This window comes from Leuconostoc mesenteroides subsp. mesenteroides ATCC 8293 (genome assembly GCF_000014445.1).
GTDB classification, from domain to species: Bacteria; Bacillota; Bacilli; order Lactobacillales; family Lactobacillaceae; genus Leuconostoc; species Leuconostoc mesenteroides.
In genome coordinates, this window is the sequence record NC_008531.1 from 1,737,672 (window position 1) to 1,795,342 (window position 57,671).

The 57,671-nt window shown below is 38.0% G+C and carries 59 protein-coding genes and 2 other annotated features (2 of these 61 cut by a window edge); of the genes, 7 read left to right on the plus strand and 52 right to left on the minus strand.

Translation table 11 applies throughout. The features are described 5' to 3' along the window. From LEUM_RS08605 to LEUM_RS08630, 6 genes are all read right to left on the minus strand, one after another. Positions 1-323, minus strand: the 5' portion of a protein-coding gene (locus LEUM_RS08605; protein ID WP_010294620.1) for a DUF956 family protein. The gene continues 37 nt to the left of window position 1, outside the view; 323 of the gene's 360 nt are visible here — the first part of the coding sequence; it begins with the start codon at positions 321-323; the stop codon falls past the left edge of the window. 78 nt (positions 324-401) lie between these two features. Then, positions 402-1,316, minus strand: a complete 915-nt coding sequence (locus tag LEUM_RS08610) for a PTS system mannose/fructose/sorbose family transporter subunit IID (protein WP_011680364.1) — start codon at positions 1,314-1,316, stop codon at positions 402-404. Between the two features lie 14 nt (positions 1,317-1,330). Beyond that, a complete protein-coding gene (locus LEUM_RS08615; protein WP_011680365.1) occupies positions 1,331-2,137 on the minus strand; it encodes a PTS mannose/fructose/sorbose transporter subunit IIC in 807 nt (268 codons plus the stop codon). Positions 2,138-2,176: 39 nt separating this feature from the next. Continuing rightward, positions 2,177-3,121 carry a mannose/fructose/sorbose PTS transporter subunit IIA gene (locus LEUM_RS08620; RefSeq protein ID WP_011680366.1) on the minus strand — a complete coding sequence of 315 codons (945 nt, stop codon included), beginning with the start codon at positions 3,119-3,121 and terminating at the stop codon, positions 2,177-2,179. 252 nt (positions 3,122-3,373) lie between these two features. After that, positions 3,374-4,333, minus strand: a complete 960-nt coding sequence (locus LEUM_RS08625; RefSeq protein ID WP_011680367.1) for a type I phosphomannose isomerase catalytic subunit — start codon at positions 4,331-4,333, stop codon at positions 3,374-3,376. 34 nt (positions 4,334-4,367) lie between these two features. Then, on the minus strand, positions 4,368-5,111 hold the full coding sequence (locus LEUM_RS08630; protein WP_011680368.1) for a nitroreductase family protein: 744 nt from the start codon (positions 5,109-5,111) through the stop codon (positions 4,368-4,370). 92 nt (positions 5,112-5,203) lie between these two features. On the opposite strand from LEUM_RS08630, the gene LEUM_RS08635 reads away from it, so the two are divergent. Next, on the plus strand, positions 5,204-5,686 hold the full coding sequence (locus tag LEUM_RS08635) for an FUSC family protein (RefSeq protein ID WP_011680369.1): 483 nt from the start codon (positions 5,204-5,206) through the stop codon (positions 5,684-5,686). A 9-nt stretch (positions 5,687-5,695) separates the two neighbouring features. Here LEUM_RS08635 and LEUM_RS08640 read toward each other — a convergent pair whose 3' ends face one another. The 16 genes from LEUM_RS08640 to LEUM_RS08715 form a co-directional block, all read right to left on the minus strand. After that, on the minus strand, positions 5,696-6,514 hold the full coding sequence (locus LEUM_RS08640; RefSeq protein WP_011680370.1) for an HAD-IIB family hydrolase: 819 nt from the start codon (positions 6,512-6,514) through the stop codon (positions 5,696-5,698). A 66-nt stretch (positions 6,515-6,580) separates the two neighbouring features. Continuing rightward, complete coding sequence (locus LEUM_RS08645; RefSeq protein WP_011680371.1) at positions 6,581-7,618, minus strand: lipid II:glycine glycyltransferase FemX; 1,038 nt, start codon at positions 7,616-7,618, stop codon at positions 6,581-6,583. A gap of 6 nt (positions 7,619-7,624) precedes the next feature. Further along, complete coding sequence (locus LEUM_RS08650; protein ID WP_011680372.1) at positions 7,625-8,275, minus strand: redox-sensing transcriptional repressor Rex; 651 nt, start codon at positions 8,273-8,275, stop codon at positions 7,625-7,627. Positions 8,276-8,372: 97 nt separating this feature from the next. Next, the gene (gene tsaD, locus LEUM_RS08655; protein WP_011680373.1) at positions 8,373-9,389 is read right to left on the minus strand and encodes a tRNA (adenosine(37)-N6)-threonylcarbamoyltransferase complex transferase subunit TsaD; all 1,017 of its coding nucleotides are present in this window, start codon (positions 9,387-9,389) and stop codon (positions 8,373-8,375) included. Beyond that, the gene (gene rimI, locus LEUM_RS08660) at positions 9,382-9,792 is read right to left on the minus strand and encodes a ribosomal protein S18-alanine N-acetyltransferase (protein ID WP_011680374.1); all 411 of its coding nucleotides are present in this window, start codon (positions 9,790-9,792) and stop codon (positions 9,382-9,384) included. Before rimI (LEUM_RS08660) ends, tsaD begins: the two co-directional genes overlap by 8 nt. Next, on the minus strand, positions 9,770-10,327 hold the full coding sequence (gene rimI / locus LEUM_RS08665) for a ribosomal protein S18-alanine N-acetyltransferase (RefSeq protein WP_011680375.1): 558 nt from the start codon (positions 10,325-10,327) through the stop codon (positions 9,770-9,772). The genes rimI (LEUM_RS08660) and rimI (LEUM_RS08665) overlap by 23 nt, the downstream gene beginning before the upstream one ends. After that, complete coding sequence (tsaB, locus tag LEUM_RS08670; RefSeq protein ID WP_011680376.1) at positions 10,311-11,021, minus strand: tRNA (adenosine(37)-N6)-threonylcarbamoyltransferase complex dimerization subunit type 1 TsaB; 711 nt, start codon at positions 11,019-11,021, stop codon at positions 10,311-10,313. The genes rimI (LEUM_RS08665) and tsaB overlap by 17 nt, the downstream gene beginning before the upstream one ends. A 115-nt stretch (positions 11,022-11,136) precedes the next feature. Further along, positions 11,137-12,852, minus strand: coding sequence for a phosphoenolpyruvate--protein phosphotransferase (gene ptsP, locus LEUM_RS08675; RefSeq protein WP_011680377.1), 1,716 nt, complete (start codon positions 12,850-12,852; stop codon positions 11,137-11,139). Position 12,853: 1 nt separating this feature from the next. Continuing rightward, complete coding sequence (locus LEUM_RS08680; RefSeq protein WP_002815800.1) at positions 12,854-13,123, minus strand: phosphocarrier protein HPr; 270 nt, start codon at positions 13,121-13,123, stop codon at positions 12,854-12,856. Between the two features lie 259 nt (positions 13,124-13,382). Then, positions 13,383-14,873: a carboxypeptidase M32 gene (locus LEUM_RS08685; protein WP_011680378.1), complete on the minus strand. Its 1,491-nt coding sequence runs from the start codon at positions 14,871-14,873 to the stop codon at positions 13,383-13,385. 150 nt (positions 14,874-15,023) lie between these two features. After that, complete coding sequence (locus LEUM_RS08690) at positions 15,024-16,037, minus strand: L-threonylcarbamoyladenylate synthase (RefSeq protein WP_011680379.1); 1,014 nt, start codon at positions 16,035-16,037, stop codon at positions 15,024-15,026. Continuing rightward, on the minus strand, positions 16,034-17,026 hold the full coding sequence (gene prmC, locus LEUM_RS08695; protein ID WP_011680380.1) for a peptide chain release factor N(5)-glutamine methyltransferase: 993 nt from the start codon (positions 17,024-17,026) through the stop codon (positions 16,034-16,036). Before prmC ends, LEUM_RS08690 begins: the two co-directional genes overlap by 4 nt. Further along, positions 17,023-18,093 carry a peptide chain release factor 1 gene (gene prfA, locus LEUM_RS08700; RefSeq protein WP_011680381.1) on the minus strand — a complete coding sequence of 357 codons (1,071 nt, stop codon included), beginning with the start codon at positions 18,091-18,093 and terminating at the stop codon, positions 17,023-17,025. The genes prmC and prfA overlap by 4 nt, the downstream gene beginning before the upstream one ends. 89 nt (positions 18,094-18,182) lie before the next feature. Next, complete coding sequence (locus LEUM_RS08705; RefSeq protein ID WP_025268476.1) at positions 18,183-18,785, minus strand: thymidine kinase; 603 nt, start codon at positions 18,783-18,785, stop codon at positions 18,183-18,185. Positions 18,786-18,999: 214 nt separating this feature from the next. After that, positions 19,000-19,911, minus strand: a complete 912-nt coding sequence (locus LEUM_RS08710; protein WP_011680383.1) for an NlpC/P60 family protein — start codon at positions 19,909-19,911, stop codon at positions 19,000-19,002. Between the two features lie 106 nt (positions 19,912-20,017). Then, on the minus strand, positions 20,018-20,635 hold the full coding sequence (locus LEUM_RS08715) for a non-canonical purine NTP pyrophosphatase (protein WP_011680384.1): 618 nt from the start codon (positions 20,633-20,635) through the stop codon (positions 20,018-20,020). A gap of 247 nt (positions 20,636-20,882) precedes the next feature. Here LEUM_RS08715 and LEUM_RS08720 point away from each other — a divergent pair, with 247 nt between their 5' ends. Beyond that, the gene (locus tag LEUM_RS08720; RefSeq protein WP_002815811.1) at positions 20,883-22,241 is read left to right on the plus strand and encodes a Mur ligase family protein; all 1,359 of its coding nucleotides are present in this window, start codon (positions 20,883-20,885) and stop codon (positions 22,239-22,241) included. Next, complete coding sequence (locus LEUM_RS08725; RefSeq protein ID WP_011680385.1) at positions 22,241-22,972, plus strand: type 1 glutamine amidotransferase; 732 nt, start codon at positions 22,241-22,243, stop codon at positions 22,970-22,972. Before LEUM_RS08720 ends, LEUM_RS08725 begins: the two co-directional genes overlap by 1 nt. A 42-nt stretch (positions 22,973-23,014) precedes the next feature. On the opposite strand, the gene LEUM_RS10755 is transcribed toward LEUM_RS08725, so the two are convergent. The 3 genes from LEUM_RS10755 to LEUM_RS08735 form a co-directional block, all read right to left on the minus strand. Continuing rightward, positions 23,015-23,188 (minus strand): hypothetical protein, encoded by a 174-nt coding sequence (locus LEUM_RS10755; RefSeq protein ID WP_002815813.1) that lies wholly within the window; start codon positions 23,186-23,188, stop codon positions 23,015-23,017. 86 nt (positions 23,189-23,274) lie between these two features. After that, a complete protein-coding gene (locus tag LEUM_RS08730) occupies positions 23,275-25,119 on the minus strand; it encodes an APC family permease (RefSeq protein WP_011680386.1) in 1,845 nt (614 codons plus the stop codon). A 129-nt stretch (positions 25,120-25,248) separates the two neighbouring features. Continuing rightward, complete coding sequence (locus tag LEUM_RS08735; RefSeq protein WP_011680387.1) at positions 25,249-26,379, minus strand: PTS sugar transporter subunit IIC; 1,131 nt, start codon at positions 26,377-26,379, stop codon at positions 25,249-25,251. A gap of 431 nt (positions 26,380-26,810) precedes the next feature. Between LEUM_RS08735 and LEUM_RS08740 the strand changes: the two genes are divergently transcribed. Next, on the plus strand, positions 26,811-27,806 hold the full coding sequence (locus LEUM_RS08740; RefSeq protein WP_011680388.1) for an AI-2E family transporter: 996 nt from the start codon (positions 26,811-26,813) through the stop codon (positions 27,804-27,806). A gap of 34 nt (positions 27,807-27,840) precedes the next feature. On the opposite strand, the gene metE is transcribed toward LEUM_RS08740, so the two are convergent. The 12 genes from metE to LEUM_RS08795 all read right to left on the minus strand — a co-directional run bounded on the left by metE (position 27,841) and on the right by LEUM_RS08795 (position 42,190). Further along, positions 27,841-30,141 (minus strand): 5-methyltetrahydropteroyltriglutamate--homocysteine S-methyltransferase, encoded by a 2,301-nt coding sequence (gene metE, locus LEUM_RS08745; protein WP_011680389.1) that lies wholly within the window; start codon positions 30,139-30,141, stop codon positions 27,841-27,843. Positions 30,142-30,308: 167 nt separating this feature from the next. Next, positions 30,309-31,202 (minus strand): methylenetetrahydrofolate reductase, encoded by an 894-nt coding sequence (locus LEUM_RS08750; protein ID WP_002815819.1) that lies wholly within the window; start codon positions 31,200-31,202, stop codon positions 30,309-30,311. Positions 31,203-31,222: 20 nt separating this feature from the next. Then, entirely contained in the window at positions 31,223-31,345 is a 123-nt protein-coding gene (locus LEUM_RS10925; protein WP_002815820.1) for a hypothetical protein, read from the minus strand. 87 nt (positions 31,346-31,432) lie between these two features. Continuing rightward, positions 31,433-31,701, minus strand: a binding site (T-box leader). Continuing rightward, positions 31,702-32,418, minus strand: a complete 717-nt coding sequence (locus tag LEUM_RS08755; RefSeq protein ID WP_011680390.1) for a gamma-glutamyl-gamma-aminobutyrate hydrolase family protein — start codon at positions 32,416-32,418, stop codon at positions 31,702-31,704. Between the two features lie 8 nt (positions 32,419-32,426). Then, the gene (locus tag LEUM_RS08760; protein WP_011680391.1) at positions 32,427-34,022 is read right to left on the minus strand and encodes a peptide ABC transporter substrate-binding protein; all 1,596 of its coding nucleotides are present in this window, start codon (positions 34,020-34,022) and stop codon (positions 32,427-32,429) included. 113 nt (positions 34,023-34,135) lie between these two features. After that, entirely contained in the window at positions 34,136-35,428 is a 1,293-nt protein-coding gene (locus tag LEUM_RS08765) for an O-acetylhomoserine aminocarboxypropyltransferase/cysteine synthase family protein (RefSeq protein WP_011680392.1), read from the minus strand. A 193-nt stretch (positions 35,429-35,621) separates the two neighbouring features. Beyond that, positions 35,622-36,749 (minus strand): 5-methyltetrahydropteroyltriglutamate--homocysteine S-methyltransferase, encoded by a 1,128-nt coding sequence (locus tag LEUM_RS08770; protein WP_011680394.1) that lies wholly within the window; start codon positions 36,747-36,749, stop codon positions 35,622-35,624. A 424-nt stretch (positions 36,750-37,173) separates the two neighbouring features. After that, positions 37,174-37,650 carry an S-ribosylhomocysteine lyase gene (locus tag LEUM_RS08775; RefSeq protein WP_002815828.1) on the minus strand — a complete coding sequence of 159 codons (477 nt, stop codon included), beginning with the start codon at positions 37,648-37,650 and terminating at the stop codon, positions 37,174-37,176. 201 nt (positions 37,651-37,851) lie between these two features. Beyond that, the gene (locus LEUM_RS08780) at positions 37,852-38,979 is read right to left on the minus strand and encodes a vitamin B12 independent methionine synthase (protein WP_011680395.1); all 1,128 of its coding nucleotides are present in this window, start codon (positions 38,977-38,979) and stop codon (positions 37,852-37,854) included. Positions 38,980-39,030: 51 nt separating this feature from the next. Then, the gene (locus tag LEUM_RS08785; RefSeq protein ID WP_011680396.1) at positions 39,031-40,170 is read right to left on the minus strand and encodes a trans-sulfuration enzyme family protein; all 1,140 of its coding nucleotides are present in this window, start codon (positions 40,168-40,170) and stop codon (positions 39,031-39,033) included. Next, positions 40,167-41,276, minus strand: a complete 1,110-nt coding sequence (locus LEUM_RS08790; protein ID WP_011680397.1) for a trans-sulfuration enzyme family protein — start codon at positions 41,274-41,276, stop codon at positions 40,167-40,169. The genes LEUM_RS08785 and LEUM_RS08790 overlap by 4 nt, the downstream gene beginning before the upstream one ends. Beyond that, complete coding sequence (locus LEUM_RS08795) at positions 41,273-42,190, minus strand: homoserine O-succinyltransferase (protein WP_010284094.1); 918 nt, start codon at positions 42,188-42,190, stop codon at positions 41,273-41,275. Before LEUM_RS08795 ends, LEUM_RS08790 begins: the two co-directional genes overlap by 4 nt. Positions 42,191-42,244: 54 nt before the next feature. Further along, positions 42,245-42,543: a binding site (T-box leader), on the minus strand. 155 nt (positions 42,544-42,698) lie between these two features. Here LEUM_RS08795 and LEUM_RS08800 point away from each other — a divergent pair. After that, positions 42,699-43,025 carry a thioredoxin family protein gene (locus tag LEUM_RS08800; protein ID WP_002815833.1) on the plus strand — a complete coding sequence of 109 codons (327 nt, stop codon included), beginning with the start codon at positions 42,699-42,701 and terminating at the stop codon, positions 43,023-43,025. A 93-nt stretch (positions 43,026-43,118) separates the two neighbouring features. Here the strand turns inward: LEUM_RS08800 and LEUM_RS08805 are convergent, their stop codons facing one another. The 11 genes from LEUM_RS08805 to LEUM_RS08855 form a co-directional block, all read right to left on the minus strand. After that, a complete protein-coding gene (locus tag LEUM_RS08805; RefSeq protein ID WP_010280582.1) occupies positions 43,119-43,976 on the minus strand; it encodes a S1C family serine protease in 858 nt (285 codons plus the stop codon). A gap of 91 nt (positions 43,977-44,067) precedes the next feature. After that, complete coding sequence (locus LEUM_RS08810; protein WP_010280580.1) at positions 44,068-45,366, minus strand: sensor histidine kinase; 1,299 nt, start codon at positions 45,364-45,366, stop codon at positions 44,068-44,070. Continuing rightward, positions 45,347-46,048 (minus strand): response regulator transcription factor, encoded by a 702-nt coding sequence (locus LEUM_RS08815; protein ID WP_011680398.1) that lies wholly within the window; start codon positions 46,046-46,048, stop codon positions 45,347-45,349. The genes LEUM_RS08810 and LEUM_RS08815 overlap by 20 nt, the downstream gene beginning before the upstream one ends. Before the next feature lie 80 nt (positions 46,049-46,128). Beyond that, positions 46,129-46,494 (minus strand): type II toxin-antitoxin system PemK/MazF family toxin, encoded by a 366-nt coding sequence (locus LEUM_RS08820; RefSeq protein WP_002815839.1) that lies wholly within the window; start codon positions 46,492-46,494, stop codon positions 46,129-46,131. A 38-nt stretch (positions 46,495-46,532) separates the two neighbouring features. Beyond that, the gene (gene alr, locus LEUM_RS08825; protein WP_011680399.1) at positions 46,533-47,654 is read right to left on the minus strand and encodes an alanine racemase; all 1,122 of its coding nucleotides are present in this window, start codon (positions 47,652-47,654) and stop codon (positions 46,533-46,535) included. Beyond that, positions 47,651-48,061, minus strand: a complete 411-nt coding sequence (acpS, locus tag LEUM_RS08830) for a holo-ACP synthase (RefSeq protein WP_002815841.1) — start codon at positions 48,059-48,061, stop codon at positions 47,651-47,653. Before acpS ends, alr begins: the two co-directional genes overlap by 4 nt. Before the next feature lie 70 nt (positions 48,062-48,131). After that, entirely contained in the window at positions 48,132-49,418 is a 1,287-nt protein-coding gene (gene dltD, locus LEUM_RS08835; protein WP_011680400.1) for a D-alanyl-lipoteichoic acid biosynthesis protein DltD, read from the minus strand. Positions 49,419-49,422: 4 nt separating this feature from the next. After that, a complete protein-coding gene (gene dltC / locus LEUM_RS08840) occupies positions 49,423-49,659 on the minus strand; it encodes a D-alanine--poly(phosphoribitol) ligase subunit DltC (RefSeq protein WP_010292689.1) in 237 nt (78 codons plus the stop codon). Positions 49,660-49,729: 70 nt separating this feature from the next. Further along, a complete protein-coding gene (gene dltB, locus LEUM_RS08845) occupies positions 49,730-50,938 on the minus strand; it encodes a D-alanyl-lipoteichoic acid biosynthesis protein DltB (RefSeq protein ID WP_011680401.1) in 1,209 nt (402 codons plus the stop codon). Then, the gene (gene dltA, locus LEUM_RS08850; protein WP_011680402.1) at positions 50,931-52,460 is read right to left on the minus strand and encodes a D-alanine--poly(phosphoribitol) ligase subunit DltA; all 1,530 of its coding nucleotides are present in this window, start codon (positions 52,458-52,460) and stop codon (positions 50,931-50,933) included. Before dltA ends, dltB begins: the two co-directional genes overlap by 8 nt. A gap of 14 nt (positions 52,461-52,474) precedes the next feature. After that, entirely contained in the window at positions 52,475-52,615 is a 141-nt protein-coding gene (locus LEUM_RS08855) for a teichoic acid D-Ala incorporation-associated protein DltX (RefSeq protein WP_002815850.1), read from the minus strand. Positions 52,616-52,760: 145 nt separating this feature from the next. Between LEUM_RS08855 and LEUM_RS08860 the strand changes: the two genes are divergently transcribed. Together LEUM_RS08860 and LEUM_RS08865 are read left to right on the plus strand one after the other, a co-directional pair. Next, positions 52,761-53,957: a PTS transporter subunit EIIC gene (locus tag LEUM_RS08860; RefSeq protein ID WP_011680403.1), complete on the plus strand. Its 1,197-nt coding sequence runs from the start codon at positions 52,761-52,763 to the stop codon at positions 53,955-53,957. Further along, entirely contained in the window at positions 53,947-54,783 is an 837-nt protein-coding gene (locus tag LEUM_RS08865; protein ID WP_011680404.1) for an alpha/beta hydrolase, read from the plus strand. Before LEUM_RS08860 ends, LEUM_RS08865 begins: the two co-directional genes overlap by 11 nt. A 22-nt stretch (positions 54,784-54,805) precedes the next feature. On the opposite strand, the gene LEUM_RS08870 is transcribed toward LEUM_RS08865, so the two are convergent. From LEUM_RS08870 to rpoC, 4 genes are all read right to left on the minus strand, one after another. Continuing rightward, positions 54,806-55,357, minus strand: a complete 552-nt coding sequence (locus LEUM_RS08870) for a sigma-70 RNA polymerase sigma factor region 4 domain-containing protein (RefSeq protein ID WP_011680405.1) — start codon at positions 55,355-55,357, stop codon at positions 54,806-54,808. Between the two features lie 38 nt (positions 55,358-55,395). Further along, positions 55,396-56,145 carry a 23S rRNA (guanosine(2251)-2'-O)-methyltransferase RlmB gene (gene rlmB, locus LEUM_RS08875; protein ID WP_010287895.1) on the minus strand — a complete coding sequence of 250 codons (750 nt, stop codon included), beginning with the start codon at positions 56,143-56,145 and terminating at the stop codon, positions 55,396-55,398. Further along, positions 56,142-56,549, minus strand: a complete 408-nt coding sequence (locus LEUM_RS08880; protein ID WP_010287891.1) for a Mini-ribonuclease 3 — start codon at positions 56,547-56,549, stop codon at positions 56,142-56,144. Before LEUM_RS08880 ends, rlmB begins: the two co-directional genes overlap by 4 nt. A 216-nt stretch (positions 56,550-56,765) precedes the next feature. Continuing rightward, positions 56,766-57,671 carry the 3' portion of a DNA-directed RNA polymerase subunit beta' gene (gene rpoC, locus LEUM_RS08885; protein WP_011680407.1) on the minus strand. It continues 2,757 nt past the right edge of the window, so only the last 906 of its 3,663 coding nucleotides appear in the window; the start codon falls outside the window, past its right edge — the gene reads right to left on this strand; the stop codon is at positions 56,766-56,768.

A 57,671-nucleotide genomic window follows, 5' to 3' on the forward strand; every position in this document is an offset into this window, starting at 1 on the left:
AAGGATGCAGTTCGTAATATTTTGTCGTTTCCTAGATGCTCACGCATCACTTTAAGTAAACTGCCCGACGACTTAGCAGAAAAATCTAAATCAATTTTATCTGTTTTAATTTTAAATCGGCGACTAACTCGATTCCCTGTGACGTGTACGTAGACAGCGCTTATGTTTTTCCAAGGAATTTGAATATAATCTTCAACATTATTATCATTAAAGAACTCGAACGCCTGATCTCCTACTAAAATCTTACCATACTTCGCCCCAATACCTAGATAAGAAATGCCTTGCGTTGTATATTCTGCTTTTGCGTTTAAAGACTGTACCATGAATATGTTCCCCTATTATTTTCTATGTACCATTAAAAGTGCTTGCCAGATTGACAAGCACTTTTAACATGAATGCTATTACATTATGTTTAAGGCATGCATTACGATACCAAAGATAAAGATACCAATAATCATAACGATTGGTGATACTTTTTTCTTCAACAACCACATTGCCAAGAATGTCAGTAAGAGTCCCATCAACCCAGGAATCAAACTGTCTAAGTTACTCTGTAACGTATTAGGGGCTAACTTTGTCAATGATAATCCGGAAGCTTGCTCACCTAAGATCTTCTGCAACTGTGCGCCGGTAACATTCCCATTTGGGAAATTAATGTAGGCACCCTTTGCCAACTTCTTTGCTGGCAGTTCAAGAATAAATTTGATCGATACCCAGCGCTCAACCAAGACAGCCAAGATGAACATACCAAGTATTGAAGCACCCTTTGTAATGTCCTTCAATAACCCACCAGACAAATCTTGCGTAATGGCACTTCCAGCTTTATAACCAAATTCTTGTGTATACCACAAGAATGCCATACGAATAATGTTCCAAAGAACAAAGAATAAAATTGGTCCCAGAATATTACCACTAATTGCCAATGATGCACCCAGTGCACCCAGAATTGGTCGGATTGTGAACCAAAAGACCGGATCACCAATACCTGCCAAAGGACCCATCATACCAATCTTAACACCCTGAATAGCAGTATCATCAATTGGCGCACCATTGGCACGTTCTTCTTCCAAAGCTAATGTCACACCAAGAATAGGTGAAGCAACATAAGGATGCGTATTGAAGAATTCCAAATGGCGCTGCAAGGCTAGCGCACGATCTTCTTTTGACTTATACAATTTTTTGATCGCAGGAATCATGGAATAAGCCCATCCAACGTTTTGCATACGTTCATAGTTCCAAGAACCTTGGAGGAATTGTGAACGCCATGCAACTGACATACGATCTCTTTTAGTTAATTCAATTTTTCTTTCAGCCATCATCTTGCCCCTTTCTAGTACTTGTTCAAAATGTCGCCGACTGGATCACTACCACCGCCGCCATTTGAACCGTTACTGTTACCACCCATTTTTGACAAGTTGATGTAGATCAAAGCAAGTGCAACACCAATTGCTCCTAACGCGATCAACGTTAGTTCACTAACAGCTGCTAACGCAAAACCAATAGCGAAGAATGGCCATACTTCACGAGTTGCCATCATGTTAATAACTAATGCATAACCAACGGCGACAACCATTCCACCACCTATAGCCATGCCACCAGTTAACCATTCTGGCATAGATGTCAAAGCTGCTCTCACTGCCGCAGCAGGTACAGCAATTAAAATAGCAGCAGGTACAGCTATACGTAGACCTTGTAGTACAAGTGCAAATAGATGCAAGCGTTCAATAGTACCAATTTTTCCTTCTTTAGCAGCAGCATCAGCTCCGTGAGTCAATCCAACCGCAACAGTACGAACAAGCATTGTCAGGAACAAACCAGCAACAGCCAAAGGAATAGCTGAAGCTACGGCCACTGAGATTCCTGTACTAGAGAAATCGCCACCTTTAACCATAATGATTGAGGAAGCTACTGAGGCCAAGGCCACATCAGGGGCAACAGCCGCACCAATATTAGCCCAACCTAAGGCGATCATTTGCAATGTACCACCTAAAATTATACCCGCTGTCAGATGACCAGTTACTAAACCAATTAGCGTGGCTGAAACTAGCGGTTGATGAATTTGAAATTCATCCAGAATACCTTCCATACCTGCAAAGAAGGCAATGATTACGACTAAAACTATCGCAATAACAGACATATTAGACACCTTTCTTAATTAAACATTTTACATGTCAAATTATTTAACATTTGCTTTCTTGATTAAATCAAACAAGTTAGCCTTACTATCATTAGGCACTTTTCGAACATCAAATTCAACGCCTAAGTCGCGTAACTTTTCAAAAGTGGCAACATCATTTTTATCCATAGACAAAACTTTGTTGACCATTGTTTTTCCTTCTGAATGTGCCATTGAACCAACATTCAATGACTTAATCGGTACGCCACCTTCTACAGCAGTTAACACATCTTCAACCGTTTCAAACAGCAGGAATGCGTCAACACCACCAAAGCGATCGTCCTTAGCCACCTCAATCATTTTACTGATTGGTACAATATTTGCGCGCACATTGTTAGGCGCAGCTTGTTGGATCAAGCTCTTACGCAGCTCATCCTTGGCCACCGCATCTGAAACAACAATAATACGATTTGCTTTTGAATCAGGTGTCCAAGCCGTGGCCACTTGCCCATGAAGTAAACGTGTGTCCAAACGGGCTAGCTTAATATTGATGTGTCCTTCTTTTAAGCCAACAATTTTTTCGGAGGTTTTAGCTTCCGTTTCTTCTTTGGCTTCTGGAACTGACTTCACACCATCCTTAGCAACTGGAACCAAATACGTAGCCAATCCAGCGGCTGTATCTTGGCTCAAACGGCCAGCATAGGCTTCAATTAACATTGGTAAATTCAACCCTGCAATGATAGCCATTTTTTCTGGATTTTGCTTCTGAATTAAACTAGCGCGGTTAAATGGTGATCCTCCCCACAAATCAACTAAAAATAGGATTTGATCATCATTATTAAACTTCGCCAATGCCTCCTGGTAATGCTTATCTAAATCGTCTGGCCCTTCGTTAGGCAAAAATGTAACAACTTCAACATTTTCTTGTTCACCGAAAATCATTGAACCTGACATCAGTATGCCTTTAGCAAAGTCTCCATGACTGGCAATAATTAGATTAACCATCCGGTTATCTCCTTCTCATTAAAATACTTACTATATGATTATAACGGAACAAAACAGTTTTGTAAACGCTTTCAAGTAAGTTTTTTGTTACCGTTTACATATTTAATTATAATCCTAGTTTACCAAAAAGTACAAGCTTTCACTTTTTCTTACATACCTTGTATTTTCTTTTCATAAAATAGTTTTTCAAAAGGTAAATTGTGATGAAAACTAATGAAATAATAACTTACAATCTAGCGACATTTTCTAAATTCATCTCACAAATACGTCTTTATTTGTTGTTGTAGGTGTGACAAAACTGCGTATGAGCGTCATATCACCATTTAATCGGTAGTTTTTTGCATCACTCAAAACTATAAAACTATCACCTTTTTTGATTTGATCGGCATCAATAAAACCGGACCCTTCGATCACCGTAAACAGTTCATAATGGTGAGTTAGTTCAAACAATGATGGACCGCGAACCAACAACTTATCTATGGTAAATTTTGTTGCTACTACCAAACGTTCAATGACAGTTTGGTCAACAATCGTGGTATCTTGAATTAAGGTAGGATCTACATGAGGTACAGTAGTGACTGCTAAGGCCTCTTCAATTTGAAGCGGACGCTTTTCTTTTGTGGCGGCATCAATTCGATCAAAGTCGTAGAATCGATAAGTTGTGTCAGAACTCTGTTGTATCTCAAGAGCAATAATACCGGCCCCTAAAGCGTGAAATGTACCAGAAGCGACATAAAAGAAATCTCCCTTCTGCACTGGAATTGTGCGTAATAACTTGTCCCATTCTTTTTGATCAACCATCTTTTTAAGTTCATCTCGTGTTTTCGCATGATGACCATAATATATTTTAGAACCTGGCTTTGCATCTAAAATATACCAACTTTCTGTTTTGCCAAATTTTTCGTGAGACTGTTTATCATTCGGATGAACCTGAATTGATAGATTTTCATGGGCATCCAAAATTTTCACTAATAGTGGAAATGCTTCATCACGTCCATGACCACCAAACAATTCTGGATGATCTTGCCAAACTCGACTCAATCCTTGACCTGCTAATTTCCCGTTAATTACAGTAGATTGTCCATTGCTATGGGCAGCAATTGTCCAAGCCTCCCCAGTGTGATCACTCGGGATTTTATAATTAAAGTCTTCCAAGGCGTTTCCACCCCACATCTTTTCATGTAACTCTGCTTGTAAATGTAATATTGTCATAATGTAATCGCTTTCATTTTTATTCAAAAAAATTTTATTTTAGGTTAAATCCTTTATCTTTAGCATACTGCGTCAATAATGGTGTTGTTTTTCGTTCACGAGTTAACATTCGGGCATTGTTTTCTGTCCAAGAACGTTCAATACCTCGATTCGCATAATATTCAACCATCACTTTATTATACGCGGAAACTGACTCTTCTAGCTGTACTTGATTATAGCGATCTTTCATCAAAAATCCGCTTTCACCAAGTTTTGGCTTAATACCAGGATTATCCGCCGGATGACCAATTGAAAAGCCCATCACTGCTTTCACATAGCGTGGCAAGTTGAGATGCTCTTCGTAAATTTCAAAGGCCCCTAATGCACCAGCCATGGTCACACTACCTAATCCCAGCGATTCAGCAGCGACTTGAGCCCGTCCAAGAGCAATGCCGGCACTCACAATACCACCTTCAAGTAATGCATAGCTCTGTATGTTCTCTTCTGCCTGGCGGCGCTGCTCATTGTTTAAGCCTATTAAATCTTTATTGTAGTCAACTGTTACAACAAAGTATCTTGCCGCAGTTTCAATATATTTCATGCCTACCTTAGTGGTAATATCAGCTTTTATATCTTGTGATGTAATTTCTATAAAAGTTACTGGTTGGTAATTATTCATATTAGGCCCAGCAGTTGCCGCACGAATAATTTCTGAAACCTGTTGATCAGAGACCATTTCATCTGTAAAGGAACGTATGGACATATGTTGATTAAGCACATCTAAGGTTGGGTTAGACATAGTAAAATCCTTTCATGAAACCAAATAATATTCATAACTAGATAGTACCATAAAATTATGATAAAATAATAAAATATTAATTGGAGAAATTTATGCAATTCGGGAAGTTTCGATTAGGATTACGTACATTAAAGACTGCTCTAGCCGTTATGCTAATCATCACGTCATTTTATTTTTTTAATCGTCCGCCTTTTGTTGCGTGTTTAGCGGCAGTTTTTGCACTGCGAGAAAGTTGGGATAAAACGCTCAACTTTGCCAAAGTACGGTTGATTTCTAACACAGTCGGTGGTGCTTTTGCGCTATTTTATTTCATTGTTCACCAACAAACACATCAAGCTGCCTGGGTTTCCATGATTCTTTTACCTCTACTTGTTATTGTTGTAATTGTTTTATTAGATGGCTTCAACTACAATAGTGGTGTTATTGGGGCCATGGCTGCCTTATTAATGATTTCATTAAACATTCCAGCTGGTGCAACCATAGTTTATGTCATTGATCGTATCATTGATACTTTCATCGGTGTGGTCATAGCAATCGCGATTAACCGATTCTGGTCACCAAAAAAAGCGACGTGAGCCGCTTTTTTAAATACCTAAATATTGCTCAATTGTCTTCAAAACGCCATCGTTTGTGTTCACATCGACGGCTTTTTTAGTTACTCTTTGTTGCATAAACGGCTCCGCATTAGGCATCACGAACCCATTTTCGTATTTAGTCAGCATCTCTAAATCATTGCCATTATCGCCAAACACCATTACTTCACTATCTAAAACATTGTAGTAATCTTGCAAAACTTGTAGTCCGGCTGCCTTATCCACACCTTTTCCTAAAACATCAACAGAGCCAAATCCTGACCCAGTTGCATGCAATTCGTTGCCAAAAATATTTCTCAGCGCAGACACATGTTGATGCACTTCATTATTTGGCCACACAAAAGTAATACCCAAAATGTGATCATCAACTTGCATTAATTTTTCAACTTGCTTGACGTTGGGATAAAATTGAAAAACCATTTCCGCGACTTGACCTGTCGCATGGTTAGACACATATGTTCCTTTATCACCTGTCATGATAATAATGTTTTCCGCTGACTCCGGATTTTTAGCATTCCAGTCAATGACCTTTTCTAATTGATTAGCTGACAAATGTACTGAATACAATTGTTGTTCAAATGTTGATACAACTGCACCATTGGAACCAACAAAATCCATTTCAAAGCCATTATTAATTGTTGGGGCAAACAATTGTTGTAGATTTTTAACTTGACGCCCTGAAGCCGCAACAAAACGCATATCGCGTGTCTCCATAATTGATAAAACGCGTTCAAATCTAGCTTGACTATATTCATCATTTGCCGTTAAAAACGTGCCATCCATGTCCGACGCAATTAATTTAATTGACATTACTTGTCTCCTACTCGTAAATACTATCTTTCAATTGTACCAAAAAAGCGCCGTTAAGCGCTAATTTCATTCAAATTGTTTAAGATATTCTTGATAACCAGATTCATCAATTACCCAATCTAGTTCACCAATGTACTCAGCATGGGGATCATGGTAAGCAAATTCATGCTTAAATTTGTACAATCCATCTGAATTATCAAATTCACCAATGCCACCAAAATCGTACTCAACTTTGCCTAATTCAAGTCCCCATTTGAGCATTTCGTATTGGATAGCAGCAGGCGCATTATGCTTTCCAAATTCACGGTATGAACCAGCGTACATGTACCAAATCTCATCGCCATAAGAGAATCCAAGGCCACTGGCAATAACTTGATCTTCATAATGCGCTAGATAAACACGGAATAATCCCGTACCAGCCCATAATTTTTGCATTCGTAAGAAATAGTCAATTGGTCGATGGGTAATGCCATGGCTCTTCGCCATCGACACATATGTATCAAACAATGCGCGAATGTCTTCTTCACCATCACCACTTGTAACAGTAACCCCGTCACGAAAAGCACGACGAATATCATTTCTGACTTTCGGCTTAAAATGAAGCATTAACTCATCTTCATTTGTAATGGGCTTAGCCCCTTCACCGCGACCATCATAGTACAAAACAACATTCTTACGTGGTTGAATGTTCCCATGCATATGCTTAACTTGTTTATTTCTTGTTTTAAATCCAGCATCAAGATACTTTTGATTTAATGCATCAGAATATGACACCTCAGGATCCATACGTACCAAAAATACATTATCTGGCAAAGCCGTCAATGCTTCATTAATCATTGACTTAATCAAGTCAATGTCCTCAACATCAGCTACTGGCCCTCGGCCAACATAAGCTAATAGTTTTCCTGGTACTGCTTCGACGGTTAAAACGGACATAGCGGCATCAATTTTTCCGTCAGTTTCGTGGTAAACATAAATGTGTCCCCAGTTAGATTTCAACTCTCCCCACAATGGATCTTGTGTTACTTGTCCACGGGGATTTTCACGAACGAATTGCTGATAATCAGTTACTTTTTTGGAATCATCTAAATTTAAAATAGTCATGTGAAATTATAGTCCTGTCGTAATTGAGCCGTAGTTTTCGATGAAATAAACTAACGTCTGTAATTCATTTGTTAAGTCAACGTTTTGCACACGAACACCAGTTGGAACAGTCACACGTACTGGTGTAAAGTTCAAAATACCTTTGACACCCGTTTCGACTAACTGGTTGGTAATTTCTTGTGCAACACCTTGTGGAACCGTTAGAATGGCAATATTGATACGTTGTGCTGTTATTTGCTCTTGTAACTCTTCCATTGAATAAATTGGCACACCTGACAAAATTGTGCCTGTACGCTTTTCGTCTGCATCAAATGCTGCTGCAATACGCATATTTGATGATTGATGGAAATTAAAGTTTAATAAAGCTTGTCCAAGATTACCAGCACCGATTAAAGCCACATTAATTAAGCTGTCTTGGTCCAATACATTGGCGAAAAAATCTAAAAGCGCTTTGACATCATAACCGTAGCCACGCTTACCTAGCGCACCAAAATATGAAAAATCTCGACGAATTGTTGCCGCATCGAACTTAATAGCTTCACTCAACTCTGAGGAAGAAATCCGTTCCTTGCCAGCATCATGTAAAAATGTTAGATAACGAAAATATATAGGTAGCCGCTTAGCAGTTGCACGCGGTATTTTAGGTTGTTGAGTCATAATTATCTCCATTAATTAAACTTGTGAACTTTTGCATAACTAGTATACCATATATAAAAAGGTTTTACCAAAAGATAGTGATGTTTTCACAATGATGTCAGGATTGTAACAATTCAAAATCCAATCCCGGATCCGTGTTTAAATCTAAATCAGCAAAAATATTTTTCTTGTAATTCCAATAACCCGCAGCACCAATCATTGCTGCATTATCCCCTGTATACTGCATCGGAACAGGGATAAATTCTGTCTTTGGAAAATCGTTTAATAGCATAGTCAATTCTTCACGTAATTGAGAATTTGCGGCGACACCACCAGCTAATACAAAACTTTTAACAGGAAAATTTTCTAATGCTCGTTTTGTTCGACCAATTAATGCATCAACAACAGCATTTTGAAAGCTAGTCGCCAAATCATTCTGATTGATTGTTTCCTCTTTTTGATTGGCGTGATGCACATAATTAATTACCGCACTCTTCAAACCAGAAAAACTAAAATCATAGTTATCTTCATGTGCCATGGCAGTTGGAAATTTAATGGTTGGTTGGCCTCTATGAGCCATCTCATCAATTGTCTTCCCAGCAGGATACGGCAAATTTAATAGCCGCCCAACTTTATCAAAGCTTTCTCCAGCTGCATCATCACGTGTTTCGCCAATGACTTCAAATTGGTTTTCTTCACGCATCAATACAAGTTCAGTATGTCCACCAGAAACCATTAATGCCATCGCTGGATATTTAATTGGCTTGTTAAAATTTGCCGCCGCAATATGACCTGCTAAGTGATTAACTGGAATAACTGGTAAACCATGCGCCAGAGCAAATGTTTTCGCCCCCATTAAACCAACTAATAAAGAGCCGACTAGTCCCGGCCCATATGTCACAGCAACCGCATCAAGCGCTTTGGGTTCTACATGAGCCGTGTTTAAAGCATCATTTAGTACCCGAGTAATCCATTCAATATGATGTCTACTGGCCACTTCAGGAACAATACCACCAAAGCGTTGATGTGAATTAATTTGGGTAGCCACACTGTTGCTTAGCACAATGTGACCGTCTTCAACAATGGCGACACTTGTTTCATCCGCACTTGATTCAAAGGAAATTATTTTAGTCAATTTTTTTCTCCATCATAATTGCATCATCACCATTTCTATAATATTTTTCACGACGATAATACTCTGTAAATCCCAGCTTTCTATATAATGCTTGGGCGCCACCATTTTGTGCAGATACTTCAAGCAAAAATCGAGTGACTTGCTTCATATTAAAAATATGTTTAAAAATGTTCTGTGCCACACCTTGTTTTTGATAATCAGGATGTACTGCAACACTAACAATTTCAGCTTCATCAAGTATTGTCGTGACACCAACAAAGCCACCATCCCCGATAAAATAAGCTGTCCTGGGACTAGCTAAATCATGTTCAAAAACGCTTTTGGGCCAAGGGGATGATCCAAAAGCAGCATCGGCTATATGCCATATCAAGTCAATATCTTCAGTTGTTGCTCGTCGAATCATCAAAGTGTAATGCCATCGATACCGCATCTTCGCGATTATCGAGGTAATATCCTTTCTTAATACCTGTTTGCTTATAGCCCAGTCGTTCGTACAATGCCAGTGCGCCCAGGTTGGACACTCTGGCCTCCAGAGTCATTGATGACATACCTGTTTTTTTAGTAAACAATTTTAACTCTTGCATGAGTATCGTGCCCAAGCCGCTATTTTGCCATACCGGTAGGACAGCTATATTAGTAATGTGCATGTCATGAATGTCAGTGCGCAAAGCAGCACCAGCAAAACCAACAATTTGACCACGCCGTTCAATGACTAAATACAGTCGGACATGCGGACGTGACAGTTCACTCACAAAATCACGTAAAAGCCATGGTGCTGAACCATTATAAACTGCTTCTTCAATTTTTATTAGCATATCGATGTCTGACATCGTAGCTCGCCTTAATAAAAATGTTGTCCCTTGGACATCAACGACTTTTTCGGTATATTTTGGCAAACTATTTAATAAATGCTTTGATTTTCTAAATTTCAAAAACATAGTTTTCTGGTTTATCCTCACCAGGATGAGCAGCAATCCAGTTCAGCTCTGCTTGCGTTTTGCGTAGATAATTTGGATTAAAATCCTGAATATTCTCTGTAGGTGTTTCTTGCAATCCAAGTGTTACAATACCCACCCCATCCGGTAAACTCTCTTCTGGTGACAAAATTTTTGCGCGCTCACCAAAAAGCGTTTGCATTTCATCGCTAAATTCTGAGGTGTCACCCAGAAAAGTAATTGGTTCGTCCTTTGCTTCCAAAAAAGCAAATAAATTTGTAATTGGCTGATGAGATTCAGTAAATATACTCACACCATTTTGATATACACCAGCAAAAACGTTTCTATTGCGGGCGTTAAATAATGGTACCACTAGCCCGTCAGCTTTAACTTGTTCCGCTAAAATTGCTAAGCTAGATACACCACATAATTCAGCACCCAAGGTATCGGCTAAAACTTTTGCCACTGTGACACCAATTCTTAATCCCGTAAACGATCCTGGCCCTTGAGCCACAACAACACGATCAATATCTTGTAGTGTCCAATTTTCAGCAGCCACAATATCTCGAATGGCTGGTAGCAACTGAATGGAATGGTTACGTGCTACATTGGTAGTGAAAACGTTTTTTACGCTATTATGTTCTGCCAAACTCACTGTTAGTGGTTGGTTACTTGTATCAAATGCTAAAATCTTCATAAGTTTAATTTTATCACAAATAATAAAACTTGAATGAGAATTGTTATATTTATTAGTAATCATAAAAACCGTTATAGAGCACAAAAAAAAACGCCAATGGCGCTTTTTCTAAATATTACTTTGTTGCTTCCTTAACTAACTCAATCACTTCGTCATTCGTTTCAACGTCCAATGCTTTTTCAGCCAACACTTTCATGTCAGCTGTATTGAGCTTTTTCATCAAGGAACGAGTTTGCAAAACAGATGGTGCACTCATTGAAAACTCATCTAATCCCATACCCACTAATAGTGGTACTGCCACAGGATCACCAGCCATCTCACCACACATTGCGACAAACTTGCCCTCTTTGTGTGCAGCTGAAATCACAGTATTAATTAATCGTAAGATAGACGGATTATATGGTTGATACAAATACGCCACACGATCATTTCCACGATCCGCAGCCATTGTATAGGCAATCAAATCATTCGTACCAATGGAGAAGAAATCAACTTCTTTGGCAAATTTATCGGCTAAAATTGCTGCAGCTGGAATTTCTATCATAATGCCCAACTTAACTTCACCCGTAGCCACACCCGCTTTTTCAAGCTTTTCACGTTCTTCAAGGTAAATTTTCTTAGCAGCACGGAATTCGCTTAATGTTGCAATCATTGGGAACATAATCCATAAGTTGCCAAACGCAGATGCCCGTATCAATGCACGTAATTGCGTGCGAAAAATATCAGTCTGATCCAATGAAATACGAATGGCACGATAACCTAAGAACGGATTCTCTTCTTCAGGTAATTTCCAATAATCAAGATGCTTATCGCCACCAATGTCCATCGTACGAACTGTAACGGGCTTGTCACCCATTTGTTCGACAACAGATTTGTAAGCCTCAAACTGTTCATCTTCGGTTGGTAAATGATCAGATTCCATATACAAGAATTCTGTTCGATACAAACCAACGCCTTCAGAACCATTGTCTAAAACAGCTTGCATATCTTTTGGTGCGCCAATGTTAGCACCAACGATAAATTCTTTACCATCAGCAGACACTGATTTCTCATCTTTTAACTTAGCCCATTCCGCACGTTGTGCGAAATAATCGGCTGCCTTTTTTTGATAAGTAGCAAGTGTATCGGCATCAGGATTAACAATTACATCACCTGTCAAGCCATCAACAATGACCAAATCACCACTAGAAACTTCAACTGTTGCTTTTTCAGAACCAACCACCGCTGGAATTTCCAACGTACGTGCCATAATTGATGCATGAGCTGTTCGACCACCAAGGTCAGTTAGAATACCTTTTACGAACTGACGATCTAGTTGCGCTGTATCAGAAGGAGTTAAATCCTTTGATACAAGAACTACTTCTTCATCAATTAGTGCTGGATTAGGCAAAGAAATGTTCAATAAATGTGACAAAATGCGCTTCGTTACGTCGCGAATATCTGCTGCACGTTCTTGCATATATTCATTATCCGTCATCGCATCAAACATACTGATGTACATATCTGTGACTTCTTTGACAGCTTGTTCAGCGTTAACTTTGTCATCTTCTATTTTTTGTTTAATTGCACCAGACATTTCTGGATCAGCCAAAACCATTAGGTGTGCTTCGAATACTTCAGCCTCTGCAGCACCTAAACTTTCGGTTGCCTTTGCCTTTATCAATTTAACATCATCACTAGAAGCCTTCAAAGCATCGTCGACACGTGCTTGTTCAGCCGCCACATTTGTTACTGTTGTCTTCTCAAAAGACAAATCTGGATCAACTAACAAGTAGGCTTTAGCAATTGCTACGCCGTTACTTGCCGCGATTCCTTTGAAGTTTTTCGTCATTTTATTCTGCTAGTCCTTCTGTAGCCATTGCTTCAGCAATTGTTGTCATTGCTGCTTCTTCATCAGCACCCTCAGTCTTAATAGTAACATCGGCTCCTTGACCAACACCCAATGACATTACACCCATGATTGACTTCAAGTTAACATCCTTACCTTGATATGACAAAGTAACATCTGAAGCAAACTTTGAAGCTGCTTGTACTAACAAAGTTGCTGGACGTGCGTGAATACCTGTTTCTGCGATGATATGAAAGTCTTTTGATTGTGCCATGTTTAAAATTCTCCTTTGTGCTGTTAATCAGCTTCTGAATATAGTTTATCAAAGCGCTTACAAAATATCAAGTAGAATATTGCACAAATCATTGTTATATCAAGCACTAAAGCTAGAAATGCCTATTTACCGGCTTTTTCAATGAAAACGTTTACATTGATTTTGCGTCCTCTTTTCTGAAAAATAGATTGTTCATACTTGAAACAACTTATATCCACAATAAAAAAGCGTTAAACATCATCAGTTCAACGCTTTTTTCTCACTTAAAATTTTCATACAGGCCATTAACAAAGTCTAGCCAGTACTGTGGATTTAGAGGTTCTCCCGTAGCATCTTCCAATACTTTATTAGGGTCTACAGCTCCACCATATTGCCAAACATGCTCCTTACGCCATTCAAAAATTGGTGAATAATCTCCCGATTCAAAGATAGCTTTAAAATCTAACGTCTTTGTCATGGTTGCTCTAAATTGAGCTGCATATAAATGACCGAGTGCATAACTTGGAAAGTACCCAAATGATCCGCCCGCCCAGTGAATGTCCTGTAAAATACCAGTCAAATCATCTGGCACTTCTAAACCAAGATATTCTTTATATTTCTTATTCCAGAGTGCTGGCAAATCACTTATATCAACGTTATCGTTAAAAATTGCTTTTTCAATTTCATAACGAATAATGATGTGCAGTGGATAAGTTAGCGGGTCCGCTTCAGTACGAATCAGTGTGGCTTCAGTTTTTAACCACGCTTGATAAAATTGATCAAAATTAATATCATCAAATGTTGGTGCCACAATTGCTTGTAACTTTGGATATTCAACTGCCCAAAATTCTTTTGATCTTCCAACCATAACTTCATTAAACAACGATTGTGATTCATGAATACTCATGCTGATTGGCAAAACTGAACGTACATCATCATACTTAGAATCAACATTTTGTTCAAAGAGTCCATGGCCTGCCTCGTGGAGAATGCCTAGAACTGCCATTTGAAAATTATTTTCGTCCCAGCGTGTGGTGATACGAGCATCATCACGATTCAGAGCTTCCATAAATGGATGGATCGTATCGTCTAGCCGGCCCTTATTTAGTTTGTAACCCAATCTTTGTGCAGCCGCCATAGCATACTTACTTTGTTGTACCTTAGTGACCTTACGACTTAAAAATTCATCGTTAGGTATCGAATCATTGGCTGACAATTTGTGACGCAATGTTGTGATACCATTCTTAACTTGGTCGAATACTGCATCCAATTTTTCGACAGTTAATCCTGGTTCATATTGATTTAATAAAACATCGTATGGTGTTTTTTCATTTTTTTGCCATAGCGGAATGAATTGCTTCAAATAGCTAATAATTCGTTCCAAATATGGCTGATAAACTTTATAATCATTAGCCTCACGCGCTCTTGCCCAAAAATCTTGTGCTTCCGAAAGTGTTTTCTGAAAAGCAATAAAATCTTGTTCAGGAATATTGCCTGTCATATCAAAATCTTTACGTGCCTTTTGAAGCACAAGATGACCTAGACTATCTAATGATGAATCGTCAGCTTCCAAATCTTCTAATATCTTTTTTCGAGCACTTCCAGTTGAAACTTGAAATAACTTTTCAGCTAAATATGCGTCCATCTCTGCACGAAAATGTCCCGCATCCTTTGGCATCCCCGTCAAAGCATCCCAACCTGAAAGTGCAGCTATTTGTGTCAAAATAGTCTGCTCTTTAACTGAATCAAATAAATCATGTTGTGTCGTCATACATAGCTCCTATTAGAATATTTTTAGTTAATAATCATTTTATCATTTCATTTGAAGAAATGTGTCATCATTGATCATTATTTAGAAAACTGTCTTAATTAAAAATAAAAAAGAAACTAGACCTATTAGCAGATTTAGTTCCTTTTATTTTTAGTTTTGAAATTCCTGATTTCCCGCTGCTTTACCTAAACGATTATTAAAGGCTTTACCAATACCAATCGGCGGCATCTTTTGAACGTAAATCGTGGTTATCTGACTATCATCATCGTAAAAACGTAACCCAGCAAATAACTGTTCAGTAGCCGTTTCTAAGGTGTTTCCTAATGACCACGCCTGATGATTCGTTAATGCCATTTTTTCAATCATATCATCTTTGGCCATTACAACATCATTTGGTGCAAGTACTTGCTTTAATTCTAAGGCATCTAATCCGTCAAACATTACGACATTTTTGTCTGGGGCATAGTGGCGATATTTCATGCCCGGTGCCTTAGGTGTTACATTACTCGCAACAGATTCTGTACTAGTTGCATCAATGACCTTCATTTGTAAGACTTCTTCAAGTTGTGGTTGGGTCACTGCGCCTGGTCGTAAAATAATCGGTGTCGATATTGACATATCGACAACCGTTGACTCAACACCTACTTGTGTTGGTCCATCATCAACAATTCCGGCAATTTTATTTTGCATATCATGCCACACATGCTGTGCTGTTGTTGGGGATGGCTTTCCTGATGTATTTGCACTCGGTCCCACAATTGGTACACCAGCAGCACGAATTAACGTACGTGCCGCGTCGTTAGCAGGTAAGCGAAAAGCAACCGTCTGTAATCCACCGGTCACCAACATGGACACCTTTCCTGGTTTGATAGGTAGGATAATAGTTAACGAACCCGGCCAAAAATGGTCCATCAATCCCCTAGCTTGGTCAGAAATAGTTACAAATTCATCCAATTGTGCAGCGTCTGCTACGGTCATAATCAAAGGATTGTCAGCAGGTCGTCCCTTAGCGACAAATACCTTTTTAATTGCTGATTCATTCGTTGCATCGGCTCCCAGTCCGTAAACTGTTTCTGTTGGAAAAGCAACTACTTCGCCGTTTTGGATAAGTCGGCTAGCTTCTTCAATATCATTTTTTGTGGTTTCAAAAATTTTTGTTTTCATTTTTCTACTCGAATCATGCGATCAAGACCTGAAAAATCTTGTCGCAAAGTTATCTTAGCTTTAGGCAATGCCGCTTGTAATAATTGCTGTACTGCCTTTCCTTGCTTATAACCAATTTCAAAATACGCACGGCCATGTTCAGTTAAATGTGCATCTAATCCACGCGCAATTTTTTTGTAAATTGCTAACCCATCGTTTTCAGCAAATAAGGCTGTATGCGGTTCGAATGTTAACACACTGTCATCCATCTCATTCTCATCACTATTAGAAATATATGGTGGATTACTAACAATAAGATCAAATTTCAATCCGCTTAATGCGCTAAAAACATCGCTTTCAACGAAATGTAGATGTGATAAATTAAAACGTTGCGCATTCATCTCAGCTACCGTCAAAGCATCTTGAGAAATATCTGCCGCAAACCCTTTTACTCGGTCGTTCTCAAGCATTAATGTTTCGATAATAGCCCCACTACCAGTACCAATATCTAACACAGAAACCGGATGTTTAGTATTACCAGCATCTTTCAAAATCCATTCAACCAGTTGCTCGGTTTCTGGCCGTGGAATCAACACACGTTCATCTACCATAAATTCACGTCCATAAAATGGTGCATGACCTAAAATATATTGTGGCGGCTTATTTTTAACTAATTCTGATACCCAACTAGGCCAAAGTGCGGCTAAAGCTGCCGGCATTTGTCGTGACATATTTGCTCGCAGCATACCATAATTAACATTCAGTGCCCCACTGAGAAGAAAATCAATATTATCCTTAGCATCGTCTGCTGGCATACCAACACTGGTTAGCTCTGAGATGGCCCATTTTTTAGCCTCAAGCAATGAAATTTTCACTGTGGCTGGATTAACTGGCTTTTTGATGTCGTTCCATTCAAACCATTTTGGTGTATTTAATTTGCTCGAAAGTACTTTTGGATCTGATTTGGATTTTTTAAACTGATCTGGCGTTTCAAAATGTTTCCCAGTCATTTGTTTAGTTCCGCCAACTTTGCTGTTTGATCAGCAATAACCAATGCATCAATAACTTCGCCAAGTTCACCGTTCATAATACGATCCAACTTATTAAGTGTTAGACCAATACGGTGATCTGTTACACGATTTTGCGGATAGTTGTAGGTTCTGATTCGTTCCGAACGATCACCAGTTCCAACCGCTGATTTCCGCTGTGCTGCATATTCAGATTCATTTTGTTGTGCATAAAAATCATAAACACGACTGGCTAACAGCTTACGTGCTTTATCACGGTTTTTAATTTGCGTTCGCTCTTCTTGCATCTTAACCATAATACCAGTTGGCTTGTGAATTAAACGAACCGCTGTTGACACCTTATTGACGTTTTGTCCGCCAGCACCACCTGAACGGAAAAATTCCTCTTCCAAATCTGATTCATTTAGTTCAAAATCAATTTCTTCAAACTCTGGCATGACACCCACTGTAGCTGTTGATGTATGGACACGCCCTTGCGTTTCGGTAGCCGGAACGCGTTGCACACGATGAGCACCAGACTCGAATTTGAGTTTAGAATAAACATTGTCCCCAGTAATCATGACAGCTACTTCTTTGTAGCCCCCTACCTCGGTAGTGCTTTCATCAATAATGCTCATTGACCAATTTTGACGTTCAGCATAACGTCGATACATATCCAACAAGTCCGCAGCAAACAGTGATGACTCATCTCCACCAGCTGCCCCACGTATTTCCATAATAATGTTTTTATCATCATTTGGATCCTTAGGTAGCATCAATATTTTTAACTGTTCTTCCAGTTGTTCTTTTTCAGGTTTTAAGGCACTGAGGTCTTCCTTAGCCAAAGGCGCCATTTCAGCATCGCCCAGCAGTTCCTCTGCATCCTGAATATCTTGAATAACTTGTTTATAGCGTGTGTAAACTTCAACAGTTTGACGTATTTCGCCCGCTTCCTTTGAAAGCTTCATGTAATGTTGACCATTATTCATGACTTCCGGATCAGCCAGTTGTTCATTGAGCTCATCATAGTGATCTATAACGGTTTGTAGTGATTGAAATATAGGATCCATTTTACTCTCCAATAATTGTTTTTAGTGGTATTCAGCCCAAAACATCTTGTTTCTTATGTACAAGACCAAAGGTCTTTTGATGAATTGAATTATTTAACCGGAAACATCTCAGTTATTTTATCTAAATCAGGCTTAAACCAATGATGACGACATGTAGGAATATAGGCTTCATCCCCGCCAATAAAAACTTGCGCACCTTCCCGTTGTGGCTTCCCATCAACAATACGCAATTGCGTTGTCGCTTTTTTACCGCAAAATGAGCAAATGGTTTTCATTTCCTCTAACTTGTCAGCCAGCTCTATTAAACGTTTTGATCCTTCGAATAAATGGTTGAAGGCATCTTGCTTCAACCCAAAAGTCATTACCGGAATGTTCAAGTGGTCAACCACATAAGCTAGCTGATCAACTTGTTTAGCAGCGAGAAACTGTGCTTCATCAATCAAAACTACTGCTAAATGATCATCTTTCATGCCCTTGATCAAATGGTATAGATCATCTTCTGGTTGGACTGCCACAGCCTCTCTAGAAAGACCGATGCGACTAGCAACGACGCCAACACCAGCTCTTGTATCCATAATTGGTGTCATCAGCAACACCTTGCGCCCTTGTGATTCATAATTATGCGCAACCTTAAGAATTTCAATAGACTTTCCGGAACTCATTGCGCCATATTCAAAGAATAATTGTGCCATATTTTTACTGTGCTTACGAGCAATCGAAAACACGATTCTCCTTTTGATTAACTTAAAAAAGTCCGTGTATATCATAAAAATGATAATATTTATAATCAACATTATTTGTCTAAACGAAAATGTAGACAATACTAATAATATTATAGCAATATTTACGACAACAAAAAAGCCACGATTATGTGACTTGAGCAGACAAATCTACTATTGATAAAAATCATTCGCTTGTTTCACGACGAACCGTCCCTGGCTTCAACAAATCGGCCCATGTCAGTGTTTTAGACGTTTTATAATTGACCAACTCATTTAAACGGCTAATGGCCACACCATTAGTGGGCGATGAATCATGCAGAATAAAACCATTACCAAGATCAATTGCAGCATGGAGACGGTCTTCAGTATAGGTATTTGGCGTCACCAGCACATCACCACGCTGCATATTAGACCATTCAACTTCTGTACCAGTTTGTGCTAATAAAGTTGTTGACGCTGCTGATTGCACAACTAACGGCAAACCAGCCTTTCGATAAAACCAAGCAATGAAGGAAGAACAATCAAATTCGTTTTTAGCTACAGAACTATCAGTACGACCGCCACCATAAGAATAGGGGCTTTTGCCAACTAAAGTCATACCACCTGAAATAACTTTTTCAATGGTTTCATTGTCACTTTTAACAGACGCGGCAATTTTTTTGTATGCTGTGACAGAATTATTCACGCCATTTTTATCAAAATAATAATAATAGCCATCAATTTTTTTCAAACCATACACCATTTCACCAGTTTGAGGTGAGAAATAGTATTCTTTTTTACCGATGGTTTGTAGTCCAGTCAACTTCTTTTTAGTTGTATCTGAAATCAAAAATGTTTTCCCTAAGGTAGTCGTCTTTAAAGTAACTTTTTCACCACTAATTGTTGTGAATTTTTGTGATGTGCTCTTCAATGGCGTTGCTTTCAACACTTTTTGTGGTAATGCTTTTATGTTATCCGGTAGGTTGATAACGTTTGTTCTGACCGCATACGTTCCGGCTAAACCAATAATGACAATAGGTACTGCCACAATCCACCAATGCTTACGCCGTGCATGCTTTTTTGATTTTGATCTTGATACTTTCTTTCTTGATTTCATTTATCTTAGTTTCCTTCATAAATAAGCAGCTTAAACTTCGCCTTCAGTTTAACAAACGGATCTTATAATAAGATTAAATAATTTTTGAATCCTAGAAAGTTACTGATTACTTATGAACCAAACTTGACAATTCACTAGGTTTTAATTGTGCCAATAACTTTTTTGCAGCACGCCCACGATGTGAATAAGATACGCGAACGTCGATTGGCATTTCCGCAAAAGTCTGACCATTTTCAGCTTCAAACAAGGTATCAAATCCTACCGAAAACTGACCTCGTTCTGCCAAAGCTAACTTAGTTCCGCCTCGTCCGATTGCGCGCTTCACTTGATCATCCGGTGTTAATAAGACAAATAAAGCCTCTAAATAAGCACTTCGATCCATCTCTGATGCATACAACCCTAATAAATATTCATCTTCTTCCTGGATAGATTTAAGTCCCAAACTTTTAAATTCGCGAGCAATAGTTAATCCAAATCTGGCTGGGAAAGCAGCAAAATACGCACCTGTATCATCAGCTAAAATCCATTCTTTTGGCAAAAATTGCTTAATAAAACGTGCCTTGGCTAAAGCATTTTCATATTGATCATCAGTAGTTTCTTCTGGAAAAGTTTTTTCACTCATTATCGAGCGATAATTGACCACTTGGACGCCAAACTCAGCAAATACTTGTTGAATCTCCCGTGTTTTAGCTGAATTGTTAGATGCGATTACTATTTTTTTCATTATGACACCTTTCCAAAATAAATCCACGCTACTATATTATTGTAGTCAGCAGATTATGGCTGATTTTCCGTCTGTTATCTCGTTTTCATTTTACCATGACTAGGGAAGAACGTTTTAGTTAGGCTGGTACCCTACTGTAAAACATCCTTCAAAATTAAACTTTACAAGTATCTATGCAAACATTGTATGAAATTCCCCACCGCGCACTTGTTCATGGTAAAATTAGAATCATGAAAGTGGGGATATTATGACAGTTAAAAGTTCAATTGCACGCGTCACAGCAAAAACTTCGTACTGGTTTTTACGAAATATTTTACATCGTGGTGGAACCAGTTTACCCGGTAAACTAGCTGTTTCGATTGATCCTGACATTTTAAAAACAATTCAACAAGATTTTGATTTGATCATTGTCACTGGAACCAACGGAAAAACACTCACGACCGCCTTGATTACTCGTGTCTTACAAGCTGGTGGCTATCAAGTCATCACCAACCCTTCTGGGTCAAACATGATTCAAGGTATTACCGGAACTTTAGTGACAACCAAAGTAAAAAAATCACCTAACGGTAAAAAGCCACTAGCCGTACTCGAAGTTGATGAAGCTAATGTTGAAAAAATCACGGCAGCAATCCAACCAAAAATGTTTGTACTAACCAATATTTTCCGTGATCAGATGGATCGCTATGGTGAAATTTACACAACTTACGAAAAAATTGTTACTGGAATTAAGAATGCACCTGAAGCGCTTGTCCTAGCCAATGGCGATTCACCTATATTTACTCGCGGTAATTTCACCAACACGCGTCGTTATTTTGGTTTTGATCACGTTGTGCCAGCAGATTATAATCCTGATGTTGCACCAATTAACACTGATGGTATTTTGTCACCAACCGATAATTCTGTACTCCACTATGATTTTATTACTTATGCTAATTTGGGAAAATATTTTAGTACAACAGACAAGTTTTCGCGCCCCAAGTTAAATTATCGCATCACTGGTGTGGATCATTTAACACCACGATACTCAACTTTTAGCATTGACAACACACCATTGCGCATTGAAATTGGTGGCTTATATAATATCTACAACGCCCTAGCAGCTTTCTCAGTCGGACGAGAATTTGGTGTGACTCCTGAACAAATCAAAAAGGCATTTGAATCAAATGCTCAAATTTTTGGGCGTCAAGAAGCCATTGATGTTGACGGTAAAGATGTGATCATCGTTTTGATTAAGAACCCCGTCGGTACTAATTCAGTAATCGACATGATGCTCACCGAAAAAGATGAATTCTCTCTTTTGGCGCTGTTAAATGCAAATTACGCAGATGGCATTGATACTAGTTGGATTTGGGATGCTGAATTTGAGAAATTACATGATACAAAAATACAAGCCGTAGCCACTGGTGGCGAACGTTATAAAGATTTACGCGTGCGTTTAAAGATGGCTGGTTTTACAGACCAAGCCGTTTATGAAGATCTCTCAGAAGTCGTGACGGCTATCAAGTCACTGCCAACAAAAAAAGTTTATATTGCTGCTACTTATACGGCAATGCTGCAATTGCGCGAACAATTAAGCGCTAAGGGCTACATCAAAGGAGGTTTCTAATGGCTGATTATGATATTTCTGTGGCTCATTTATATGGCAACCTAATGAACACCTATGGTGATTATGGTAACATAATCGCCTTAACCTATTATGCTAAGCAAATTGGTGTTGCCGTTGATTACCATTTGGTATCTCTTGGGGATGAATTTAATGCTACCGCATATGATTTTGTCTTATTTGGTGGAGGACAAGATTATGAAGAGACTATTGTCGCCCATGATTTGAAATCTAAAGCGCAACCAATCCAAGATTATATTGAAAATGATGGTGCATTGTTAGCCGTCTGTGGTGGTTTTCAATTGTTAGGTAAATATATGCTCATGGCTGATGGAACAAAAGTCGATGGTATCGGTGTAATGGATCACTACACCACCAATATGCATGATGAAAAATTGACAACGCTAAAAGACGAGCGATTAACCGGTAATATTGTGATCAAAAACAACGAAACTGGTGAAAACTACCATGGATTTGAGAATCACCAAGGACGTACTTTCCTAGGTGAAAGCGAACGTTCATTAGGTACTGTTGTTTCCGGTAATGGTAATAATGGTATGGATAACACCGAAGGTGTTATTTACCGCAACGTCTACGGCTCATATTTCCATGGACCGATTTTCACACGCAACGGTAATTTAGCTAAGCGTGTCTTAACAACAGTCTTAAATAAAAAGTATCCGACTATTGATTGGCAAGCAAAGTTAAATGTGATTGAAACAGAGACATTTTAATAACCATAAAAAAGCAACAGCTGTCCGAACAGTTGTTGCTTTTTAAATATTTTTGTCCTGATTATTTAGTTTCTGATGTTCTTCGGCTTGTTGCTTCTTAACCTTAGTAACTTCTCTATGATACCAACGCATAATCATGACCAGACCCACTGTTGAAATCAACATGGCAATGACTACCCAAATAAAAAATAGAATTAATTTTGTATCTTGTGACATTATTATAACTAACACAGATTACCATACAACCTGCATTTTTCCTTTCAAATTGCTATATGTACACAACCCGATGGGTTGTATTTAATTTACTCTGACAAATGATAATAATATGTTGATACAGAAATATCCTCACGGGCTGCAAACGCTGCACGCAGGCGCAGCGAATTTTGGTTATGCAAAATATTTTGCCAAGGTTGCTTGGGGACAAACTGGGGTATCAAAACGGTTACAGAATGGTTACGCTTTTCTGCCTGCTTAACTACAGCATCCACAAAGCTCAAAGAGGGCTTAACAATCGAGCGATAAGAAGAATGGATATCAACATAACGCACATCAGGAAAATCTAATTTAAATTGGGTTGATGTTTTCAACTCTTTTTTGGGGTTAACATCAAAACTAACATGCATAGCCACTACGTAATCACCAATAGATTGCGCGTAATCAACGGCCTCCATAGTTACCTTCGTAATATTTGAAACTAAAACAATAACTGTTGCGCCGTCGTAATGGTGACGCTCAGCATTATCATTTTTAAGATATTGTAAACGTAATTGTTTACCAATACTCATATAATGATGTTTAATTTTCAAGAACATAAACAAAATCATTGGCATAATGAAAAGGTATGGCCAAACATGTTCAATTCTCGTTGCAAAAAGTGTGATAACTAAAACGGCAGAAATAAAGGCACCAATAAAATTGATAATCGCCTTAACCACCCAATTTTGTGGTTTATTACGCCACCAGTGAATAATCATACCAGATTGCGATAATGTAAACGGTACGAAGACACCAACAGCATATAGTGGAATCAAAGCATCTGTTGACCCATGAAAAATCATGATAAGCACAATTGCACCAAAGGCCAACGATAGAATACCATTAGAATATCCCAATCGATCACCCCTATCCATATAAAGATGTGGGAGATATTTATCACGAGCTAAATTTAATGCAAGCATTGGAAAGGCAGAAAAGCCGGTGTTGGCAGCAACAGCTAAAATCATTGCTGTTGCAAATTGTACAATATAAAAACCAACGTGATAACCACCAAATGTTATCGCAGCAATCTGTGATAATACGGTCGACTTACTATTTGGCGTAATACCTAACCAGTAACTCAAAAATGTGATACCACCAAAGAAAGTCGCCAAAATAACAGCCATTGTTGCTAATGTTGCGGCCGCATGCTTTTCTTTTGGTTTCTTAAAATTAGGTACAGCGTTAGAAATTGCCTCAACTCCTGTCAAAGATGATGATCCGCTTGAAAATGCATGCATGAACAAAACCAACGATAAACCACTAAAACTTGTGCCAATTTTTGCGGCTGCATGATATGGCAATTGCCCAGTCAACGCCTGGAACACACCCCAAGCAATCATACTTACCATCACTACAATGAAGAAATAAACCGGTACCATCAAAAAATTAGCGCTTTCACGTAACCCACGTAAATTCATACCAGTTAGCAATAAAACAATAATAATTGACAATGGCACCGTAAAAGGTAGCGTAGCCGGAAAAGCGGCTGTGATCGCATCGGCAGCAGCTGAGGCGGAAACAGCAACAGTCAACATATAATCAACAAGCAATGAGCCACCAGCAATTAACCCCGCTTTTGCGCCCCAATTCTCACTGGCTACTGCATAAGCGCCACCACCTGACGGATAAGCATGGATAATCTGCCGATAACTCATGACAATAGCAGCTAATAATACTAAAACAAGCAATGCAATTGGAATTTGTAACCATAATGCCACTGCACCGGCAGCCAATAAAGCAGTTGTAATTGACTCAGTACCATAGGCTACTGATGACAAAGCGTCAGATGATAAAAGTGCCAGTGCTTTGGTTTTAGATAATGATTGACCACCCTCATCAAGTGTCTTCAACGGTTTCCCAATCAATGTTCGCTTAATATTTTCAAACATATCATTTCTCTCAATACAATTATTTATTACTCAACATATTCTACGCTATTTTGTGTAGTAAAAAAAGCCGTCTATGTGACGACTCGATGACATTTGCATTGATTGTCTGTTTCTAAACTTTAGTTATATTTATACCACATCAAGATGCAAATCGTTCTTCTTGGTTTTACCAAGCTTTTTCAAGACATAGTAGAATACTAGTCCTGCAACAGTTGGTACAACAGCTCCGAAGACGATCATTAGGACAAAACCACGTGGATCTGATGTTGCCAAAGCAATTGGGGCGATGAAACCATTCAAGCCCAACCCAGCGATTGCATAAGGGACCTTGAAGTTGAAGATTCCAACGGCAAATATGGCTGAGACACCTGCAATTAATGCTGGTCCAAATAACAATAAGGGACTTTTTAATAGATTAGGGAATTGCACTTTGGGCGTAACGATGATTTGCGCCAGGTTAGCACCCAAATCGTTTTGCTTCCAACCCATTGCTGTGTACATTACAAATCCTGCCGTTGTACCAACTAATGCGGCACCACCTGATAAGGGATCTAACATAACCGCAATGGCCAAGGCGGCTGATGAAGCCGGTGTCATCAAGAATAGGAACCACACAACAGCAACCACGAATGCCCCTAAGAATGGATTAATCTTCATCGTCGAAGCTAATTCTTCAGATACCCAGTTTAAGAATGGTGTCGTGACAGACGCTGTTGCTAAGCCAAAGAAAGTTCCCGCTAATACGGCACCCAATGGTACTAACATCATATCTAATGGTGTTTTACCTGTTAACCAGTTACCAACAAGTACGGCCAATAGCGCTGCAAGAACAGCGGAAACTGGTTGACCAGATGTCATCACTAGGGAACCTGCAGCTTGATCAGCAACCCAGCCAGTAGCAGTATGTGTTGCTGGTGAAACAGCTGATGTAAAGTAAACAGCGTTTGATCCAACTGTTGCAGCGATTAATGCAGCACCTGTTGTCAGGATATTTGCACGCATCATCATAGCAATACCGACGCCTAGAGCTGGTGCCAACATTTTTTGGCCCATCAACCCAGCCTGGATTAGCGGTGTGTAATGAAAGATATTTCCTATTGATGCCATTAAGAGTCCCATACCAAGGACAGCTAAAATAGCGTTTGAAATTCCTTGTGAAACATCAAAGACAACTTCACTTACTTTACGTGGTTGTTCTTTCATATCACTTACTGTTTTGGCCTCTTCTTTGGCCGGTGTTGTAGACAATGGTGCATCCATGGTCTTATCCTCCTGTATTATCAACAATAATTGCTCTCCCCATAATTATTTGTACAATTATGGTAAAACTATAAGAAAAAAGGAAGCGCTAGATAAACTAGCGCTTCCTAAAGTATGTCGAAAAAATTCAACAACTCCACGCCAGCCTTTCTTCAAGGCTGGCATCAAAAAGTAGACCAACCTCGAAGTCAAATAATAATGACGACGTTGATCTTAATGACTTGTGTGAAGTTAGTTGAACTTAAACTTTTCATAAGAGTTTTTTCCTTTTAGTTAATAAAATTATTATGACATGACAAATGTAAAATGTCAATAGTCTAATTAAATTAATTTAAAACACATTTATAGAAAATGTTTTATTTTTATAAACGTAAACCATTTCCTCTAATTTTAGATATAATAGGTAATACAATTACTTAGGGGGAAGTTACATGAATCTACTAGAAACTATTCAGAAAAGAATACCTTATCGTTATGGTGTTTTGTTAGCGATTATTCTTCTGATTTTTGCTTTAAAACAGTTTATGTCTTTACTGTTATTAACAATTATATTTTCTTACCTAGCTATGAGTGTTGCTAAGCCATTAGCTCATTTTTTGAAAATATCTCGGGTTCTATCAATTGCGTTAGTTTACATTATTTTTATCAGTGTCGTGTCATTAGCCATCCAACACGGTGCTGCTACGCTAATTGAGCAAATCAAGAGTATGATTACTTTAGCCATGAATTGGAATTGGCAAGACAATGCACTGTTGCAAGATGTATACAAAAACGTTAATCAATATACTTCTATGTTTAATAGTAAAGATTTAATTTCTGAGAGTTTATCACAATTAAATCATATTGGACACGTGATTTATCAATTAGTGTTAGCTTTACTATTTAGTTTTATATTTAGTATGACTTATCCAAAATTACGTTTATGGAGCATGAATTTTTTACATAGTCCATTCAAAAAATTTTTTGGTGAGTTTTATATTATCGTCCACCGTTTTATTATTATTTTAGGTAAATTGTTTGAGATCCAACTCATCATTTGTACCATCAATACAGCACTGATGTTCTTAGTGCTATTGTCATTGCATTTCCCCTATTTATTAGGATTTACTATTTTAATTTTCGTGTTGGGATTGATTCCTGTATTTGGGGTCGTTATTTCATTGGTACCTTTGACTATCACTGCTTTTATTATTGGTGATTGGGATACCGTGATCATCATTGTAGTTGCTGTTGCTTTAATACATCTGTTCGAGTCTTACTTCCTACATCCTCACCTAATGTCTCAGAAAACACACATGCCAATTTTAATTATCTTATTAAACTTAATTATCATGGAACATTTTTTTGGTGTCTGGGGGCTAATTATTGGATTGCCCATTTTGACTTTCTTACTTGATTTTTTCCAAATACAAAAATTCAATCATTAAAAAAAGATGAACCTTGCGGTTCATCTTTTTTATTCTACTCATTACTAGATATCTCAGAAAAGACTAGGTTACGCGCATCTTCCAGATTTTGCAATGCTTCAAGGGTTTGCTTTTCATTACGTGTTTTCAAACCGCAATCTGGATTGACCCAGAACTGATTATGATCAATAACTTTCAAGCCACGGCGGATATTGTCCGCAATTTCTGCAACTGAAGGAATACGAGGTGAATGAATGTCATAAACACCTAACCCAATTTGCTTATCATAATGTGCATCTTCAAAAGCTGAAATAATTTCACCATGTGAACGCGAAGTTTCAATGGAAATCACATCAGCGTCTAATCCAGAAATAGTGCTGATAATATCCTCAAAATCTGAATAGCACATGTGTGTGTGAATCTGCGTCTCATCACGCACACCGGTTGTGGTGATTTTAAATGAATAAATTGCTTCGTCCAAATAATCTTGCCAATTACGTTGTTTCAATGGTAGCCCTTCACGCAAAGCTGGTTCATCTACTTGAATAATCTTAATACCAGCCTTTTCCAAATTAATAACTTCTTGACGCAAAGATAAGGCAATCTGATTCTGAACTGTAGCCCGTGGGATATCATCACGCACAAATGACCAATTAATGATTGTTAATGGCGCAGTTAACATACCCTTCACGGGTTTATTAGTTTGTGCTTGTGCAAAAGCTGACTCCTTCACAGTAATGGGCTCAACATAATCAACATCTCCAAAAATAACTGGTGGGCGAACACCACGTGAGCCATAAGATTGAACCCAACCATTTTGTGTGGCAAAGAAACCAGCTAATTTTTGTCCAAAGTATTCCACCATATCAGTACGCTCAAATTCGCCATGGACTAGAACATCTAGATCAATATCTTCTTGTAGCTGTATCCAACGCTTGGTTTCTGATTCAATGAAATCATTGTATTGTTCATCAGACAGTTCACCCTTACGCCAGGCTGCACGCTTAGCTCGTACATCGGCTGATTGCGGGAATGATCCAATTGTAGTTGTTGGCAACAATGGCAGGTGCAAACTAACTTGTTGCTTCTTAGAACGTTCTGCATACTTTGAATCGCGCTCGAACCGTTCTTGTGATAAATGTTGTATGGCTTCTTGCACTACTTTGTTATTCCGAGCTTGTGAACTATTCAATGCCTCCAGAGCAGCGGCATTCTGTTCAAATATTGCCGTCACGTCATCGCCATTCAACTTTTTAGTTAAAGCAACTAACTCTTGCACTTTCTCGTCAGCAAATGCTAACCCACCAAACAGTTCAGGACTTGCCTTAGTTTCATACTTTTTAGTAATGGGTACATGAAGCAACGTATTGGAAGGCTGTAACCATAGTTTTGGTGCTAGCGTACGTAGTTCTTCAGCAAAATTAGCTTTTTCTTGCAGATTAGCCGTCCAAACGTTGTGCCCATCAATTATTCCTGCTGCCAATATTTTGTCTTCTGGAAATCCAAACTTGCGAATATTATCGAAATTTTCACCGTGACCATGAACGAAATCTAATCCGATTGCTTGTACGGGTAATTTAGTGACTGCCTGATAAGGATCAATTGAATCAAAATACGTTTGCAATTCAATGTTTAATTGCGGTGCCACCTCATTCAAATACTCAGTAGCACGTCGATATGGTTCCACGTCAGCTTCATCCGCTACTTTGACTAGCGTGGGTTCGTCTAGTTGGATCCATGTCACACCAGCTGCTTGTAGTTCCTTAAATACTTGTCCATAGAGTGGTAAAATTTGTTCTAATAATTGATTAATGTCAGATGAAGCAGATACATATTCGCCTCTCAACTTACCAAGCTTGATCAATGTCACAGGACCAACAATGACAGGCTTACCATTGATATCTAATTCATCTTTAGCTTCCTGCCAATACTTTAGCCAGCGATTTTCTAACAAACGTGGGGTTGTATTATCAAATTCAGGAACCGTGTAGTGATAATTGATATTAAACCACTTTGTCATATCTGCAGCCACGTTGTCTTTGTTCCCACGAGCCACTGCAAAATATTCATCTAACGTTAAGGGACGATCATAACTACCAAACCGAGTGGGAATTAAGTTAAAAGCAGCTATCGTATCTAATACATGGTCGTAGTTTGAATTGTCCGCGACAGGAACAATATCCAAACCAAATTCAATTTGTTTTTTTAAATTAATTAAACGTAGTTTTTTAGCAGTTTCATTAAACTGCGCTTCATCTATTTTACCTTGCCAATAAGATTCAAGTAGTTTTTTCCACTCACGGTGTTCGCCTAGTCGTGGATAACCTAAGTTTGATGATTTTACTGTATTTGTCATGTTTTTCTCCTCGTTTTAAATAAGCTGGTAATTGACAAATAACTTCATTTAAACCTATCAACAGAACCACTACCGGTAAGAAAAACAGCCGTTAGAATTTTATTAGCATGCAAGTAATAGACTTTTCGACATGTTACTTTCATGAGCTTCTTCTTTCGTTTATTGCATCAAAGCGTTAATATTTTTGATTGAATGTGCCTATTAATTTCTGGCAACATTATCTTCAAAACATTTGGTTGATTCATCGCATACAAATGAATACCGTCAACCCCATGATCTAACAAATCATGGATTTGCTCCAATGCATATTCAATTCCAGCCTGTTGCAAGGCTTCTGGTTGATCTTCATATTTATGAACAATCTTTGCCAAGCGTGCCGGTAAAGATGAACCAATCATATAAGTGATACGTTCGACTTGCGCACGACTAATGATAGGTAAAATACCAGCAGAAACTGGTACCTTAATATAATTTTCCTTCAGTGCCTCTTGCATGTTATAGAAAACGCCATTATCGAAAAATAGCTGAGAAATTAGAAATTCTGTACCACTAATTACTTTTTCTTTAACCCCAGTTACACTAATTCCTGTCGTTGGATTATCAACATGTCCTTCTGGATAAATTGCTGCACCAATATCAAACCGTCCGTCTTTTTTTATCTCTTTAATTAGATCTTTTGCAAACGGATAATATTCATTCACATAATCTTTTGTCGGTGTGTCACCGCGAAGTGCAAATATGTTTTCAACGCCCGCTACGCTTATCTTTTCAAGATTTCCCTTTAAACTACTCGGTGTTTGGTTAATACCAGTGAGGTTGTGTAAAGCTGTTATACCGCAATTCCTTTCGATATATTCCGCAATCTCTTTGGTCCTTTTATGATTACTACCGCCGCCTGCACCGTATGTCACACTAATATAATCAACGCCAGTTTCTTTTGGATTTACTTCTTGTAACGTTTTATACAAAGCGTGTAGTCCATCTTCTGTTTTTGGCGGAAATATTTCAAAAGACAGCACTGGAGCTGACTTCTTTTTATAAATGTCCGTAATTCTAGTCATAGATATCCTCTCAATTTTTACTACCAAATCAGTGAAAATTGAGTTAATATAACCGCATCAACGGCCCCACTGCCATTTAAATAAACTGCCGTCGTCATTTTATCAGTGTGTAAATAATAAATTGTTTGATTATTTACGCGCACAATCTTCTCTCCTTGCTAATTAAACTCACCTTAGCAAACTCTCTACTCTTAAAACATAAAAAATCCCGCAATCCGAAAAAATTCAGATTGCGGGACGATTCCTCGTGTTACCACCCGTTATTCGTATGCTTTGTTGCACACCTTAACTTCAGTCTTCCAATACAGGATTAGAAAATCAAAACAGCTATAACGGGCTTTCCCGGCCATAGTTTACGTCGCTTTGATTTCAAAAATCTTACCACGCTCACTAAAGCGAAACTCCAAGACCATCTTCATGATATGACATTACCTGTTTTCACCAAACACAGGCTCTCTATAAATGCATTAATCACTACTTATCTTTTCTTCGTATAAAACTATTCAATCTTTGCCACAAATGAATCAAACAATTCTTGAGCATCTGGATTGTCCATCAGTAACATTTCTGGATGCCACTGTACTGCATAAATACGTCGTGAGTCATCAGAAAATGCCTCTACAACGTTATCTGAACTCGTGGCGTCCAGCTTCAACCCATCTGCCAATCTTTTCACTGCTTGATGATGAAAAGAATTAACAAGTGATTTTTCATCAAAAATATCACTCAGCCAACTTTGACGTTGCAATACTATATGGTGTGTTGGTACATACCATTTTGTCGGATATTGATTATGCTTTACTGACAAGCCGTCATACTGACTACCTAAATCTTGGTACAAAGTGCCACCCAGTGCAACATTAATAATTTGCAATCCACGACAAATACCTAGAATTGGTTTTTCTTGTTTAAGCGCTTCGATTACCAGCGCCACTTCAAAAGCATCACGTCGATCATCGGTTTCATGTAAATTAATATGTGGATCTTCACCAAAATACACTGGTGAAACATCTTGACCGCCTGCTAATAACAAAGCATCAACTGAATCGATGTATGCCTTAGCCAACTTTGTATCACCAATTGGAAACACGATAGGTAGCGCATTCGCACCGCTAATACCATCAATATAATTTTTTTGGATATAATCGACATAATTGGTGCCAAAATGAGCATTCGCATGAACAAGATTATTACTTGGTATACCTACTTTTTTCATCTTTGCACTCACTTTGCATACTTATAGTTCTGATAACCAATCAAAGGATAATCTAAGTTTTTAACCGATGAGCGTAATAAATGAACATTGGATACTTGATACAATGGCGTAACACCATTTAAATCATTATTCAACTTGGCTGCTTGTTGTTCCAACTTATAACGGGCGTCATTGGCCTCATGTTGCTCAGAAACCTTGTTGATAATCTTCTCATATTCCGAATTAGTCCAATTTGTAAAATTAATTGCCCCCTTCGAATAAGCTATATCCAAGAAATCAATGGGATCATTATAATCTGTTGACCATGTTAAAGTTCCAGCCTGAAAATCATGACTCTCAAAGGCGGAAATTTCAGCATTTAATGGCAATTGCTTTAGGTTAATTGTAACATCAGGCAACGTTGCTTCAATACTCTGTTTCAAGTAAACACCTAATGCCTTATAAGCATCGGTATCAGCTGTATTAAGCGTAATTGTAATTTTTTGTTGATTTAATTCTGATTGCGCTTGTTTCAAATACTTTTGAGCCAATGCCTTGTTATAAGGTAGTGACAAGTTCGCATTGAAATCTTTACCGTCTACTTTTACTTCACCACTTGGCACAATTGATTTGGCAGGTGTTGAACCATCAGCCAACGCTGATTTTGTTAACTCCTTGCGGTTTATTGCTAAACTCAAAGCTTGCTTGAGATTTGTATTGCTGACTGTCTTATCATCAGCATTCCAAACAATAAACGCCACACGTCCCTTTTGTGTTGATTTAATATCAGTAGCATGGCTCTTCTTCAAATCCGTTAAAATACCACCAGATATTTCTGCTTCGTCGACCTTCTTTGCTAGATATTGTTTAGAAGCTAGCGTTGCATCAGTGACTTGAGTAGCCTTAATGGTATCATAATGAACATTTTTAGCGTCAGCATAATACTTATTTTTGACAAATTCCCAAGTCGTCGATGATTGATTCCATTTTTTTATCGTATAAGCACCATTTGAGACAGTCGTCTTAGCTGTTTGGCCATACTTGCTACCATACTCTTTTAGTTTATCTGAATTAATTGGATACAGTTGGTTAGCCAATATAAAATTAAAATAAGGGACTGGATGAGATAGTTCGATTTTCACCGTGTATTTGTCTGGTGCACTAATACCAAGCTTATTAACGTTTTCTTTATTATTATATACAGCATCATAACCAGCAATATCTTTAAAATGGTTAGCACGAGTAGATTTTGTAACTGGATTTACTTGACGTTTAACTGAATTAACAAAATCAGATGCCGTTACTTGTGAGCCATCAGACCACTTTTGGTTCTTCTTGAGCTTAATTGTATAAACCTTATTACCTTGGGTTGGTTGAACTATTTTTTGAGCGACCCCCGGAATAATTTTGCCATTAGCAGATGTTGTATAAAGCCCCTCAAGTGTTTGCACTTCTGCCCAATTCGCACCAACTTGATCAGCTAGATTTGGATCCAATGTTGAGATGTTGTTTTGAACAGCAACTCTTAACGTATGACCTTTCGCTGATTTTGACGGACGTGTTGCAGCATAAATGCCAGCAACTGCGATAACAGCTACTGCACCAATGACTATTTTTTTATTCATATTCTCTCGCTCCCAAATACATTAATAGTGTCATTTTAACATGCCTATGACTTAATAAAAGCAATAATCACTATCAAATGCTGTTAAATCTCTCCCATAGTAGTAAACACTACTTATTTAACATATGATAACGCTTCATCTAAAGCGTTAATTAAATCATCTACATTTTCAATACCAATTGAAATACGTATCAAATCCGGTGTAATACCTGCTGCTTGCAGCTGCTCATCATTTAACTGGGCGTGTGTTGTTGATTTTGGATGAATAATCAAAGACTTAGCATCCCCAACATTAGCCAATAACGAGAAGATATCTAAGTTATTTATCAATTTTTCTGCACCAGCTTCGCCAGCTTTTAAGCCAAATGTGAAAATCGATCCAACACCGTTCTTAAAGTATTTGTCAGCGAGTGGCTTGTATGGAGAATCATCTAATTCTGGATAACTGACCCAAGCCACTTTGTCATTATTATTCAAGTAAGAAACAATTTTACGTGTGTTTTCTACATGGCGCTCAACACGCAAGGATAGTGTCTCTAATCCTTGCAGCAGATAAAACGCTGATTGTGGTGATAATGTTGCCCCTGTATCACGTAAATGTTCTGCACGGATTTTAGTTACAAATGCGCCACCTTTTAGATCAGACCAAACAATACCGTTGTACGATGGTGTTGGCGTGGTGAAATCAGGATAGCGTCCTGAGGCCTCGTAATCGAAATCTCCTTTTTCAATCACTACCCCACCCAATGTTGTACCATGTCCACCAATAAACTTAGTGGCTGAATGAACAACTACATCAATGCCGTATTCCAGCGGACGAGTCAAAAATGGTGTCGCAAAAGTAGAATCCACAATAGAAATAATACCATGTTTTTTCGCAATTGCTGCAACGGCTTCAAAATCAATAATATTTATTTTTGGATTTCCTAAGCTTTCGAAGAAAATAACTTTTGTATTATCTTGAATGGCCTTTTCAAAATTTTCAGGATCATCTGGGTCAACAAATGTTGTATCAATAGATAATTTCTTCAATGTTTCTGAAAACAACTCGACCGTGCCACCATATAGCGTTGATGCGGCAACAATATGATCGCCAGCTCCAGCAACATTCAATATTGCAGCGGTAATTGCCGCTGCACCAGAAGCTAACGATATAGCCGCTGTACCACCTTCGAGCGCTGCAACTCTTGCTTCAAAAGCTGAATTTGTTGGATTGGTTAACCGCCCATAAATATTGCCAGCATCTGTTAAAGCAAATCGCCCAGCAGCTTGTTTAGCATCCTTAAAGACAAAAGAAGTTGTCTGATAAATTGGTACAGCACGCGCACCTGTCGCTGAATCTGGCTCTTCTTGGCCAGCATGAAGTTGTAGTGTTTCAAATGCGTATTTTTTTTCTGGATTAGTCATAGAATATTTTCCTCATGTAAGTTATTTTTATGCAACATTTAATAAAATTATTACTGATACCACATTCGTGTTTGCACTAAACCACAACCAAGAAGTGTACTTAATGCTCGTGTTGTCTCAAAAAATCGATTAGGCGTTGTTGCTTGCATTTTTCTACTCCTTACAAATATCACATCATATATGATGTATTCATCTATCCCCAAACTTCATCGAGGATTTCTTTAACAAGTGCTAACTTAGCCCATTGTTGTTCTTCTGTTAAAATATTACCTTCTTCAGTAGAAGCAAATCCGCATTGTGTTGACAACCATAAACGATCCAATGGCAAATATTTTTCCGCTTCATGGATTCGCTTAATAATGTCTTCCTTCTTTTCTAACTCACCCGTTTTAGTTGTAATCAAGCCGAGAACAACTTTTTTATCCCCTGATACTTTAGCCAAAGGTTCAAAGCCACCTGCTCGTTCTGAATCATATTCTAGGAAGTAACTTGATACATTTTCTTGACCAAATAATTCATCAGCAACCGCATCATAACCACCAGAAGCTGCCCAATCTGAATGATAGTTTCCGCGACAAATATGTGTGTTAATGGTTAAATCTTCTGGTAAGTTAGCAATTGCACCATTGTTCAAGTCCAAATACAGCGCCTTTAGTTGTTTAACATCAAAGCCGGATCCAGCCATTTTTTCCCAGAAATCAGCATCTACTAACATGCCCCATGTACAGTCATCTAATTGAACTGTTTTAGCACCTGCTTCATACAATGCAATAATCTCTTCATGGTAAACACGCTTAATATCTGCAAAAAATTCTTCATCAGAATCATAGAAGTTCGATACAACATCAGCATTTGTACCACGAACTAGTTCTGCATAAAATTGAGATGGCGCCGGAATTGTAATTTTGGCTTCTACGCCCACTTCATCAGCAAGTGCTTTGAGAAACTTAAAATGCTTAATAAATGGGTGTACATTGGCGTCAAAGCTCAATTTACCATTTAAACGTGCTGAATCATCACGTGTTTCCTCATGAGCGAAGAAGTAGCCTTCGCCGTAGCTTAATCTTTCAACGCCACCAAATCCCCAGAAATTATCCAGATGCCAATATGAACGACGGAATTCGCCATCTGTTACTACTGCTATTCCAGCAGCCACTTGTTGATCAACCAAATGTGCAATCGTTGAATTTTCAACACCTTCAAGTTCTTCTTGTGTCAATTTACCAGCTTCAAAATCTTGCCGTGCTTGTTTTAATTCAGCTGGTCGTAGAAATGAACCAACATGCTGAAATCCTAGTGCCTTTAGTGTCTGTGTTGTCATAATTTTTCCCCTTGTACTTTTTGAATTTTAGTAGTGGTTACAAAACAACAAAAAAGTCCCGCAGTCTAATTAATTTAGACTGCGGGACGACTCGTCGTGTTACCACCCGGTGTTTATGTGTCGACAAAAAGCCTACACACCTCAATATCAATCATCTTTATCATGCTTCGAGAACATCTGTACATGATATTGAGAATTGATGTCGCTATATCGGGCTCTCCCGGCCATTGCTTGCGTCGTTTCAACAAATGAATCAGCGTGCGTTCGCAATAACAGTAACTCCAAGACCATTTTCATGTGTTCGCGTTGTCTACTTTCACCAAATGTAAACTCTCTTTTTAACGCTACAACACTACTTATCTTTTCTTTGTTAAAATAATCATACTATATTATAATAATTTGTCAATACTTTTTTCATTAAACGTTAAACAATTTTACGTTCAAACGCATCACTGGAAATACCTTGTGCCAAGATGATTTTTGCCCATTCCTTAGCTGAATGTAGACTATGATCTTTATAGTTACCACAACTTTCGATTTCTGCTGCGGGCACTTCGGTTACTTCATCACTAACAATTTTTTCCAATACTTTTTTGAAAACTTTAGCTAATGTTTCCGAATCGTAATTTACCCATGAGATAACATGAAATCCAGTACGGCATCCAAATGGTGACATATCAATAATGCCATCAATTTCATCACGAACAAGGCCTGCAAATAAATGTTCTAGTGTATGCAATCCACCCGTTTCAATCGATGTTTCATTAGGTTGTGTTAACCGCAAATCATAATTAGTAATGCTGCCGCCATTAGGACCAGCTTGTGTTTCAATCACACGCACATACGGTGCCTTAACCTTTGTATGATCCAAAGTAAAACTTTCAACAACTGTTTCTGACATTATTTTTCTCCTTCAAGATAAGATAATGGCTTAATGACTTTCGTCTTTGTGCCATACTACTTCTTAGTGACATGCTGTTGGAACGTTTTTGCGCGGTACAACGTTGCCAACATTTTATCTGTCTTATGATCTTTATTGTTAGCCGCGGTTACTATTATATTAACATTTTACAGGTGTGATTGTTAACACATGTGTTCATTCTCAAGCAAGTTGCTCATCAGCAATATGTTTGATCAACGCTAATTTTTTCCATTGATCAGGAATCGTTAAGATATTTCCCTCTTCCGTTGAAGAAAATCCACATTGTGTTGATAGAGCCAAGTTAGACTTAGGCACATAGTTTGCTGCCTCGTCAATTCTGGCAACGACTTCATCAACATCTTCCAAATCTGCTGACTTAGAAGTTAACAATCCTAATACAATTTCAACATTTTGACGATTATTGTATATTTCTTTCAAAGGCTCAAATCCACCCGAACGATCATTATCATATTCTAAGAAAAAGGCATCGTAGTTTAGTTGACCTAGATACTTTGCAATTGGCTCATAACCGCCTTCAAACAAATAAGTCGACTTAAAGTTACCACGACAAATGTGTGTTGCTAATTTCAAGTCCTCTGGTAAGCCAGCCAATGCCTTATTAATTACATAAACATCATCGGCTGCTGTTTTTTCAAACTTTGCACGCTCCTCGGGATTGTCAGCATGACCGTTCAACTGCGCTATCAAGTATGCCCAAGTTGTATCATCAATTTGTACATAACGCGCGCCTAGATCATAGAACTTCTGCAGTGTATCATGATAAGCTTGAGCTAAATCGTCTAAAAAGTCTGACCATGAATCATAATATTTTGACCATAAATCAGAACGGTGATCGCGATTAATAATCAAACTTGGTGATGGAATTGTTTGTTTTGGCTCCACCCCTTCAGGCGTCACTGACTTCAAATATTCAAAATCCTTAAAGAATGGGTGGTCTAAATTAGCATGAATTTTCCCATTTAAACGAACATTAGTTGATCGCGTTTTTTGACCGTGAAATTTGTACGAGTCATTTTGATCATAAAATTCAAATCCACCTAGTTGACCTAAAAAGTCTAAATGCCACCATGAACGATTGAATTCCCCATCAGTGACAGCTGATAGACCAACCTTGACTTGTTCATCAACTAGATTTTTAATTTCATCATGTTGAACTTTTAGTAAATCATCGTGCGAAATTTCGCCTTGTGCGTATTGCTCACGCGCTTTTTTCAGGTTTTCTGGACGTAAGTAAGATCCCACTTGATCAAAATGATAATTTAATTTTTTTGTTTCTGTAGTTGTCATGTTTTTCTCCTTAAACACCGGTATTTTAATACCTACACGTAATCTATCAAGCTAAATTAAGGCTAATGCACTATCCAAATCTGCAATCAAATCATCTGCATCCTCTAATCCAACCGAGAAGCGTAGCAAACCAGGTGTAATACCGCATTTGGCCAACTCATCCACGTTTAACTCTGCGTGGCTCATTTTTGGCGGGTAACTAATAATTGTTTCCACTGCTCCTAAACTAACCGAAAATACTGGGATATGTAAGGACTCCACTACTTTCTTAGCATTTTCTTGACTGCCTACATCAAAGCTCAACACCGCCCCACCATTTTTAGCTTGTGAAGCATGAATTTCATAGCCTTTATGTGTTTTTAACCCTGGGTATAAGACATTTGATACTTTTTCATGAGCCTCTAAATGCTCAGCTATTTTATGCGCTGATTCACTTGAATGCGTCATACGAACACCTAGTGTCTTTATGCCACGCAACAACAGCCACGTATCAAAAACGCTAAGCGTTGCCCCGACCGCATTTTGAATAAAATAAACTTGGTCTGCTAATTTTTTATCATTAACTACGACAGCACCAGCAAGAATATCAGAATGTCCTGCCAAAAACTTTGTTGCCGAATGAACCACAATGTCAACACCTAGATCCAAAGGCTTCTGCAAGAATGGTGATAAAAATGTGTTATCAGCAATTGTAAACAACTGATGTTTCTTTGCGATACCAACTACCGCTCGAATATCAGTAATGTTCAAAACTGGGTTTGAGGGTGTTTCAATATACAATGCTTTGGTCTCTGGTTTGATAGCCTGCTCGATTGCTGCCAAATCGCTAAAGTCAACAAAGTCGTGTGTGATACCCCATCGTGGCAAAACATCTTCTAAAACTCGAAATGTGCCGCCATAAACATGTTTACTAACAACAATATGATCCCCAGCTGATAAGGTAAACAGCACACTACTAATTGCTGCCATTCCAGTACTAAAAAGGTACCCGTACTTTCCATGTTCAAGCTGCGCTAATGCTTTTTCACCCGCGTCACGAGTGGGATTTCCAGAGCGAGCGTAGTCATATTCTCCAAATTCATCAAAAGATTTTTGACTAAAGGTTGAACTTAGTTGAATCGGTGTATTAATTGCACCTGACAGTGGATCATTTGTTGTTGCTGCATCAATAATATTTGTCCAATCACTCATCGCTTTGCTCCTTCAACTGCTTGCCTTAAATCTGCCAATAGGTCCTCTTTATCTTCTAATCCGGCACTCACACGCACCAATTGATTGGTAATACCCAAGTGATCACGCTGCTCTTGACTCATATCGTGATGTGTTTGCACCGCAGGAATCGTAATTAGCGTTTCTGGACCACCCAAGCTTTCCGCAAAAGACCCGATTTGTAATCCTTTCAAAAAAGCATCTACATCATAATCGTTTGACAAATAAAAACTCAACATTCCACCAACACCAGCATATAAGACTTTATCTATACCGGGAATACACGGTAATTTTTTGGCTAAATATTGACCATTTTCATTGTGGCGTTGCATCCGAAGATGCAACGTTTTCAAGCTACGTAACAATAACCAAGAGCTAAACGAATCTAAAACCTGTCCGCGTGTCGTCAGTGATATTTCTAATTTTTCAGCTAAATCATCACTATTAACAATTACTGCTCCAGCCAAAATATCATTATGTCCACCAAGATACTTTGTGGCGGAATGAACGACAATATCCGCGCCAAGTGTCAATGGCTGTTGAAAAATAGGTGTTAAGAAAGTGTTATCAACAGCAATTAAAATATCAGGATTGATGCCTTTTACTTTTGCACTTAACTTCTGAATATCGATTACTTTCATCGTTGGATTAGATGGTGTTTCCAACCAAACAAGTCGCGTGGTTTCGTTAATTAAGGTCGAAATGTCATCCACCCCATTCCAAACATCATAGCTCACGCCACTCTGTTCAACAATGGCATCGAAATAGCGATATGTGCCGCCATATAGATCATCCGAGGTAACAAAATGGTCACCATTTTTAATCAATGACGCAAACAAAAGATCAATCGCTGCCATACCAGAGCTGGTAGCAAATGCCTGCACGCCCTGTTCCAAATCCGCTAACTGCTCTTCCAATATTTGACGTGTGGGTGTTTGTAAACGTGCATAGTCAAAGCCAGATGATTCACCCAAATTGGGATGTCGATAGGCCGTTGAAAAATATAATGGACTAACTACTGCCCCTGTTTTAATGTCATCACTGCCGTTACCGCCCTGTGCTAATAATGTATCAATTTTAATGCTCATAAGTATTTACATTGCGAGGTCCCTAGACCCAGCTTGTTCCTCTCTTGATTTAATGTTGGTATTGTTGATCTTGATGAAGTCATCTTTTCCATCAACAGTTCCCCCCAATTTACAAAAAATTTTTCAGCATAAGTCTGCCATGTATTGGTTGGTTTATTATTATAAAAATAGTTCTTAGGCTTAATTGTGTTTGGGTCAATTGCTATATCACGAAGATATTCGTTCTCTAAAGTCTCAGTGTCGTATTCGAAATGTCCAGTAATGTAGGTTGAGTTTACATGTTCATCCCTCAAAATAAATGCGCCCAAAATATCGTCACCAGCAACTTTCAAGCGTCTAGCCACACCAAAATTTGGTACCGTAAAGTAACGAGATTGTGGCATACTAATGTTTTCCAAATCTTTTAATAATGAATGACGTTTAAAAATTTGGCTAGCTTGAAAGACGCCCGAAATTTTTTCTGACAAGGCTTTAACAGGAAAGTTTCTCTCTGCATAGCCAGCGCCATACGCTGCCCAACATGCAAATAGACTTTCAGTTACATGTGTTTTTCGCCATTCTAGTAAATGACGAAATTCATCCCAATAGTCGATTTGTTCAAATTTCATGCGATCCACTGGCGCACCTGTAACAATCATGCCATCGAATTTTTTGTGCCAAATATCGTTGAGTGTGACATAGTTAGTCATAATTGCATCCGTGTCGTGGCGAATTTTATGCTCACTTGGTACTGCAAATGTTACTCGCACATTGATAGGTAAATGACTCAACAATCTTGTGAACTGCTTTTCAGTCTGTAATCGATTGGGCATTAAGTTGACCAAGAGTATATTGATAGTCGGTTCTAATACTTCAAAACGACCGATTACAAAGCTTTCACGCTTCAACAAACCGTTATTTAATATAACACTCATACGTTCCCTCCAAATTCTTAAAAAATAAAAAACGTCCCGTAGTATCTAAAGATACTACGGGACGTTAATTGACGTGTTACCACCCGGTATTTATGTAAACATTGCAAGTTTACACCTCCAAACGTACGCCAAAAAATTTCGTCGAGAACATCTGTGAAAGCTTTGGTTTATACGTTGTCCAGTAACGGGGACGCCCGATTTCAACTTACCGCGTAACACATATGAGTGTTCGCTTGCTCGTATCCGTAAAAAACTCCAAGACCATTTTCCAACTAATTATCTTACCCGCTTTCACCAAACACGAGCTCTCTAACTAAGATTCAAAGATGTACTTATCTTTTCAACGTTTATATTGATTATTACTATAACTTTTAATTTGATATATGTCAATAGTTTTTAATATTTCTCATGGTATTTTTTTATATCTTCTTTCATCTCGGTTTTATATTCAGCATTAGAAACTACTTTATGGTACAATTCTACTAGAATTTAGTGAGGTAAATAAATTATGTACGAACCAACACATAACTCAAATGAAGCTGTTGAGGAACATATAAACAAGCCCGGTCGTCATGTCATGTTTCTTTCTGCAGATTGGTGTGGTGATTGTAAAGCCATAAAGCCTTTTATTCAAACTATCAAAGATGAAGTTACACAAACTGCTGAATGGTTTGATGCTGATAGAGACGAAAATATCGATGTCGCAACAAAACATAACATGCGTGGTATTCCATCTTTTGTTTTGTTTGAAAATGGACAAGAAATTTCACGCATCGGACACGGCGAACGCCTAACACCAAAAGAAATCGTAGATTGGTATCATTCAACACTTTAGTTTTAATGCCAAAAATAGCCCATAAATATCGCAAGAAATTACTAAACTTGTGATATTATGGGCTATTTCTATATTGCGTTAATATGTTAGTTACTACTTTTCAGTATTCTTAATAAATGTCTGAACAATATCTGCTGGAATAGCAAATCCCATGCCTTCAACACTCGTACCGTCCGTAGAAGAAGCTATTTTAGACGAGTTAATACCAACTACTTGACCTTTTAGGTTAATCAATGGTCCACCAGAATTACCAGGATTGATAGCGGCATCTGTCTGAATAGCAGTAGTTGCTGAAGAACCCGTTTCTTCAGCAGAAAGTGTGCGGCGTGGGGCTGAAACAATACCACTAGTCAAAGAAGTAGCATAATCAGAACCCAAAGGAGAGCCGATTGCTAAGACCTGTTGACCAGACTGCAGTTTTTTGGCATTACCAAAGGATGCTGATGTTTTGATATCTGTGGTTTTTGCCTTTAACAGAGCCAAATCTTTGCTTGAATCTGTGCCAACGATAGTTGCTTGGATTTTTTTACCGCTAGCGGTAATTAATTGTAATTCATCAGAATCAGCTACCACGTGATTATTGGTAATAATATACGCATAGCCACCAGAAATTTTATAAACAACACCTGAACCCTCTGATGCTGTTTCCAATTCAGAACTACTATCTTGCTGATTTTGCTGGAAATATGATGACCAACTACTGCTTGACGATGTTTTCTGTAAATTCTGAACGGTAACCACAGCGTTTTTCACTTTGTTATAAGCCGTTGTTGCCGTATCACTACTTGTGTAAGCTGTTTTGGCAATAGTTGTTGTACCAGCTGAGTTGCTTGTTTTTGTTGTATTTGTACGTTGCTGGAACCAAGAATCTGGTTGCAATCCAGAATAGACAACAAAACTTGCTACCAATGCCGAAACTATAGCAACGATAATTAAAGAATGCTTTTTCATAACTCGCCCTTTCATATGTGTACATTATTGCTTTTCTGACAAAATCCACACCCTATTATATCCATAATAATGACATAAAGTAAATTAAACATTAAAGGGGTAAAATGACTTTAAAAACAGTACCTTGCGGCTGATTATCTGCTACTGTTATTTTACCACCGTGAGCATGAACTACCCATTCAGCAATCGATAATCCAAGTCCGGTACCACCAGTTTGACGATTACCAGTTTTGTCTTCACGATAGAAACGATCGAAGACATGTTTTTTAGCCTCATCACTAATTCCTCGACCGCTATCAGCAATGGTGAGGACAAACTTTTTCTTTTCAATACCTGCTTTCACAGCAATTGTCGCACCAGCATCTGAGTACTTCAATGCGTTATCAAGTAACAAAACTAGTAACTGATGAATTCGTTTCTGATCTATAAAGATCGCTTGATTTACATCAACCTCAAGTGTCACAGCTTTCTCTTCAAACTCTGCCATTTCTTGATATGGTGTAATAATGTTTTCTAAGAATTGCTTGACATCCGTTGATTCTTTTTCAATGGTGGTCATATTAGACCCTGTTTTTGCTAACGTTAACATATTATTTGTTAAAGAATTTAACCGTCGCACTTCAGAAAGCGATAAAATAATAGCATTTGACTGATCACGAACCGTTGATTCCGGTTTTGTCAGCATTGTCTCTAGCTTACCTTGAATAACGGCCATAGGTGTCCGTAATTCATGAGCCGCATTATTAACGAAGTCTTGTTGTTGTTGCCAGGATTTTAATATTGGTTTCATATTTCGCCGAGCAATTAAATATGATACTATCACTAACAAAATACCAAAAAGACCAAAGGACCAGAACAATACTTTCTTAAAATTATTCAAGTTATCCATGGTGTCTGTAACATTAACCGTTACCATACCATGGACTGCAATTTGATTATAGCCCTTAGCAGCATTTTTCTTGAACTGAAAACCAATGATTCGGTAATAATTACCATAAAATTTATAGGTATTGGGTTTAACCGTCATTGTTGCTTTATCAAATTTGATAGCTTGTTGTAGCGCTTTTTGCAAAGCTGCTTGACGTGTATCCTCCGTATTGCTATCAATTATCAACTTACCATTTTTGTCAAATAACCATGTTTCTGTTCGCGTGCTGGTATTATTATACAAAGGTTGTGGCTTCTTGACATCCTTGTCAGAAGTTGAAAGTAAACCATTACTATCATACATCGAAAGCGTCTGATTGATTGCAGAATCCGCACTGTTAAAGACCGTTCGAGTGTATGATACGAAAATGACACTAGCTAAAATTGAAAATATAACAAAAAAGCTGGCGAGTAACCAGATAAATCCACGTACTTGCTGCTTTTTATTGATTGCGTTCGGCATCCTCTACCTCTAGAATAAACCCTATATTACGTAGGGTCTTAATTAAATTATTTTGTCCAACGGCTTCTAATTTTCGACGTAAGTTATTCAAATAAATATTAACAACGTTGATTGTCGTATCTGAATCAATACCCCATACGCGATCAAAAATTTGATCACGAGTGACAATAATATTTTTGTTTTGTGCAAGATAAGTTAAGATATCAAATTCTTTACCGACTAATTTAACCGGTTGACCATGCACTTGCACACCGCGATTTTCTAGGTTAATCATCACATCCCCAACCGCTAGCGTATTATCCTCAGAATAGACCCCTGAACGGCGCAAAAGTGCCTTTACACGAACAAGTAATTCCTCTCGATGAAAGGGCTTCGTTAAATAATCATCAGCACCAACATTGAAACCTTCTATTTTATCATCCAGTGAAGTTTTTGCTGTTAAAATCAAAACTGGCGTTTCAACATCATTTGCGCGCAAATTTTTGATCAACTCTAAGCCAGTTTCGCCAGGTAGCATGAGGTCAGAAATAATCAGGTCATACGGTGCTTCTTGCGCCTCAAATTCACCATCAAGTCCATCTGTAACAGCATTGATATCTGCAAAGTCCTGCAAAAAACCAACAACATTATCTGCTAGATTGACATCGTCTTCGATTAATAGTATTTTAATTGCTTTTGACATTTTCATATTCCTGTTTACCTGTTTTATTACATTTATTATACAAATCGTAGGTTAAAAATAAGTTAAATATAGTGACAACTTTACTTCAACCCCACACTAATCCGCAAAGCATGTGCCACAAGTTGCATTTCATTTGAAGAAGCATTTATATGTGCAATTTTGTCACGTAAGCGGCGCTTATCTATTGTTCGCACTTGCTCTGCCAAAATGACTGAATCTCTTTTCATACCGCTCATATGTTCAGGTAATAATACATGTGTTGGCAACTTCGGTTTAGAAATTTGGGACGTTATCGCAGCGACAATAGTTGTAGGGGAATTGGCATTTCCTACATCATTTTGAATAATCAAAACGGGCCGCACCCCAGCCTGCTCAGAGCCTATTCCTTGCTTTAGATCGGCGTAAAATACGTCACCACGCATAACTGCTTGATGTTCTTCTGTCATAATATTCTCACTTCTATGTACGCGTCGTGAGACGCTTTTTAATAAATTCTAGGCAACCGAGCACCAAAATTTGTTAGTATTTCATGCGGAATCGTCTGAGCATATTCCGCAATCTCTTCTACCGATATTTGATTCTCACCTTCAAGGCCAACCAAAGTTACAGTTTTTCCAACAGGGTATTTCTGCTTTAATGTTATCACAATCTGGTCCATTGTGACACGTCCAATTACATGTTCAATATGTCCATCGACCAAGACCTTCATACCACTCATGCGACGCAGATAGCCATCTGCGTAACCTATAGGCAAAGTAGCTATCCATTGTGGTTTCTCTGCCGTATATGTTGCACCATAACTTACTGACTCGCCAGTTGTCAATTGATGTACTGACCCCAACTTTGATTTCAATTGTAGGGCTGGTTTCAAGGGTAAGGGCATCTTTTTTTCAGGGGCACCAGGATTATACCCATAAAGCACAGAACCGACCCGGATCGTATCCGTATAAATTTCATCATGATGCCAAATCGCAGACCCTGAATTTGCTAAATGCCAGTACTGTTTAGGAATACCAGCTGATTGTACCCACTGATAAAAACGCTGGACTTGTTCATCATAATAGTTTTGATTATTATCATCAGCTGTGGCAAAATGAGTAAACACACCAGCCAATTGAAACTTTTCAGTACCTTGAATCAGATGATACATGTCTTCAACAGCACTTGCTGAATGAGCACCCATTCGACCCATACCAGTATCAACAGCTAATTGAACATCTAGTTTCTGCCCATCTTTGATGTAATTTACTGCCTCATCAAGCCATTCAGTTGTTCCAACAGCTGGTGATAAACGATTTTCCACCATAACTTCTGTTTGGGTAACATCTTGGACACCAAGTAGAAAAATATTTATTTCTGCTTGGGGATAATATTTACGCAGGTCAACACCTTCACCAATCGTCGCTACCGCAAAATCATAGACACCCACCTCAAATAAAGCCCCCACAACTTGTTTTGCACCGTGTCCGTAAGCATTGGCTTTAACCACAGCAATCAATCTTTGTGCGCCCGCATGCCTCATAATTAATTTAGCATTGGTCTGAATTGCCTTTAAATCAATATCTAGCCATGTCGGCCGTAAACATAATATATCATTGTCTGTCATGATAATACTCCTCGTTTAGGAAACAGCTTTATACTCATTTTTTCCAGCAGTGTCAAACGTTCAATAACAACAACCGTATTCACTTGATCACCGCTATGTGTGATTGCAACATAGGTATGATAGGGGAAGTTTTTCACTTTCATTACAGGTCGACCATTTGGCTCATTCAAAATTTCAATATCTTGCCACTGAACTTTCTCACCGATTCCATAGCCGGTGGCTTTTGAAAAAGCCTCTTTGGCAGAGAAACGTCCGGCAATATATTCGTTTTGGTGCTTACCTTTTCGCTCGGCCGCTGCAGCACGTTCTGCCGGCGTCAAAATGAGTGTTATAAAACTCTTCTGACGCTCGACTATTTCTGCAACTCGACTGATCGCTTCTGTGTCATTTCCAATTCCTATAATCATGGTTCTATTGTAACAAAAGGTCAAGTGTTGACAAAGTTTTTTTGCCTACACTTAACCCTTTTGACCCCTATTATTTAAAGTTTTTAAGATTTTTGTCTGTTGGTATCAAATTTTGCCATTTTTTGGATAGATAATTATCATTGATATGATATGTTGGTTCTTGATAACCTCGTGCAAAAAAGGGCTTTATTTTCGTATCAGCAGCTACCCATCCTCGCCATCCCATATGGATGGTGTCCTGCATAAAGTACTTATGTCCACCATCATGAGAAAAGTCAGCAATTTGGTTAAAGCCTTGTGACTTTAACTGTTTTTTTACTTTATCCACACTCTGATAATATCTTTTTGTACTCAGCCCAGTATACTTTGACCACCTTTTATTAACAGGCTGAATAATGAACAAAACGTCAGTATGCTCTTTTGCAAACTCTTGTAATACAGCCTGAAAGTCGGAATACTCATCAGACTGTCGGTAATCAAAATGACTTTGAGAGTTTTCCAGCTTCTTCAAACTTGGTTTGACTCGCATTCTGAAAAACGAGTTTTTTATGCCAAATTTATTATTACCAGTTTGCTTCTTCGCAACTCTCATCGCTTCCCGCTCTAACAACGATACATTATCAGTTTTTGGTAACGACTTTAGTGCTGGTTCAACTTGCTTATCCCAATTATTAGATACTGCAAAATTTGAGAATAGTTGGTCTTCGCGCAATAACATTCTATTTCGTAACATTAACAAGCTCTGATCAGTTTCTGACAAAGGCTCATTATTTTTAATCTTTGTAATGAGACGAGCATAAAAGCTATTGTCACTAATTTGTTTTTGTTCCAATAATCGTTTCGCAATAAATCGATCAGTTGCACTAATTGTCTTAATGTTTCGTAACCAGTTAACGGTCTGCAACGGTGAGTAAAACTGTGGAAATGCCCACTTACTATCACGTTTGGTAAACCACTGTTGCGAAATAATAAATACTGCCTGCTTTTTATGCAAAGCCGGTGTCATTTCTTGCATCCCCAAGTAATGCGAAAGAGATTCTGTTCCAGCCTGACCAAGCAAAAATGGCTGATAATTACGCTTATACTTTGCTGCCAACACCGATGGATGCATTGTATCCAAACGGAGGAGTTCGCTTGACCCAAAGAAAGGGACATAATTTGTCTTTGAATTACTAAAGGCCGCCATTTTGACGCTTTCGCCTTTAAAAACATTTTTAGAAAATGACACAGACGCTTTTTGAATATCTTTATTTGATAAATAATTTAATGAAAATGGTGCCAAAAATAGTGCAGTAACCATGACGAATGCCAAGATTACTGGACCAAATATCCACCATAGCCCCCGTTTTTTCAGCATTTTTTTATCCAATCAATGATTCAACTTTAGCAACTACCTTGTTTGGTGTGTTCCATTCATCACGATTAAATTCAGAGACAGGTGCTTGAATATTGAACTTACTTTCTAAATCAAGCAATAATTCTACCGTTGCCATTGAATCTAGCAACCCATTCTCAAAAAAATCATCGTCCATTTGGTCAGAAATGTCTTCACCAATAATTGTGTTTAAGATTTCTACTATTTGTTCTTTCAAGTCCATTATTTTTTCCCTCGATTTCTAATACTATCATTTATATAATAGCTATTATTTTCTATTTGTTTTCTTTACACTAACGTTGGAACCAGATTTTGTCTAACAAACCACTGAATAGTAAGAAACTAATCATTACTACGTTGAATGTTATCACAATCGCTAACGCATTCGTAAATTTATTATGCGGTACGTGATGCTTTTTCTTATAGCGTAACCACATATCATTGACAACAAGACCAACACCATGAAACAAGCCATAAGCGATATAGTACCATTTCAATCCGTGCCAAAATCCCATAATCAACATATTAATGATATAAGCCACGTTTGACGTTGTGACTCGACTTTTAAACCATTTTTTCTTCATCATCAGAAACACGAGTCTCATAAAGACAAAGTCACGGAACCAAAATGATAAAGTCATATGCCAACGATTCCAAAACTCTTTTAAGTTTCTGGACAAAAATGGTAAATTAAAGTTCATTGGCACTTCAATTCCCATCACATACCCAGTTGCTACAGCGAACATTGAATATCCAGCAAAGTCAAAAAATAAATTCAAACCGTAAATATACATATACGCTATTATCCACCATGACCATCCGCCTTGAGCGTGTGCAGAAATAATCGCCATACGCTCAACATTTGGCATTAATACCGTTCCCAAAGCATGAGACACGATGAATTTATACAAAAAACCAATGAAAAGGTATTTGACAGCTTTGCCAAGCATTTCTAGATACTTATCGTGTGTCGGTGCTTTCTCAACATCTTTCACGAAACGACGGTACCGATCAATAGGACCTGACGAAATTGTTGGCATAAACAGCATGAACCGCAAGAAAAGCCAAGGATTAAATTCTTGAATCGAACCATCACGTATTTCCATCACCATACCAACTGAACGGAATGTCAAATACGAAATACCCATAAATCCGAGTAAGGTTGTCACTTGCAACCAATTAGCAACTGGCGCAACCTTAATTAATACTAATGGCAAGATAGCTAAAATAGTTGTGACATAAAACACCCAAGTTTGGTTGTACTTTTTACGATACAAAGTATAGGCCCAAACAAGCAGCCATTGCCAAATCATGTAGATAATTAATGCGATACCTTCATGGTATTTCTCACCATCAAACATCAAGAAAATAAAGACAAGTGAGACCAGCACTTCATACCAAGCTATACGCTTTCCAAAGTATAAACCAATGGCTAGAGGCAGTAGTGCCAACAATAAAATAATGAAGTACTGCGGATCTGCATAGGGTTGTAGATTAAGCATTGCCATTCACCTCAGCAATCAACCCTTTTAAATCAATTTTACCATTTGGTGTTAATGGCATTGACTCGCGATATATAAATCGACTCGGCATCATATAAGGCATCATAATGTCTTTCATGCCATCTTTAATTGCATTTGTTAACAACATAGGTTTAGAAAAGTCATTTTCTTTGGGCACCACAATGGCCAACAGCTGCTTAACTTTACCATCAGCGTCATAACGTGGAACAGCGACTACTTGTTCTATCCATTGACTTTGTTGTAATTGTTGCGCAACTTCTTCCAATTCAATTCGGAACCCATGTAATTTGATTTGAAAATCACTACGTCCTTTATAATGCAACAAACCATTTTCATCAACTGTTGCTAAATCACCGGTTTTATATGCCTGTTCACCGTTAAATTTCGTGAAAGCGTCATTTGTTTTTTCAGGGTTGTTCAAATAACCTTTGGAAACCGAAGGGCCAGAAATCACAATTTCGCCTTTTTCCCCAGAAGAAACTTCTTGGTCATTGCTATCTTGAATACTAATTAACGTATCTTTCTTTACGTACCCAATTGGCATTTTATCGTAGTTTTCGATGATTTTCTTGGTAATGCGTATACTTGAAACAGCAACTGTGGCTTCTGTCGGCCCATACGTATTGTATATTTTCACCTTTGGAAAGCGCGCTAGTAACTTCTCTGCTGTCGTACGTGTTAGTACTTCGCCACAAAACAAAAAGGCCTTCAAATTTGGATTGTTCGCTTGATTAAATTCTGGATCCAGAAGGGCAACATCAGCAAATGATGGCGTCGAAACCCATGTAGTTAAATCTAACTTTGGTAAAGTGGCAAATAATAGTTTAAAGTCCTCAGCTACTGATTTGGGTAATGCTTTCAAAGTCCCACCCGTAACAATTGTGGGAACCCAATCCATCACTGATAAATCAAAAGAATATGGTGGCTGTGATAACACATTACTGCCTTCTTGCCAGTCAAATGTGTCGCCGATCATCCAATTAGTAAAGCTTAGTAAATTATGATGTGAAATTTGAACGCCCTTTGGACGCCCTGTTGTCCCAGAAGTGAAAATAATATAAAAATTATCATTTTCTTGAACAGAATGTGTCAATTCATAAGGTACATTCGTAGAAAATATACGATCCAGATGTTGTTTATCAATTATTAAAATATCTGAAATTGATGTTGGTAACTCATCAATAGCTAAGATCACTGCAGGCTTAGCAATTTCAATAATATCTGTCAATCTTTCCTCTGCTGAATTAACATCAACTGGAATGTAGGCATGCCCTGATTTAGCACTGCCTAAGAAACTGGCGATCATTTCAAATTGCTGCCCACCATACACCATAACTGGCGCCTTTTCCGGCAAATTTAGTTCATCTAAAGCATGAGCTAAACTATCAGATGCTTTTTTCAGCTGTTCATAAGTATGCTTTTCCCCCAGTTCATCATACGCAACTTTTTTAGGCTGCGTTGCCGCGATGAGATCAACCTGTTTTAACACATTATCAATCATGTGTGCTCCCCCATTTAAAATTCATTGTAAAGAAAATGTCCTTCCCCAACGCCAGAATAGCCGTATAAGTACAAAAGTGATAAAATGATTAAGAAATAAAAAACAGTACGCCCAACAAAATTAATAACTGGATGTTGGAAAAAATGCTTTAACATTCGCAGTAACCCCCGTATAAATTGTCTCTTTAAAAGTTATTTATTTTAACTTTAAAGTATCGTCAGTAATATAATGAACCTTATTATAACATACATATTTCAGAATGTTAAATTTATATATCAAAGAATGGAACGATAGATTACTATGATTAAAAAATGTTTCTCGCTTATTGTTAAACTAGACAATATTGTATTAAAGAACCATGTTTTCCAAGCAATATTCTCAGCAATGCGACAAACACTCCCCATTCTGGCAATCGACGTTTACTTGCGTCTGTTGTTCGTATTATTTTTAGCACCGAATGCTTTATTCCCTGTCATTTTTAATATCAATTTAAAAATAACCGGCCTGCAAATAATTCTTTCTATTTTGGACGTCGTTATTCTCATGATTTTTGCCGCTGCCTTGACAAATAAATACCTAATCTACCGCGGCATAAAAAACAACATATTACCAATATTAACCAATTTTTTGGCCACCTACCTCCTTTTCACTGTCAATACACAGGATTTTTCACATAATGTTTCACAATATTTAGTGGTCACCGTATTAACTTTGCTCAGTAGTGAATCCTATTATCAATACCAAAGACTCTTTCGTAAAACCCTACAACCTTATTCGGCAAGATTTTTAGTTTGGTCCGCTTTTATCCTTGGCCTCTATTTTTTGGTTCAACCGTATGTTCAACAAACTACGTTACAGTTACTAATCAGTAGTATTTTGTCATCTAATTTCTTCACAACATTCGTTGGTCTCCTACTAGTAGGAGCATGTGCACCAGTTCTGTATTGGTTAGGCATTGCATTGCCAAACGAACTAACTTCCAATCAAACAACAATTAACGCTGTCGTCAAAAATTTAGATGTTATTTTGAAAAATACTCACGCGACATTGCCATACCCTGAAAATCTCTATAGTGTGTATGGTACGTTTTCATTACTTGGTGGCATTGGCAATACACTAGCAATTAGTTTTTTGCTTTTATTTATGTCATCAAAAAGAAAGCAAAATTTAGGACTGTTATCCGTATTCCCTAGCTTATTCAATAATAATCAATTGCTTTATTTTGGATTACCATTATTCTTAAGACCTCTGATGTTGGTTCCTATGATTTTGTCTAGCGTAGCAGGCACCTTGGTTGGCTATGTAGCAATTGCCACACATTTGATAAAGCCGGCTTCCCTAGTGATACCAAATAATGCTCCTAATTTATTAACTGCATTCTTAGGAAGCGGTAAATTATCTTCCTTAATTGTGGTAGCAATAGTCTTTGGGTTGACGGTATTGATTTACAAGCCATTTATCGAACTTGATAACGCTGAGGTACAAAATGAGAAATAAACTAATCATCTTATCCAGTTTCATATTATTAATAGTAATTGGTATTTTTAGTCATAGTTGGGTTGTCCACACTCGTACCACACAATCGAAAATACAAACATCACATATGTCACCAATTATTCTAATTCCGGGTTCAAGTGCTTCAGTCAATCGATTTGATAGTCTATTAACTAAGCTCAACACTAAGAGCCAGCGACACGATATTTTAAAAGTTTGGGTCACTAAAGATGGTAAATTGGTATACAGTGGCAAAATTCGATCTAGTGATGAGCAACCATTTATTGTCGTTGGCTTTCAAAACAATGCTGATGGTTACGACAATATTAAAACGCAGGCTAAGTGGCTAAATACTGCTCTTATTGATTTACAAGATCGTTATCATTTCCATAATTTCCAAGGAATTGGCCACTCAAACGGCGGGCTCATTTGGACTAGATATTTAGAAAATTACTACAGTTCTGATAGTTTCAATATGGCAACTTTAATGACGCTAGGTACCCCCTTTAACTTCTCTGAGTCCTCATCACAACGTCGCACAGTCATGTTAAAAGACTTTATTGAAAAAAATACCAAATTACCCTCTAATTTGGTTATGTATTCGATAGCTGGTACTGAAGATTATACAGATGACGGAATCGTTCCAGTTCAAAGTGTTTTAGCCGGAAAGTATATTTTTCAAAAACATGTCAAATCCTATACTCAAATTACTGTTTCTGGAGATGATGCGCAACATTCATGTCTCCCAGAAAATACAGAAGTTGTGAAATTAATACAAGAACATATACTTAAGGAAAACACTAATAATAACTTTCGAAAACCACAATAAAAGCAGCCCAGATGGGCTGCTTTTATTTTATAGCAATCTCTTGTATGATCTTTTTTAAACGATATTGCATTTGCTCAAATCGTCTTTTTTCACTATCTTCAATATCATATTTAAGTACCCCTATGATTTGTAATAGTGCTTCTTTGAAAGCAACGGATTCAGCCATATTTATTTTTGAAAGTGATTCACGCAATGCAAAAATATGCTCTGGATTATATGTGTCAGTTCCCACATTAATAGTCGTTAAATCGTCATCCATAGCCAGCATTTTATAGTTAAATTGCGCTTTTTCAGTGTAGTGATGACGAACTAAATCAGTAGCCCTATTTGATAACGCCGTAATAAAATAAGTCGAAAATTTAGCCCGTGGTCGATTACAATCATACTTTTGTACACACTTCATCAGGATTTCTAATCCCTCTGAATACCAATCATCCTGTTTCATTCGACCGCTAATCTTTCGCGAATGCACATCAAATATAGCCGCTTTCAAATGTTTAATCAATACATTATACGCAAATTCGTGCCCCCTTTGCGCCGCGATAACTGCTCCAATTAATCTATCTGTCCCCAATTATATACTCCCGCCATATTAGTAGTTTAATCAACTACTTACAACGGATTTCGTGAATTATATCCTTGATAAATCAACAAACTAGCAGCAACACTAGCATTCAAACTCTGAACATGCCCCACCATTGGAATCGTGACCATACCATCAACTTTTTTCTTTAATAATGGCGAAATGCCTCTCCCTTCATTACCAATAATCAACGCTACCGCGCCATTTGCATCCCAACGGCGATAATCATCACCAGCCATGTCTGTTCCAAAAACCCAAACATTACGCTTCTTAAGCTCTTCCACTATATTTACTAAGTTCGTCACTCGAGCAACAGGAACATGTTCAATGGCTCCAGTAGATGTCTTAGCAACGGTTGCCGTCAGTTGAACTGCCCGACGTTTTGGAATAATAATACCGTGAACTCCAGCTGCATCAGCAGTACGCAAAATAGACCCTAAGTTGTGTGGATCTTCAATGCCATCTAAAATGACAAAAAATGGTGCTTCGCCTTTTTTGTCAGCCTGTTCAAATAAATCATCAATTGACGCGTACTCAAAGGCCGCCACACTTAAAACAACACCTTGATGATTACCACCATCGGTTAGCTCATCTAGTTTTGACTTTGGTGCCTGCTGAATAACCAACTTCTTCTTCTTGGCCAATTGCGTAATTTCGTTACGAATTTTGTCTTGTAATCCTGTTTGTAGCCAAACCTTATTTATTTCTTGCGTGCTTTTTAACGATTCAACACTGGCATGATGCCCGTAAACGAATTCTGTTGATTCTGTTGGTTTCATTTGTTTGTACTCCCTGTCTCCACCTGTTCAAAAATCCATGTCATTAGTTCTAAGATGCGCTCATGTTGTTCAGACATATACAAATAACCAAATAATGCTTCAACACCTGTTGAAATTCGATACGTAATGACATCAGTATTTTTTGCTTTTGTATGTGACTTAGCATTACGACCACGTTTGAAATAATCTAATTCATCATCGGTTAGGATATTGCTTACCATCATTTGCTCAAATAACGCAGCATGCGCTTTCGCGGAAACATAATGTTTACTACGTTTTTGTAGTTCATTTACTTTTGTTAAGCCTAAAGACAATAAGTGCCGTCGTACTTCTAGTTCATAGATTGCATCGCCAATATAAGCCAGCGATAATCCGTTCATTTGTCTGTAATTTAAATTATGCATAATTCAATTATACGCAATTATATTGACTTGCGTACAAATTTCAATAAATGTTCTGCAGAACTATTTAAGTTTACCTATTTTTAATGAATATGAGAAGCTCTTTGGCATAAACGGTATCATTTTTGGCATAATATGCACATTTGTTTTAAAAATACTTTTTTTATAATTAAAAAAAACACTTATCATATATGATAAGTGTTTTTTAATACTATGCTTTTAGTTGTCAAATGTTTTTGCAACATCGTCTAACTTAGGAATATCTGAAGCTTCTTCGCTTTCAGACTCAGGTTGAGCGATAACATCCCCGACAACTTTACTCTTGATCTTGCGATATTCAGCCATACCAGTTCCGGCAGGAATAATCTTACCAATAATAACGTTCTCTTTCAAACCAACAAGTGGATCGTTTTTGCCACGAATAGCAGCATCTGTCAAAACACGTGTTGTTTCTTGGAAGGATGCGGCAGATAAGAATGAATTTGTCTCAAGCGCAGCCTTAGTAATTCCCAACAGAACTGGACGAGCAGTCGCTGGTACTAAGCCTTCAAACAAAGCTGGTTCGTTAGCGCGCTTGAAATCAGCGATATCCATTAATGTTCCTGGCAACAAGTCTGTTTGACCTGGATCCATGACACGGATTTTACGTAACATTTGACGAATCATTACTTCAATATGTTTGTCAGAAACTTCAATACCTTGCAAACGGTAAACCTTTTGAATTTCAGTTAGCATATATGATTCTGTTGTCAAAGTGTCTGTAACAGCTAACAACTCTTTAGGATCAATTGGTCCTTCGTTGATAGCCTCACCACGCTTAATTTCGTCACCTTCACCAAAACGCATACGTGTTGTCAAAGGTAATGTATAAGTTCTTGTATCAGTTTCGCCTTCAATTGTAACTGACTTTGTGCGGTCTGCAGGATTTTCTTCAATTACAGTAATTGTACCCGTAACTTCAGAAATTTCTGCACGTCCCTTAGGAATACGCGCCTCAACAATTTCTTGAACACGAGGCAAACCTTGCGTAATATCATTACCACCGGCAACTCCACCCGTGTGGAAGTTACGCATTGTCAATTGCGTACCTGGCTCACCGATTGATTGTGCAGCAACAGTTCCAAC

Bases quoted from the DNA above. Each gene is read 5' to 3' on its own strand.
- LEUM_RS08730 (WP_011680386.1), bottom strand. From the start codon at position 25,119: ATGTTTGAAAATATTAAGCGAACATTGATTGGGAAACCGTTGAAGACA.
- LEUM_RS08770 (WP_011680394.1), bottom strand. From the start codon at position 36,749: ATGACAACACAGACACTAAAGGCACTAGGATTTCAGCATGTTGGTTCA.
- LEUM_RS08635 (WP_011680369.1), top strand. From the start codon at position 5,204: ATGCAATTCGGGAAGTTTCGATTAGGATTACGTACATTAAAGACTGCT.
- rimI (WP_011680375.1), bottom strand. From the start codon at position 10,327: ATGTTTTTGAAATTTAGAAAATCAAAGCATTTATTAAATAGTTTGCCA.
- LEUM_RS10755 (WP_002815813.1), bottom strand. From the start codon at position 23,188: ATGTCACAAGATACAAAATTAATTCTATTTTTTATTTGGGTAGTCATT.
- dltC (WP_010292689.1), bottom strand. From the start codon at position 49,659: ATGGACTTGAAAGAACAAATAGTAGAAATCTTAAACACAATTATTGGT.
- LEUM_RS08680 (WP_002815800.1), bottom strand. From the start codon at position 13,123: ATGGCACAATCAAAAGACTTTCATATCATCGCAGAAACAGGTATTCAC.
- LEUM_RS08855 (WP_002815850.1), bottom strand. From the start codon at position 52,615: ATGTTAAAGCATTTTTTCCAACATCCAGTTATTAATTTTGTTGGGCGT.
- LEUM_RS08610 (WP_011680364.1), bottom strand. From the start codon at position 1,316: ATGGCTGAAAGAAAAATTGAATTAACTAAAAGAGATCGTATGTCAGTT.
- LEUM_RS08765 (WP_011680392.1), bottom strand. From the start codon at position 35,428: ATGACTAATCCAGAAAAAAAATACGCATTTGAAACACTACAACTTCAT.
- LEUM_RS08810 (WP_010280580.1), bottom strand. From the start codon at position 45,366: ATGCCGAACGCAATCAATAAAAAGCAGCAAGTACGTGGATTTATCTGG.
- LEUM_RS08705 (WP_025268476.1), bottom strand. From the start codon at position 18,785: ATGGCACAATTATTCTTTGAATATGGCGCAATGAGTTCCGGAAAGTCT.
- LEUM_RS08785 (WP_011680396.1), bottom strand. From the start codon at position 40,170: ATGAGTGATTGGACAAATATTATTGATGCAGCAACAACAAATGATCCA.
- LEUM_RS08615 (WP_011680365.1), bottom strand. From the start codon at position 2,137: ATGTCTGTTATTGCGATAGTTTTAGTCGTAATCATTGCCTTCTTTGCA.
- prfA (WP_011680381.1), bottom strand. From the start codon at position 18,093: ATGGATCCTATATTTCAATCACTACAAACCGTTATAGATCACTATGAT.
- dltA (WP_011680402.1), bottom strand. From the start codon at position 52,460: ATGATTGATAATGTGTTAAAACAGGTTGATCTCATCGCGGCAACGCAG.
- metE (WP_011680389.1), bottom strand. From the start codon at position 30,141: ATGACAAATACAGTAAAATCATCAAACTTAGGTTATCCACGACTAGGC.
- LEUM_RS08720 (WP_002815811.1), top strand. From the start codon at position 20,883: ATGACAGTTAAAAGTTCAATTGCACGCGTCACAGCAAAAACTTCGTAC.
- LEUM_RS08795 (WP_010284094.1), bottom strand. From the start codon at position 42,190: ATGAGTGTTATATTAAATAACGGTTTGTTGAAGCGTGAAAGCTTTGTA.
- LEUM_RS08725 (WP_011680385.1), top strand. From the start codon at position 22,241: ATGGCTGATTATGATATTTCTGTGGCTCATTTATATGGCAACCTAATG.
- LEUM_RS08820 (WP_002815839.1), bottom strand. From the start codon at position 46,494: ATGACAGAAGAACATCAAGCAGTTATGCGTGGTGACGTATTTTACGCC.
- acpS (WP_002815841.1), bottom strand. From the start codon at position 48,061: ATGATTATAGGAATTGGAAATGACACAGAAGCGATCAGTCGAGTTGCA.
- LEUM_RS08740 (WP_011680388.1), top strand. From the start codon at position 26,811: ATGAATCTACTAGAAACTATTCAGAAAAGAATACCTTATCGTTATGGT.
- LEUM_RS08790 (WP_011680397.1), bottom strand. From the start codon at position 41,276: ATGAGCATTAAAATTGATACATTATTAGCACAGGGCGGTAACGGCAGT.
- alr (WP_011680399.1), bottom strand. From the start codon at position 47,654: ATGACAGACAATGATATATTATGTTTACGGCCGACATGGCTAGATATT.
- LEUM_RS08715 (WP_011680384.1), bottom strand. From the start codon at position 20,635: ATGAAAAAAATAGTAATCGCATCTAACAATTCAGCTAAAACACGGGAG.
- LEUM_RS08710 (WP_011680383.1), bottom strand. From the start codon at position 19,911: ATGAAATCAAGAAAGAAAGTATCAAGATCAAAATCAAAAAAGCATGCA.
- tsaB (WP_011680376.1), bottom strand. From the start codon at position 11,021: ATGAAGATTTTAGCATTTGATACAAGTAACCAACCACTAACAGTGAGT.
- LEUM_RS08775 (WP_002815828.1), bottom strand. From the start codon at position 37,650: ATGTCAGAAACAGTTGTTGAAAGTTTTACTTTGGATCATACAAAGGTT.
- LEUM_RS08760 (WP_011680391.1), bottom strand. From the start codon at position 34,022: ATGAATAAAAAAATAGTCATTGGTGCAGTAGCTGTTATCGCAGTTGCT.
- ptsP (WP_011680377.1), bottom strand. From the start codon at position 12,852: ATGACGAAAAACTTCAAAGGAATCGCGGCAAGTAACGGCGTAGCAATT.
- LEUM_RS08620 (WP_011680366.1), bottom strand. From the start codon at position 3,121: ATGGTTAATCTAATTATTGCCAGTCATGGAGACTTTGCTAAAGGCATA.
- rimI (WP_011680374.1), bottom strand. From the start codon at position 9,792: ATGATTCGACGAGCAACAACTGAAGATATTGACTTGATATGGCATATA.
- LEUM_RS08735 (WP_011680387.1), bottom strand. From the start codon at position 26,379: ATGGATGCACCATTGTCTACAACACCGGCCAAAGAAGAGGCCAAAACA.
- LEUM_RS08750 (WP_002815819.1), bottom strand. From the start codon at position 31,202: ATGACTAGAATTACGGACATTTATAAAAAGAAGTCAGCTCCAGTGCTG.
- LEUM_RS08645 (WP_011680371.1), bottom strand. From the start codon at position 7,618: ATGACTATTTTAAATTTAGATGATTCCAAAAAAGTAACTGATTATCAG.
- LEUM_RS08755 (WP_011680390.1), bottom strand. From the start codon at position 32,418: ATGAAAAAAGTAGGTATACCAAGTAATAATCTTGTTCATGCGAATGCT.
- LEUM_RS08815 (WP_011680398.1), bottom strand. From the start codon at position 46,048: ATGTCAAAAGCAATTAAAATACTATTAATCGAAGACGATGTCAATCTA.
- LEUM_RS08865 (WP_011680404.1), top strand. From the start codon at position 53,947: ATGAGAAATAAACTAATCATCTTATCCAGTTTCATATTATTAATAGTA.
- LEUM_RS08625 (WP_011680367.1), bottom strand. From the start codon at position 4,333: ATGACAATATTACATTTACAAGCAGAGTTACATGAAAAGATGTGGGGT.
- LEUM_RS08860 (WP_011680403.1), top strand. From the start codon at position 52,761: ATGATTAAAAAATGTTTCTCGCTTATTGTTAAACTAGACAATATTGTA.
- dltD (WP_011680400.1), bottom strand. From the start codon at position 49,418: ATGCTGAAAAAACGGGGGCTATGGTGGATATTTGGTCCAGTAATCTTG.
- rlmB (WP_010287895.1), bottom strand. From the start codon at position 56,145: ATGAAACCAACAGAATCAACAGAATTCGTTTACGGGCATCATGCCAGT.
- LEUM_RS08780 (WP_011680395.1), bottom strand. From the start codon at position 38,979: ATGACAACTACAGAAACAAAAAAATTAAATTATCATTTTGATCAAGTG.
- LEUM_RS08640 (WP_011680370.1), bottom strand. From the start codon at position 6,514: ATGTCAATTAAATTAATTGCGTCGGACATGGATGGCACGTTTTTAACG.
- prmC (WP_011680380.1), bottom strand. From the start codon at position 17,026: ATGACTGGGAAACATTTTGAAACGCCAGATCAGTTTAAAAAATCCAAA.
- LEUM_RS08880 (WP_010287891.1), bottom strand. From the start codon at position 56,549: ATGCATAATTTAAATTACAGACAAATGAACGGATTATCGCTGGCTTAT.
- LEUM_RS08650 (WP_011680372.1), bottom strand. From the start codon at position 8,275: ATGACTCAACAACCTAAAATACCGCGTGCAACTGCTAAGCGGCTACCT.
- dltB (WP_011680401.1), bottom strand. From the start codon at position 50,938: ATGCTTAATCTACAACCCTATGCAGATCCGCAGTACTTCATTATTTTA.
- LEUM_RS08685 (WP_011680378.1), bottom strand. From the start codon at position 14,873: ATGACGACACAACATGATTTATTTGATTCAGTTAAAGAGCAGACTATT.
- LEUM_RS08630 (WP_011680368.1), bottom strand. From the start codon at position 5,111: ATGTCTAACCCAACCTTAGATGTGCTTAATCAACATATGTCCATACGT.
- LEUM_RS08690 (WP_011680379.1), bottom strand. From the start codon at position 16,037: ATGAAAACAAAAATTTTTGAAACCACAAAAAATGATATTGAAGAAGCT.
- LEUM_RS08800 (WP_002815833.1), top strand. From the start codon at position 42,699: ATGTACGAACCAACACATAACTCAAATGAAGCTGTTGAGGAACATATA.
- LEUM_RS08805 (WP_010280582.1), bottom strand. From the start codon at position 43,976: ATGAAAAAGCATTCTTTAATTATCGTTGCTATAGTTTCGGCATTGGTA.